Source organism: Burkholderia sp. Bp9142, from assembly GCF_003853415.1.
In the GTDB taxonomy this organism is placed as follows: Bacteria; Pseudomonadota; Gammaproteobacteria; order Burkholderiales; family Burkholderiaceae; genus Burkholderia.
In genome coordinates, this window is sequence record NZ_QTPP01000007.1 from 1 (window position 1) to 53,873 (window position 53,873).

At 60.5% G+C, this 53,873-nt stretch carries 62 protein-coding genes, 1 tRNA gene and 4 pseudogenes (1 of these 67 running past the window's edge); 38 read left to right on the forward strand and 29 right to left on the reverse strand.

All coding sequences use genetic code 11. The features are described from left to right. On the forward strand, positions 1-465 hold a 465-nt coding region (locus tag DIE22_RS09840; RefSeq protein ID WP_049006564.1), incomplete at its 5' end, for an AAA-associated domain-containing protein. Between the two features lie 70 nt (positions 466-535). Here DIE22_RS09840 and DIE22_RS09845 read toward each other — a convergent pair. Both DIE22_RS09845 and DIE22_RS09850 read right to left on the reverse strand, forming a co-directional pair. Continuing rightward, entirely contained in the window at positions 536-1,030 is a 495-nt protein-coding gene (locus DIE22_RS09845) for a hypothetical protein (protein WP_124502022.1), read from the reverse strand. Next, entirely contained in the window at positions 1,027-1,578 is a 552-nt protein-coding gene (locus tag DIE22_RS09850) for a hypothetical protein (protein ID WP_124502023.1), read from the reverse strand. Before DIE22_RS09850 ends, DIE22_RS09845 begins: the two co-directional genes overlap by 4 nt. A gap of 288 nt (positions 1,579-1,866) precedes the next feature. Between DIE22_RS09850 and DIE22_RS09855 the strand changes: the two genes are divergently transcribed. From DIE22_RS09855 to DIE22_RS09865, 3 genes are all read left to right on the forward strand, one after another. Then, positions 1,867-2,058, forward strand: coding sequence for a hypothetical protein (locus tag DIE22_RS09855; RefSeq protein ID WP_124502024.1), 192 nt, complete (start codon positions 1,867-1,869; stop codon positions 2,056-2,058). Positions 2,059-2,208: 150 nt separating this feature from the next. Beyond that, the gene (gene otsA, locus DIE22_RS09860) at positions 2,209-3,630 is read left to right on the forward strand and encodes an alpha,alpha-trehalose-phosphate synthase (UDP-forming) (protein WP_124502025.1); all 1,422 of its coding nucleotides are present in this window, start codon (positions 2,209-2,211) and stop codon (positions 3,628-3,630) included. Next, complete coding sequence (locus DIE22_RS09865) at positions 3,623-4,204, forward strand: AAA family ATPase (protein WP_124502026.1); 582 nt, start codon at positions 3,623-3,625, stop codon at positions 4,202-4,204. The genes otsA and DIE22_RS09865 overlap by 8 nt, the downstream gene beginning before the upstream one ends. Before the next feature lie 25 nt (positions 4,205-4,229). On the opposite strand, the gene DIE22_RS09870 is transcribed toward DIE22_RS09865, so the two are convergent. Both DIE22_RS09870 and DIE22_RS09875 read right to left on the reverse strand, forming a co-directional pair. Continuing rightward, on the reverse strand, positions 4,230-5,597 hold the full coding sequence (locus DIE22_RS09870) for an MFS transporter (protein WP_124604972.1): 1,368 nt from the start codon (positions 5,595-5,597) through the stop codon (positions 4,230-4,232). A gap of 185 nt (positions 5,598-5,782) precedes the next feature. Continuing rightward, a complete protein-coding gene (locus DIE22_RS09875) occupies positions 5,783-6,163 on the reverse strand; it encodes a DUF5594 family protein (protein ID WP_124502028.1) in 381 nt (126 codons plus the stop codon). A gap of 117 nt (positions 6,164-6,280) precedes the next feature. Between DIE22_RS09875 and DIE22_RS09880 the strand changes: the two genes are divergently transcribed. Next, positions 6,281-6,682 (forward strand): hypothetical protein, encoded by a 402-nt coding sequence (locus DIE22_RS09880; protein WP_124502029.1) that lies wholly within the window; start codon positions 6,281-6,283, stop codon positions 6,680-6,682. Positions 6,683-6,860: 178 nt separating this feature from the next. Here the strand turns inward: DIE22_RS09880 and DIE22_RS09885 are convergent, their stop codons facing one another. Next, complete coding sequence (locus DIE22_RS09885; protein WP_124604973.1) at positions 6,861-7,193, reverse strand: hypothetical protein; 333 nt, start codon at positions 7,191-7,193, stop codon at positions 6,861-6,863. A gap of 143 nt (positions 7,194-7,336) precedes the next feature. Between DIE22_RS09885 and eco the strand changes: the two genes are divergently transcribed. Then, positions 7,337-7,837, forward strand: a complete 501-nt coding sequence (gene eco, locus DIE22_RS09890) for a serine protease inhibitor ecotin (protein ID WP_124604974.1) — start codon at positions 7,337-7,339, stop codon at positions 7,835-7,837. Between the two features lie 85 nt (positions 7,838-7,922). Here eco and DIE22_RS09895 read toward each other — a convergent pair. Further along, positions 7,923-8,246 (reverse strand): annotated as a pseudogene (locus DIE22_RS09895) (TetR/AcrR family transcriptional regulator); the annotation flags it as partial. Between DIE22_RS09895 and DIE22_RS09900 the strand changes: the two are divergent. The 11 genes and pseudogenes from DIE22_RS09900 to DIE22_RS09950 all read left to right on the forward strand — a co-directional run. Beyond that, positions 8,179-8,577, forward strand: a pseudogene (locus DIE22_RS09900) (SDR family oxidoreductase); the annotation flags it as partial. The pseudogenes DIE22_RS09895 and DIE22_RS09900 sit on opposite strands and share 68 nt — an antisense overlap. A 524-nt stretch (positions 8,578-9,101) precedes the next feature. Then, positions 9,102-10,220 (forward strand): right-handed parallel beta-helix repeat-containing protein, encoded by a 1,119-nt coding sequence (locus DIE22_RS09905; RefSeq protein ID WP_124604975.1) that lies wholly within the window; start codon positions 9,102-9,104, stop codon positions 10,218-10,220. Between the two features lie 687 nt (positions 10,221-10,907). Beyond that, on the forward strand, positions 10,908-11,681 hold the full coding sequence (gene rfbF / locus DIE22_RS09910; protein ID WP_124502033.1) for a glucose-1-phosphate cytidylyltransferase: 774 nt from the start codon (positions 10,908-10,910) through the stop codon (positions 11,679-11,681). Further along, positions 11,663-12,748, forward strand: a complete 1,086-nt coding sequence (gene rfbG / locus DIE22_RS09915) for a CDP-glucose 4,6-dehydratase (RefSeq protein WP_260426637.1) — start codon at positions 11,663-11,665, stop codon at positions 12,746-12,748. The genes rfbF and rfbG overlap by 19 nt, the downstream gene beginning before the upstream one ends. A 15-nt stretch (positions 12,749-12,763) precedes the next feature. After that, entirely contained in the window at positions 12,764-14,077 is a 1,314-nt protein-coding gene (gene rfbH / locus DIE22_RS09920; protein ID WP_124604976.1) for a lipopolysaccharide biosynthesis protein RfbH, read from the forward strand. A gap of 12 nt (positions 14,078-14,089) precedes the next feature. After that, positions 14,090-15,145 (forward strand): NAD(P)-dependent oxidoreductase, encoded by a 1,056-nt coding sequence (locus DIE22_RS09925; protein ID WP_124604977.1) that lies wholly within the window; start codon positions 14,090-14,092, stop codon positions 15,143-15,145. After that, positions 15,142-15,948 (forward strand): transketolase, encoded by an 807-nt coding sequence (locus tag DIE22_RS09930; protein ID WP_124604978.1) that lies wholly within the window; start codon positions 15,142-15,144, stop codon positions 15,946-15,948. The genes DIE22_RS09925 and DIE22_RS09930 overlap by 4 nt, the downstream gene beginning before the upstream one ends. Continuing rightward, a complete protein-coding gene (locus DIE22_RS09935) occupies positions 15,945-16,862 on the forward strand; it encodes a transketolase family protein (protein ID WP_124502037.1) in 918 nt (305 codons plus the stop codon). Before DIE22_RS09930 ends, DIE22_RS09935 begins: the two co-directional genes overlap by 4 nt. A gap of 16 nt (positions 16,863-16,878) precedes the next feature. Beyond that, a complete protein-coding gene (locus tag DIE22_RS09940; RefSeq protein ID WP_260426638.1) occupies positions 16,879-17,250 on the forward strand; it encodes a GtrA family protein in 372 nt (123 codons plus the stop codon). Continuing rightward, positions 17,247-18,218, forward strand: a complete 972-nt coding sequence (locus DIE22_RS09945; protein WP_124502039.1) for a glycosyltransferase family 2 protein — start codon at positions 17,247-17,249, stop codon at positions 18,216-18,218. The genes DIE22_RS09940 and DIE22_RS09945 overlap by 4 nt, the downstream gene beginning before the upstream one ends. Positions 18,219-18,284: 66 nt before the next feature. Then, positions 18,285-20,555 (forward strand): DUF7024 domain-containing protein, encoded by a 2,271-nt coding sequence (locus DIE22_RS09950; RefSeq protein ID WP_260426639.1) that lies wholly within the window; start codon positions 18,285-18,287, stop codon positions 20,553-20,555. A gap of 69 nt (positions 20,556-20,624) precedes the next feature. Here DIE22_RS09950 and DIE22_RS09955 read toward each other — a convergent pair whose 3' ends face one another. Together DIE22_RS09955 and DIE22_RS39175 are read right to left on the reverse strand one after the other, a co-directional pair. After that, on the reverse strand, positions 20,625-22,676 hold the full coding sequence (locus DIE22_RS09955; protein ID WP_124604980.1) for a hypothetical protein: 2,052 nt from the start codon (positions 22,674-22,676) through the stop codon (positions 20,625-20,627). Positions 22,677-23,109: 433 nt separating this feature from the next. Then, a complete protein-coding gene (locus tag DIE22_RS39175) occupies positions 23,110-23,622 on the reverse strand; it encodes a DUF3817 domain-containing protein (RefSeq protein ID WP_311767733.1) in 513 nt (170 codons plus the stop codon). Positions 23,623-23,822: 200 nt separating this feature from the next. On the opposite strand from DIE22_RS39175, the gene DIE22_RS09965 reads away from it, so the two are divergent. From DIE22_RS09965 to DIE22_RS09975, 3 genes are all read left to right on the forward strand, one after another. Continuing rightward, positions 23,823-24,515 carry a DJ-1/PfpI family protein gene (locus tag DIE22_RS09965; RefSeq protein WP_124604981.1) on the forward strand — a complete coding sequence of 231 codons (693 nt, stop codon included), beginning with the start codon at positions 23,823-23,825 and terminating at the stop codon, positions 24,513-24,515. A gap of 123 nt (positions 24,516-24,638) precedes the next feature. Continuing rightward, positions 24,639-25,280, forward strand: a complete 642-nt coding sequence (locus DIE22_RS09970; protein WP_124604982.1) for an HD domain-containing protein — start codon at positions 24,639-24,641, stop codon at positions 25,278-25,280. A 131-nt stretch (positions 25,281-25,411) separates the two neighbouring features. Then, entirely contained in the window at positions 25,412-26,434 is a 1,023-nt protein-coding gene (locus DIE22_RS09975) for a GlxA family transcriptional regulator (RefSeq protein WP_124604983.1), read from the forward strand. A 294-nt stretch (positions 26,435-26,728) separates the two neighbouring features. On the opposite strand, the pseudogene DIE22_RS38685 reads toward DIE22_RS09975, so the two are convergent. Continuing rightward, a pseudogene (locus DIE22_RS38685) lies at positions 26,729-27,049 on the reverse strand (DJ-1/PfpI family protein); the annotation flags it as partial. 112 nt (positions 27,050-27,161) lie between these two features. On the opposite strand from DIE22_RS38685, the gene DIE22_RS09985 reads away from it, so the two are divergent. The 3 genes from DIE22_RS09985 to DIE22_RS09995 all read left to right on the forward strand — a co-directional run bounded on the left by DIE22_RS09985 (position 27,162) and on the right by DIE22_RS09995 (position 29,669). Then, positions 27,162-27,839, forward strand: coding sequence for a DUF1326 domain-containing protein (locus DIE22_RS09985; RefSeq protein WP_124604984.1), 678 nt, complete (start codon positions 27,162-27,164; stop codon positions 27,837-27,839). Positions 27,840-27,910: 71 nt separating this feature from the next. Then, entirely contained in the window at positions 27,911-28,660 is a 750-nt protein-coding gene (locus DIE22_RS09990; RefSeq protein ID WP_260426640.1) for a DUF2182 domain-containing protein, read from the forward strand. A gap of 28 nt (positions 28,661-28,688) precedes the next feature. Continuing rightward, positions 28,689-29,669: a GlxA family transcriptional regulator gene (locus DIE22_RS09995; RefSeq protein ID WP_124604986.1), complete on the forward strand. Its 981-nt coding sequence runs from the start codon at positions 28,689-28,691 to the stop codon at positions 29,667-29,669. Positions 29,670-29,713: 44 nt separating this feature from the next. On the opposite strand, the pseudogene DIE22_RS10000 reads toward DIE22_RS09995, so the two are convergent. Both DIE22_RS10000 and DIE22_RS10005 read right to left on the reverse strand, forming a co-directional pair. Further along, positions 29,714-30,001, reverse strand: a pseudogene (locus DIE22_RS10000) (Arm DNA-binding domain-containing protein); the annotation flags it as partial. 268 nt (positions 30,002-30,269) lie between these two features. Further along, the gene (locus DIE22_RS10005) at positions 30,270-30,464 is read right to left on the reverse strand and encodes a hypothetical protein (RefSeq protein WP_124604987.1); all 195 of its coding nucleotides are present in this window, start codon (positions 30,462-30,464) and stop codon (positions 30,270-30,272) included. A 358-nt stretch (positions 30,465-30,822) separates the two neighbouring features. Here DIE22_RS10005 and DIE22_RS10010 point away from each other — a divergent pair, with 358 nt between their 5' ends. Both DIE22_RS10010 and DIE22_RS10015 read left to right on the forward strand, forming a co-directional pair. Continuing rightward, positions 30,823-32,211, forward strand: a complete 1,389-nt coding sequence (locus DIE22_RS10010; RefSeq protein ID WP_124604988.1) for a DUF3696 domain-containing protein — start codon at positions 30,823-30,825, stop codon at positions 32,209-32,211. Continuing rightward, the gene (locus DIE22_RS10015; protein ID WP_124604989.1) at positions 32,208-32,693 is read left to right on the forward strand and encodes a hypothetical protein; all 486 of its coding nucleotides are present in this window, start codon (positions 32,208-32,210) and stop codon (positions 32,691-32,693) included. Before DIE22_RS10010 ends, DIE22_RS10015 begins: the two co-directional genes overlap by 4 nt. Before the next feature lie 161 nt (positions 32,694-32,854). On the opposite strand, the gene DIE22_RS10020 is transcribed toward DIE22_RS10015, so the two are convergent. Then, positions 32,855-33,430 (reverse strand): recombinase family protein, encoded by a 576-nt coding sequence (locus DIE22_RS10020; RefSeq protein ID WP_124605081.1) that lies wholly within the window; start codon positions 33,428-33,430, stop codon positions 32,855-32,857. Positions 33,431-33,729: 299 nt separating this feature from the next. Between DIE22_RS10020 and DIE22_RS10025 the strand changes: the two genes are divergently transcribed. From DIE22_RS10025 to DIE22_RS10070, 10 genes are all read left to right on the forward strand, one after another. Continuing rightward, a complete protein-coding gene (locus DIE22_RS10025; RefSeq protein ID WP_124604990.1) occupies positions 33,730-35,454 on the forward strand; it encodes an ATP-dependent endonuclease in 1,725 nt (574 codons plus the stop codon). A gap of 300 nt (positions 35,455-35,754) precedes the next feature. Further along, positions 35,755-36,267, forward strand: a complete 513-nt coding sequence (locus DIE22_RS10030) for a hypothetical protein (protein WP_059856050.1) — start codon at positions 35,755-35,757, stop codon at positions 36,265-36,267. 138 nt (positions 36,268-36,405) lie between these two features. Continuing rightward, positions 36,406-36,669: an AlpA family transcriptional regulator gene (locus tag DIE22_RS10035; protein WP_124604991.1), complete on the forward strand. Its 264-nt coding sequence runs from the start codon at positions 36,406-36,408 to the stop codon at positions 36,667-36,669. Next, positions 36,669-36,953 (forward strand): hypothetical protein, encoded by a 285-nt coding sequence (locus tag DIE22_RS10040; protein WP_185640587.1) that lies wholly within the window; start codon positions 36,669-36,671, stop codon positions 36,951-36,953. Before DIE22_RS10035 ends, DIE22_RS10040 begins: the two co-directional genes overlap by 1 nt. Positions 36,954-37,313: 360 nt before the next feature. Continuing rightward, complete coding sequence (locus DIE22_RS10045) at positions 37,314-37,490, forward strand: hypothetical protein (protein WP_012329039.1); 177 nt, start codon at positions 37,314-37,316, stop codon at positions 37,488-37,490. Continuing rightward, positions 37,483-37,785 carry a hypothetical protein gene (locus tag DIE22_RS10050; protein WP_124604993.1) on the forward strand — a complete coding sequence of 101 codons (303 nt, stop codon included), beginning with the start codon at positions 37,483-37,485 and terminating at the stop codon, positions 37,783-37,785. Before DIE22_RS10045 ends, DIE22_RS10050 begins: the two co-directional genes overlap by 8 nt. Further along, positions 37,778-37,990, forward strand: a complete 213-nt coding sequence (locus DIE22_RS10055; protein ID WP_006765346.1) for a hypothetical protein — start codon at positions 37,778-37,780, stop codon at positions 37,988-37,990. Before DIE22_RS10050 ends, DIE22_RS10055 begins: the two co-directional genes overlap by 8 nt. Then, positions 37,983-38,330: a hypothetical protein gene (locus tag DIE22_RS10060; RefSeq protein ID WP_004522498.1), complete on the forward strand. Its 348-nt coding sequence runs from the start codon at positions 37,983-37,985 to the stop codon at positions 38,328-38,330. The genes DIE22_RS10055 and DIE22_RS10060 overlap by 8 nt, the downstream gene beginning before the upstream one ends. A 9-nt stretch (positions 38,331-38,339) precedes the next feature. Continuing rightward, positions 38,340-38,666, forward strand: coding sequence for a hypothetical protein (locus DIE22_RS10065; RefSeq protein ID WP_009908646.1), 327 nt, complete (start codon positions 38,340-38,342; stop codon positions 38,664-38,666). Between the two features lie 127 nt (positions 38,667-38,793). Continuing rightward, positions 38,794-41,658: a DUF927 domain-containing protein gene (locus tag DIE22_RS10070; RefSeq protein ID WP_185640588.1), complete on the forward strand. Its 2,865-nt coding sequence runs from the start codon at positions 38,794-38,796 to the stop codon at positions 41,656-41,658. A 619-nt stretch (positions 41,659-42,277) separates the two neighbouring features. Here the strand turns inward: DIE22_RS10070 and DIE22_RS10080 are convergent. From DIE22_RS10080 to DIE22_RS10090, 3 genes are all read right to left on the reverse strand, one after another. Continuing rightward, positions 42,278-43,123, reverse strand: coding sequence for a DUF6602 domain-containing protein (locus DIE22_RS10080; protein ID WP_124604995.1), 846 nt, complete (start codon positions 43,121-43,123; stop codon positions 42,278-42,280). 86 nt (positions 43,124-43,209) lie between these two features. Beyond that, complete coding sequence (locus DIE22_RS10085; RefSeq protein WP_124604996.1) at positions 43,210-44,424, reverse strand: tyrosine-type recombinase/integrase; 1,215 nt, start codon at positions 44,422-44,424, stop codon at positions 43,210-43,212. Between the two features lie 163 nt (positions 44,425-44,587). Further along, positions 44,588-44,662 (reverse strand) — tRNA-Arg (locus DIE22_RS10090). Positions 44,663-44,877: 215 nt separating this feature from the next. Here DIE22_RS10090 and DIE22_RS10095 point away from each other — a divergent pair. Further along, a complete protein-coding gene (locus DIE22_RS10095) occupies positions 44,878-45,975 on the forward strand; it encodes a site-specific integrase (protein WP_124604997.1) in 1,098 nt (365 codons plus the stop codon). 15 nt (positions 45,976-45,990) lie between these two features. On the opposite strand, the gene DIE22_RS38690 is transcribed toward DIE22_RS10095, so the two are convergent. The 14 genes from DIE22_RS38690 to DIE22_RS10165 all read right to left on the reverse strand — a co-directional run bounded on the left by DIE22_RS38690 (position 45,991) and on the right by DIE22_RS10165 (position 53,362). Next, positions 45,991-46,908, reverse strand: a complete 918-nt coding sequence (locus DIE22_RS38690) for a conjugal transfer protein TraN (RefSeq protein ID WP_260426641.1) — start codon at positions 46,906-46,908, stop codon at positions 45,991-45,993. Between the two features lie 108 nt (positions 46,909-47,016). Beyond that, complete coding sequence (locus DIE22_RS10105; RefSeq protein ID WP_124604998.1) at positions 47,017-47,247, reverse strand: hypothetical protein; 231 nt, start codon at positions 47,245-47,247, stop codon at positions 47,017-47,019. Next, positions 47,244-47,591 (reverse strand): DUF4031 domain-containing protein, encoded by a 348-nt coding sequence (locus DIE22_RS10110; protein ID WP_124604999.1) that lies wholly within the window; start codon positions 47,589-47,591, stop codon positions 47,244-47,246. The genes DIE22_RS10105 and DIE22_RS10110 overlap by 4 nt, the downstream gene beginning before the upstream one ends. Continuing rightward, positions 47,588-47,866: a hypothetical protein gene (locus DIE22_RS10115; protein WP_124605000.1), complete on the reverse strand. Its 279-nt coding sequence runs from the start codon at positions 47,864-47,866 to the stop codon at positions 47,588-47,590. Before DIE22_RS10115 ends, DIE22_RS10110 begins: the two co-directional genes overlap by 4 nt. Next, positions 47,863-48,318 carry a hypothetical protein gene (locus DIE22_RS10120; protein WP_260426642.1) on the reverse strand — a complete coding sequence of 152 codons (456 nt, stop codon included), beginning with the start codon at positions 48,316-48,318 and terminating at the stop codon, positions 47,863-47,865. The genes DIE22_RS10115 and DIE22_RS10120 overlap by 4 nt, the downstream gene beginning before the upstream one ends. Further along, a complete protein-coding gene (locus DIE22_RS10125; RefSeq protein WP_124605001.1) occupies positions 48,315-49,808 on the reverse strand; it encodes a pyridoxal phosphate biosynthetic protein PdxJ in 1,494 nt (497 codons plus the stop codon). The genes DIE22_RS10120 and DIE22_RS10125 overlap by 4 nt, the downstream gene beginning before the upstream one ends. Continuing rightward, positions 49,801-50,022: a hypothetical protein gene (locus DIE22_RS10130; protein ID WP_124605002.1), complete on the reverse strand. Its 222-nt coding sequence runs from the start codon at positions 50,020-50,022 to the stop codon at positions 49,801-49,803. Before DIE22_RS10130 ends, DIE22_RS10125 begins: the two co-directional genes overlap by 8 nt. After that, complete coding sequence (locus tag DIE22_RS10135) at positions 50,007-50,291, reverse strand: hypothetical protein (protein WP_124605003.1); 285 nt, start codon at positions 50,289-50,291, stop codon at positions 50,007-50,009. Before DIE22_RS10135 ends, DIE22_RS10130 begins: the two co-directional genes overlap by 16 nt. Beyond that, positions 50,288-50,731 carry an ACP synthase gene (locus tag DIE22_RS10140; protein ID WP_124605004.1) on the reverse strand — a complete coding sequence of 148 codons (444 nt, stop codon included), beginning with the start codon at positions 50,729-50,731 and terminating at the stop codon, positions 50,288-50,290. Before DIE22_RS10140 ends, DIE22_RS10135 begins: the two co-directional genes overlap by 4 nt. Continuing rightward, positions 50,728-51,087, reverse strand: coding sequence for a beta-hexosaminidase (locus tag DIE22_RS10145; protein WP_124605005.1), 360 nt, complete (start codon positions 51,085-51,087; stop codon positions 50,728-50,730). Before DIE22_RS10145 ends, DIE22_RS10140 begins: the two co-directional genes overlap by 4 nt. A 233-nt stretch (positions 51,088-51,320) precedes the next feature. Beyond that, positions 51,321-51,968, reverse strand: a complete 648-nt coding sequence (locus tag DIE22_RS10150) for a hypothetical protein (RefSeq protein ID WP_124605006.1) — start codon at positions 51,966-51,968, stop codon at positions 51,321-51,323. A gap of 13 nt (positions 51,969-51,981) precedes the next feature. Further along, a complete protein-coding gene (locus tag DIE22_RS10155; protein ID WP_124605007.1) occupies positions 51,982-52,191 on the reverse strand; it encodes a hypothetical protein in 210 nt (69 codons plus the stop codon). A gap of 81 nt (positions 52,192-52,272) precedes the next feature. Beyond that, entirely contained in the window at positions 52,273-52,632 is a 360-nt protein-coding gene (locus DIE22_RS10160; protein ID WP_124605008.1) for a hypothetical protein, read from the reverse strand. Positions 52,633-52,759: 127 nt separating this feature from the next. After that, entirely contained in the window at positions 52,760-53,362 is a 603-nt protein-coding gene (locus tag DIE22_RS10165) for a helix-turn-helix domain-containing protein (protein ID WP_124605009.1), read from the reverse strand. A gap of 29 nt (positions 53,363-53,391) precedes the next feature. Here DIE22_RS10165 and DIE22_RS10170 point away from each other — a divergent pair, with 29 nt between their 5' ends. Both DIE22_RS10170 and DIE22_RS10175 read left to right on the forward strand, forming a co-directional pair. Continuing rightward, complete coding sequence (locus DIE22_RS10170; RefSeq protein WP_124605010.1) at positions 53,392-53,610, forward strand: helix-turn-helix transcriptional regulator; 219 nt, start codon at positions 53,392-53,394, stop codon at positions 53,608-53,610. Between the two features lie 62 nt (positions 53,611-53,672). Continuing rightward, positions 53,673-53,873 carry the beginning of a phage regulatory CII family protein gene (locus DIE22_RS10175; protein WP_124605011.1) on the forward strand. The gene runs 309 nt beyond the window's last position, so only the first 201 of its 510 coding nucleotides appear in the window; its start codon is at positions 53,673-53,675; the stop codon falls past the right edge of the window.

Genomic DNA, 53,873 nt, shown 5'->3' on the forward strand with positions numbered 1-53,873 from the left:
ACCAACCTGATGGCCGGCCTGATCGAGACGCTCGCGATGGCGCCGTACCACGGCCGCGCGGACATGCCGGAAATCGCGCGCACGCTGCATCTGGAAGTGGACGACCTGTTCCCGATCGCCGAAGTGTTGCAGTACCTCGGTTTCGCGGACGTGCGGGAAGGCGACGTGTTCCTGACGCCGCCGGGGCGCGTGTTCGCGGAGTTCGGCACGCAGGAGCGCAAGCTGATGTTCGCGGATCACCTGCTGAAGCACGTGCCGCTCGCCGCGCGGATCAAGAAGGTGCTGAACGAGCGCCCGGGCCATCGCGCGCCGCGCGTGCGCTTCGAGCAGGAGCTGGAGGATTTCCTGTCGGACGGCGCGGCCGAGGAAACGCTCGACGCGGTGATCGACTGGGGTCGTTACGGCGAGATCTTCTCGTACAACGACCAGACCGAAATCTTCAGTCTCGAGGACGTCGAGTCCTGAGCCGCCGAGCCGGGCCGTGCGGCCCGGCATCCGCATGCGCCGCGCTTGCCAGGCGCCGTGCATCGTATCGTTACTGCAGGTTGCCCCACCGATCGACGGCCGGTTCCGCCGATGCCCACTTCCAGTGCGTGCCTTGCTGGCACGCATTCGCGAAATACCAGTCGGCCTTGTCGCCGTCCTTCACCGAGAACGCGAATTCCTTGCACAGCGCAAGCGCCGTCGAGTACGCGCGCGTGACGCGCACCTCGCCTTCGCCGTTTTCCAGTGGCAGCGTGTTCTTCACCTGCCACGGTTTCACTTCGCCGACGGCCAGGCTGCCGGCCGCCTTCGCGATCGCGTCCTGCTGGTTCTGATGGAGCTGCTTCATCGTGCGGTTGACGGCTTCGTCCGTCGCCGCCTGCACGGCAATGCCGACACCGACGCCGACGGCCGGATTCGCGGTGACGAGGCCCGTCGCCGCGCCGGCGAGCGCGCCGCTCGCCGCGCCGACCGAGCCGCAGCCTGACAGCGCGGCGCTGGCCGCGCACAGCGCGCCGATCGCCGCGATACGGATCGCGACGCTCATTGCAGCGCGCCCCAGCGTTCGGTCGCCGGTTCCGCCGCCGCCCATTTCCACACGGGACCGTCGCGGCAGATCGTGGCGACGTAGAACGCCGATTGCGCGGCCTTGTCGGCCTTCGCGGGCGTGTCGACCGCGAACACGATTTCCTTGCAGTCGAGCGGACCGATGCTGATCATCCGGCTGACCGTCACGCGGCCCTGTTCGTCGTCCTCGATCGGGAACGAATGGTGCGTCGACCACGGCGCGACGCCGCCGACGTCGAGCGGGCCCGCCGCCTTCGCGATCTGTTCCTGCGTGTAGCGGTGTGCGACGCGCTGCGTGTACTGGACGCCCGCCCGCGCGCCGGCCACGGCGCCGAGGCCGATGCCCGTCGCGACGGCGGCATTGTTGGTGACCTTGGAGGCGATCGCGGCGCCCGCGATACCGGCGCCGGCGGTCGCGCCTTCGCTGTACAGCGAGTTGCAGCCGGACAGCAGTGCGGCCGTGGCGAGCGCGGCCAGCACGGTGCGCGCCGTCATGGCCCGGCGCGGCGGTTCGAAACGAATGTTCATCCCTGAGTGCAAGTCCTGTCTGGGTGAGCGGCGACGCATGCGCGCCCCCTTGCCGCGTCATTGTTTCGCAATTGTCATAGGAAAATTGCAAAGCTTTGACAAATCGCCGCGCGGCGGCTCGCGCGCATACGCGCGGCGCTATTGTCGGACAGATGGCTGGACCGGGGTCGAAACGTTACAAATTGAAGGTAATTGTTACCGTGGCGTGCGAGGAAGCGACCTAGACTGTTTAGTTATGGAATGTTTCTACGACGGCTCCGAGCCGCGCCACATATGAGACACCCAGCCATGCGCCGTTCGAAACGGTTTTCTCCCCGGCCGCCCGATGCGGGCGCCGAGCGTCCGCAGACCGACACGCCGGCCGCACCGCCTGCCGGCGCGCCCGACGCGACGCCGTCCGACGGCGATCACAACCAGGGCGGCGCACGCCCGGAAGGGCTCGACTATCAACGCGACCTCGGCCAGGAGCAGGACGCTTGATCCCGTCGCCGTTGCATTCCGCTGCCGCATTTCATTGCGCTCTTTGTCGCATCGCTCACATCTGAATCGCCGCGCGACTGCCTCCGGGCCGTCGCGTCCGCCTTGGCGCGCGCCGCGCGTCATCCAATCGAATCGAGGAGGGGAAGCCGCATGAGCAGATTGATCGTGGTATCGAACCGTGTCGCCGCCGGCGAGGACACGCGCCCGAGCGCAGGCGGTCTCGCGGTCGGCGTGATGGACGCGCTGAAGGAGACCGGCGGCGTCTGGTTCGGCTGGAACGGCGAGATCGTCGGTACGCCCGACGCCGCCCCCGCGATCCAGCGGGACGGCAACGTCACGTATGCGACGGTCGGGCTGACCCGGCGCGACTACGATCAGTACTATCGCGGCTTCTCGAACGCGACGCTGTGGCCGGTGTTTCACTATCGCGGCGATCTCGCGCGCTTCGACCGGCAGGAGTACGCGGGCTATCTGCGCGTGAACGCAATGCTCGCGAAGCAGATCGCCGCGCTGCTGCGGCCCGACGACCTGATCTGGGTGCACGACTACCACCTGCTGCCGTTTGCGCATTGCCTGCGCGAGCTCGGCGTGAAGAACCCGATCGGCTTCTTCCTGCACATTCCGTTTCCGTCGCCCGACATGCTGCGCGTCGTGCCGCCGCATGAGGAACTCGTGAAGTTCATGTGCGCATACGACATCGCGGGTTTCCAGACCGGCGCCGACAAGCAGGCGTTCACCGACTACATCGAGCGGCGCGGGATCGGCGCGGCGAGCGACGACGGGATGCTGCACGCGCACGGCCGCGTCGTGAAGGTCGCCGCCTATCCGATCGGCGTGTATCCGGACGCGATCGCCGAGGCGGCCGTCCAGTACGGCGCGCGCAAGCCGGTCAAGATGCTGCGCGACGCGCTCGACGGCCGCAAGCTCGTGATGAGCGTCGACCGGCTCGACTATTCGAAGGGGCTCGTCGAACGCTTCCAGTCGTTCGAGCGGATGCTCGCCAACGCGCCGGGCTGGCAGGGGCGCGTATCGCTCGTGCAGATCGCGCCGCCGACGCGCTCCGACGTGCAGACCTACCAGCGCATTCGCGAAACGCTCGAAGGCGAGGCCGGCCGCATCAACGGCCGCTTCTCGCAGCTCGACTGGACGCCGATCCAGTACCTGAACCGCAAGTACGAGCGCAATCTGCTGATGGCGTTCTTCCGGATGTCGCAGGTCGGCTACGTGACGCCGTTGCGCGACGGGATGAATCTCGTCGCGAAGGAATACGTCGCGTCGCAGGATCCGGCCGATCCGGGCGTGCTCGTGCTGTCGGAATTCGCGGGCGCGGCGGCCGAGCTGACCGGCGCGGTGCTCGTCAATCCGTACGACCTGTCGCAGATGGCCGACGCGCTCGAGCGCGCGCTGTCGATGCCGCTCGCGGAGCGGCAGGCACGGCATGAAGAGAACCTCGCGCGGCTGCGCGAAAACAACCTGTCGGTCTGGCGCGACACGTTCGTCGCCGACCTGCGCAGCGTCGCGGCGGCCGCGTCGGTCACGCAGCGCGCGGGCCGGCGGGCCGCGCATGTCTGAGCGCGTGGAGGCGGGCGGCGCGGCGGACGACGCGTCCGCCCGCTTCTTCGTCGTCACCGGCGGCCCCGGCTCGGGCAAGAGCACGTTGCTCGATGCACTCGAGCGCAGCGGCTTCGCGCGCTCGCACGAGGCCGGCCGCGGCGTGATCCGCGACCAGATGGCGATCGACGGCCCGGCGCTGCCGTGGCGCGACCGGGCCGCGTTCGCCGAGCTGATGCTGAACTGGGAGATGCGTTCGTACCATCTCGCGCGCTGCGCGCGCGGGCCCGTGTTCTTCGATCGCGGCGTGCCGGACGTGATCGGCTACCTGCGGCTCACGGGCCTCGCGGTGCCCGCGCATGCGGAGGCCGCGGCGCGGCGCTTCCGCTATCACCGGCGCGTGTTCATCGCGCCGCCGTGGCCCGAGATCTACGCACAGGACACCGAACGGCGGCAGGATTTCGCGGAGGCCGTGCGCACTTACGACGCGATGGTCGATTGCTATACGGCGTACGGCTATCGGCTGATCGAACTGCCGCGCGTGAGCGTGAAGGCGCGCGTGCGCTTCGTGATGGACGCGCTCGACGCCGCATGACGTGCGGACGCGGCGCGCGGCGGCGTCAGGTCGCCGCGTCGGGCCGCGGCGACACGATGCGCAGCATGCTGACCACCGCGGCGACCGCGGCGAACCCCGTGGCGACATAGAGTGCGATCGTCGGACCGCGGTCGGGCGCGAGCCCGAAAATCAGTGCGACGAGCGCGGCGCCGAGCGTCTGGCCCGTCAGGCGCGCCGTGCTCAGCATCCCGCCCGCGCCGCCGCTGCGCTCGCGCGGCGCCGACGACAGCATCGCGCGGTTGTTCGGCGACTGGAACAGCCCGAAGCCCGCGCCGCACAGCGCCATCCGCCACACGATGTCGACGGTGCCCGGGTGCGCGCCGATCGTCGCGAGCGACAGCAGCCCGGCCGCGAACAGCGCGAGCCCGATTCCGCCGAGGATGCCGGCCGAGTAGCGGTCCGACAGCACGCCCGCGAGCGGCGCGGCGATCACGATCACGAGCGGCCAGGGCGTCATGTAGAGGCCGGTCTCGACCTGCGAGAAGCCGAGTGAATTCTGCAGCCAGAACGGTAGCGCGACGAACGCGAGCATCTGCGACGTGAACGACGCGACCGACGTGCAGATCGACAGTGCGAACATCGGGATGCGCATCAGGTCGACCGGCAGCAGCGGCGCCGGCTGCGACAGCTGCCGCTTCACGAAGAAGTAGCCGACGCCGAGCGCGATGGCCAGTTCGACTGCGACGTACGCACGGCTTTCGCCGTGACCGAGCCCGTCGACGGCCATGATCAGCAGGCCGAACACGCAGGCGTTCATCAGCGCGCTCGGGAAGTCGTACGGCGCGTCGTGCAGCGGGTTGGCCGGCAGCGCACGGAGGCTGCCGAACACCGCGGCGATGCCGATCGGCACGTTGACCGCGAACAGCCAGGGCCACGACGCGAACGACAGGATCGCCGACGCGACCGTCGGGCCGATCGCCGACGACAGCGCGACCACCATCGCGTTGATCGACAGTCCGCGCCCGAGCATCGACGACGGGTAGATCATCCGCACGAGCGCCGCGTTGACGCTCATGATGCCGGCCGCGCCGAACCCCTGGATCACGCGCATCACGGCAAGCGTCGGCAGCGAGCCGGCGAGCGCGCAGCCGAGCGACGACGCGGTGAAGAGCGCCAGGCCGGCGATGTAGACGCGGCGATAGCCGACGCGCTCGCCGAGCGACGCGAGCGGCAGCAGCGTGATCGTGACCGCGAGCTGGTAAGCGTTGACGATCCAGATCGATGCGGCGTCGGACGCGTGGAGGTCGCGCGCGATCGTCGGCAGCGCGACGTTCGCGATGGCGCCGTCGAGCACGGCGAGCGTGATGCCCAGTGCGACGCAGACGATCGCCCAGTAGCGTTGCGGAAGCGGCAGGCCGGAGTCGGCGTTCATGACGGGAGCGAAAGCGTGGTTGTGCGCACGCCCGGGTGCCGGTTGCGTGCGCAACCATGCCTGCGGGTGGAGGCGGCGGTGAATGGCCCGGCCGGCCTGGCGGCGCAGGAGCGGGACCGGTCGAGTGTATCACCGGGCCGCATCGCGCGACGCCGGCGCCGCCGGCCGCCGGCCGGCGCGTGCATTCAGCCTTCGAAGTCGAGGCCGCCGAGCCGCACGAGCGGGTCGGCCTGCGTGCGCGACGCGAGATCGATGTCCCGCGCGCCCTGCCATGCGCTCAGCTTCCTCGGCAGCGCGCTCAGGTAGTGCTCGAACCGCGCGGGCCCGTCGGGCTCCATCAGCCGTTCGATCTCGTCGGTGTCCCAGGTCAGCTCGAGGTTCAGCGGATGCACGAAGCCGCTCACGTGCTCGTGCGGCGCGCTGCGGATCTGCACGCACGTCGGTTGCCCGTGCCCGCCGTACGGGACGACGTCGGTCAGCACGTGATCGGCGAAGAAGGCGGCGATCGCCTGCGCAATGCGCGGCGCGAATTCGGTATCGAAACGGCGGGCGGTTTCGGGCTGCATGAAGGCGTCTCCTGTGTGCCGAAAATCGTAGCACGGCAGTGCCGCGTTCCGGTGTGCGTGATACGCGTAATGGCGCGTTACCACTTGCTGCATCTATTACGGCCGCGGGCAGCCACAATGCATCGCATCCAGTACCACTTCGCGTGGGAGTCCATCATGAAAAAGATTGCCGCAGTATGTGTCCTCGCCGGTTCGCTCGCCGTGGCGGGCCCGGCGTCCGCGCATGGCCGCGACGGGGGCGCCGTCATCGGCGCGCTGATCGGCGGCGCGGTGCTCGGCGCGATCGTGACGTCCGCGATGAGTCCGCCCGTCGCGTACCAGGCGCCCGTGTATCAGGCGCCGGCCTACCAGCAGCCGACGTACTACCAGGCACCGGCCTACCAGCAGCCGGCTTATCCGACCTACCAGCAGGCGCAGTACCAGGACGACGGCCCGAACTATTGCTACGACCGCTATCAGCGCGCGTACGTGTGCGGCGCGCCCGTGTCGGGCGGCTATGCGCAGCCGGCCGGCTGGTAAGCGGGCGGGTGACCGGGCCCGGCGCCCATTGAATCGCCGGTGCGCCGGACGACAAAAGCAAAGGCCCTCGCGTGATGCGAGGGCCTTTGTCATGTCGGGGGCGCCGCTATTTGCGCGCCAAACGGTGGTTGAGCGAGGCCGCGTGCGGATACAAACGGTTGCAATTGGATCCGCGGGATCAGTGGCGATGGCCGCCGTTGCCGCGCCCGCCGTCTCCGCCTTCGTTCCAGTCGCCGCGGCGTCCGCCGCCGCGTCCCCAACCGCCATGATCGCCGCGATCGCGATCCCAGCGGCGGTAGTCGCGGTGTCCGCGATCCCAGTCGCGCCCGCCGCCGCCGCCCCAGATATTGACCGTGCCGTAGACGGGGGCCGCCCCGTAGGCCGGCCCGTACGCGTAGCCGGGCTCGGAATAGTAGGGCTGGCCGTAACCGTACCCGTACCCGGCGTCCGGGCCGACGACGCAGCCGGCCAGCAGCGTGGCGACGCTGGCGGCAGCAATGAGCTTCAGCATGATGTTCTCCGTTGATTCCGCTATAAGTACCGCGTGCGGGGATTCCCGGCTGTTTGCAATTGTGTCGACAAATTACAGCGTCGTAAGGTCTCGCGGCGAAAGTGTTAGCATCCCGGGCCTATTTGTCTATCAGGAGCACATCGATGAAATTCGCGATCCGGGCCGTCCTGGCCGCCTTTTGCGTGACGACCGCCGCCGCCTGCGCGGCCGGGCCCGCATCGGCGCCCGCCGTGCCGGCCGAATCGATCAAGATGTTCCCGCAGCCGGCGGCCGGCCAGCAGCGCGCGGTGATCGCGCTGCCCGCGCTCGAGAACGAAGGCGATGCGCGTGTCGAGCTGATGATCGGCAAGACGCTGCAGACCGACTGCAACCAGCAATGGTTCGGCGGCGAGCTGAGCGCCGAGGACGTGAAGGGCTGGGGCGATACGTACTATCGGCTGACCGACGTGAAGGGGCCGGCATCGACGCTGATGGCCTGCCCGGGGCAGGCGCCGCAGCGGCGGTTCGTGCAGGTGCGTGGTGACGGCCAGCTGCTGCGCTACAACAGCCGCCTGCCGCTTGTCGTGTACGTGCCGGACGGTTTCGACGTGCGCTACCGCGTGTGGCATGCGTCGAAGGACGTACAGCACGCCGTGACGCAGTAAAGCACCGACCGGCGCGGTCATGCGGGGGCGCCTGCCGTCGCACGGCCGCGCGTGCGTTTCGCGGGTTTCATTCCGGAGCCCGCCGTTATCCGCCGCTCGCGCCCGCGAGCGCCGGCCACGCGGCCAGCGCGGCTTGCGCGACCGCTTCCAGATCGCGACGGCTCGCGCCGTCGCATGCTTGAATCGACATCCCCTGTTGCACCGTCACGTAGTCGCGCGCGATCGCGTCGAGGTTCGCGTGCGTGGAGAGCGCGCCCGTTGCAACGCCCTCGCCGAGCCGTGCGCGTAACGCGGCGACCGTCTGCTCGCGCATGGCGATCAGCGTTTGCCGGACCGTGTCCGATCTGCGCGCGGTGATCGTCGCGTCGCAGGTGGCCGCGCGGCATCTCGGGGAGGGCGGGCGCATCGTGTCGGCCGGCAGCTGTCTCGCGACGCGCGTGCCCGATGCGGGGATGAGCCTCTACGCGGCGAGCAAGGCCGTGCTGATCGGCTGGACGCAGGGGCTCGCGCGCGATCTGGGCGCGCGCGGCATTACGGTCAATCTCGTGCATCCGGGGTCGACCGACACCGACATGAATCCGGCCGACGGCGAGCATGCCGGTGCGCAGCGTTCGCGGATGGCCATTCCGCGGTATGGCAAGGCAGAGGACGTCGCGGCGCTCGTCGCGTTCGTCGTCGGGCCGGAAGGGCGGTCGATTAATGGTATCGGGTTGACAATCGATGGCGGTGCGAATGCATAAGCGTAGAACTGCGATGTAATTCGCTTGTGTGCTGCCGGCAGCCGAGGCACCGATGCCGCGCGCGCCGGAATCCGATCCCGAGGTCTGCGTATTGAGGAAGGTTCGGGCTTCTACGCAATACCGGATGCGTGTCAGCCGCGATGAATGACAGAGGATAACGAACGGTTTGATGCGCGTCATGACAATCGCTGCACGGAATTCATTTACAAAGTGGCCTGGCGTACCTACGATGACGCCAACTTGGGATAGCGGAACATCGTATGCGTACAGTCGATCGGGCGATGCTTGCCGCGCTCTGCCTTTGTCTTGCCGCATGTGGCGGCGGCGACGACAACGCGGCACCGGCATCGCAAACCGTTGCGGGCACATCGACATCGTCCGTCGCACCTGCCGGTGCCGCATCCGGCGCATCGGCTTCATCAGCGAATTCCGGCAGCCCGGCGCCGGCCGCCGGGGCGACCGGTGCCGCGTCCGGCTCGACGCTTCCGCCTTCCACCGGCACCAAACCGGTTCTCGTCGCCGATGTGACGGTCTCTCCGGCCGCCGACGGCAGCGACCAGGCCGACGCGTTGCAGAAAGCATTCGACAGCCTGAAGGCCGGCCAGCGCCTCGTCATCGCGCCCGGGCGCTACGTCGTCGGGCATTCGCTGGCCGTGACGGTGCCGCAGGCGGTGATTTCCGGATACGGCGCGACGCTCGCCGCCACGAATCCGGCCGACCAGACGCTCGTGATGAGCGGCGCGGGTTCGACGCTCGTCGGCGTGACGCTCGCCGGCACTGGCGCGACGCGGCTCACGACACCCGAGTCGACCAAGGTCGAGGTGACGGGCACGGACGTTCAGGTGCTCGGCGTGACGATCCAGGGCGGCGCGAGCGCCGGGATCTTCGTGTTCGGCGGCAGCGGTATCGCGATCGTGGGCAATACCGTGCGCGCGACGCTGGCCGACGGCATCCATACCACCTACGGGTCGACCAACGTGCTGGTGCAGAACAACACGGTGACGGGCACCGGTGACGACCTGATCGCCGTGGTCAGTTATCTCGGCGACGGTCGGCTCAGCAGCAACGTGCTGATCGACCACAATTCAGTGTCGGGCAACCCCTGGGGGCGCGGTATTGCCGTTGTCGGCGGGCAGGCGGTGACGATCTCGAACAATACGGTCGACGGAATCGAGAAGGCGGCGGGCATTCTGGTCGCGCAGGAAGACAGCTGGAAGACTTACGGGACATCGAACGTCGTTGTCACCGGCAATACCGTGACCAACATCCAGAACTCGAACGTGAACAACGGGCTGCAGCCGACGCAGCAGGGGGCAATCGAGCTGGATACGTGGACGGGGACGGTGTCGCTTGTCGCGGTGACGGGCAATCGCATGACGGGCTCGGGGTATGCGGGATTCAGGGCGTACGGGAATGTCTGTTCGTTCAGTGCGACCGGGAATACGTTCTCGGCGATTGCGGGTACGCCAGTGTCGCTGTTGATGAATGGTTGTGCGGCGAATCAGATCGTTGTCGATGCGAACGCGCTGGCGGACAGCAGTGCGTTGGCCCGGCCTGCGGGGGCGTCGGCGACGGGGACGTTTATCGTGACGGGGGCGGATGCGAGCTTGATGCCGCCGGTCAGGACGGGGTTGATGCAATGAGCGGTGACTATTGCGCGGCGGCGCATGCGGGTCGTCGAAGGTATGACGATAAGCCCCGCAGATCAGAGCCGGTGGCGTATTCCGGGCGGCGAATTTTCGGGAAAAGTCTGGTTCCCGTCAGAATTCATGCATCAGGAATGGAACGGGTGCGAGTCGAATGGCGTGGATGGAAATGGCGTCAGACCACGAAATCGGTAGTCGCCCGCGCCTGATTGGGGTTGCGACTACTTTCGTTCCGAGCGGGAATCTGTTGTAATTTCGAGTTCAGATACATGTTGTCGCGTGGGATTTCGATCCATCGACGAGATGCGTCGGTTCGGAAAGGTGCGTTCGTGTCCTCGAGATGTTCTGCCATCCTGCCGCCGCCCTTGATTGCATCTGAAGCAACCGATGTTCCACCAGCGGCGCGACAATCCTGACATCTGAAAGCCGTATCCTTTGCGTTTTCGTACAATCCTTGCACTCCGACGTGTCCGGCAAGGTTGCCAACCAGGGCATCCGGCGAGGATATTTGGGTCGTCAAACGAAGTGAAACAGCTCCTCCAAATTGTCCCGTCGCGACATCGACACGCGAGTCGCGACGACTATCCGGCTCGTCACGTTAGTTGAGCACGCGATCCGCTGTTGTCACCCCTCCGGGCAGGGCAGCTAGCCCGCTCGACGTTCAACGTTCAACACAGGATTCTGATGAAAGCAGTCATTCTTGCGGGTGGGCTGGGAACGCGCATTTCGGAGGATACGGTCAACCGCCCGAAGCCGATGATCGAAATTGGCGGCAAACCGATCCTCTGGCACATCATGAAGATTTATTCCGCTTACGGTGTGAATGACTTCGTGATCTGCTGCGGGTACAAGGGCTACATGATCAAGGAGTATTTCGCGAATTACTTCCTGCATACGTCCGATGTCACGTTTGACATGCGGACCAATGAAATGCAGGTGCATCAGCAATATTCGGAGCCCTGGAAAGTCACGCTGGTTGATACCGGCGAATCGACCATGACGGGGGGGCGTCTTCGTCGCGTGAAGAATTTCGTCAAGGACGAGGCAGCGTTCTGTTTCACGTACGGTGATGGCCTGAGTGACGTCAATATCACCCAACTCATCGAGTATCACCAGAAGAGCAACACGCTCGCCACGCTCGTGGCCGCGTTTCCGCCTGGCCGCTTTGGCGCGCTGGATATTCACGGCAACAAGGTCACGTCGTTCAAGGAAAAGCCCAAGGGTGACGGCGGCATGATCAATGGCGGTTTTTTCGTACTGTCGCCGAAAGTGATCGATCTGATCTCCGGCGATGCATGCGTCTGGGAGGAGGCGCCGCTCGAGCAACTCGCCGAGCAGGGCAACCTCGCCGCCTACGAGCACGAAGGATTCTGGCAGCCGATGGATACGTTGAGGGACAAATTGCTCCTCGAAAAACTTTGGCAGACCAATGAGGCGCCATGGAAGGTGTGGTCATGATCGCCTCGTCGTTCTGGTCCGGAAAACGTGTCTTTCTGACAGGTCATACGGGCTTCAAGGGGAGCTGGTTGACGCTGTGGCTCCGTTCGCTCGGAGCAGAGGTCACGGGTTATGCGCTCGCGCCTGACACGACGCCAAACCTGTTTTCCCTCGCACGAGTGGAGGAGGGCATCGAGTCCGTCATTGGCGATATTCGCGATCGCGGACAGTTGCTCGACGCGCTGCGCCGTGCCGAGGCGGAAGTCGTGATCCACATGGCGGCACAATCGCTCGTTCGTACGTCGTATTCGAGCCCGGTTGAAACGTATGAAGCCAACGTAATGGGCACCGTGCATGTACTGGACGCAATCCGTCAAGTACGCAGTGTCCGATCGGTTGTGATCGTTACGACCGACAAATGCTACGAAAACCGCGAATGGGAATGGGGCTACCGCGAGAACGAGGCGATGGGCGGCTACGACCCGTATAGCAGCAGCAAAGGATGCGCCGAACTCGTAACCGCCGCGTATCGCAATTCGTTCTTCAACGAAGCCGCCTACGATACACATCGCGTGGCAATTGCGAGTGCACGTGCCGGTAATGTGATCGGCGGAGGCGACTGGGCATCGGACCGCCTCATTCCGGACATCGTCAAGGCGATCAGCGCCGGCGAAATCGTCAACATCCGCAACCCTCATGCGATTCGCCCCTGGCAGCACGTGCTGGAGCCGCTTGGCGGCTATCTGCTGCTTGCCGAGAAACTCTACGTCGAAGGGGCATGTTACGCCGGCGCGTGGAATTTCGGGCCTAACGATATCGATGCACAACCGGTGCAAGCGATTGTCGAGCGCCTGACTTCCCGGTGGGGCGACAACGCACGCTGGCAGTTGGATGGCGGCGATCATCCGCACGAGGCTACCTACCTCAAGCTCGACTGCTCAAAAGCACGTGCCCGGCTTGGATGGCATCCCCGTTGGAATCTCGATTTCACCCTGGACAAGATCGTCGATTGGTACAGGGCGGCGCACCAGCACGAAGACGTAAGAGCACTGACGCTCGCCCAGATTGCCGACTACACCCGGTCATAGCTATTTATCGCCGCAATGAACAAAGATCAAATCCGCATGCAGATCATCGAGCTCGTCAAACAATATGGCGAACTCGCGACTCGACGCCCTGCCTTCGAGCCTGGCCAGACAGCCGTGCCGCCGTCGGGCAAGGTAATTGGCGCACGAGAAATGGAATTCATGGTCGAGGCATCCCTCGACGGCTGGTTGACCACGGGACGATTCAACGAAGCCTTCGAAAAAAGGCTCGCGACGTATCTTGGCGTCGATTACCTGATCACCGTGAATTCCGGTTCGTCGGCGAATCTGGTGGCATTCTCGACGTTGACATCGCCGAAACTGGGTGATCGTGCCATTCGTCAGGGTGACGAAGTAATCGGTGTCGCAGCGGGTTTTCCGACTACGGTCAACCCGATTCTTCAATTCGGTGCGGTTCCGGTATTCGTTGACGTCGAACTGGGTACATACAACATCGACGCGACGAAGATCGAGGCGGCCATCTCGCCCAAGACCAAGGCGATCATGCTCGCCCATACGCTTGGCAACCCGTACAACCTCGAAGCGATCACCGCGCTGTGCCGGAAGTACAACCTGTGGCTGATCGAGGACTGCTGCGACGCACTCGGTGCAACTTACAATGGCCAACTGGTCGGCACCTTCGGCGATATCGGCACGCTCAGTTTCTACCCGGCCCATCACATCACGATGGGCGAGGGCGGTGCAGTGTTCACCAACAACCCCGAATTGAAACTCATCGCCGAATCGTTCCGTGACTGGGGGCGCGACTGCTATTGCGCGCCCGGCAAGGACAACACGTGCGGCAAGCGCTTTTGCTGGAAGCTCGGCACGCTCCCGGAAGGCTACGACCACAAGTACACCTATTCCCATCTCGGCTATAACCTGAAGATCACGGACATGCAGGCGGCATGCGCACTCGCGCAAATGGACCGTCTGGATGGATTCGTCCAGGCGCGCCGCGAGAACTTTGGCTATCTGCACGAGCGTTTGCAGACTTGCACGGAACATCTGATCCTGCCGCATGCGACACCGAACGCTGATCCGTCGTGGTTCGGCTTCCCAATCACGCTGAGGCCCGACGCAGAGTTCTCGCGCCTCGACTTGCTGACTTACCTCGACCAGAACAAGATCGGCACCCGCCTGCTGTTTGCCGGCAACCTCACGCGTCAGCCTTATATGATTGGCCAGGAATATCGCGTGAGCGGCGATTTGACGAATACCGACATCGTGATGAATCAGACGTTCTGGGTTGGTGTTTACCCGGGGCTGAGCCACGAAATGCTTGACTTCATCGTCGAGAAAATCGAGACGTTCGTCGGCGTCAATTTCTAGGTGATGACGTCAATGCGCAAGCCGTACCCACGAGAAGATCTCGAACTGGTCGTTCAGCATACGGCGGATGTCTGGTCGGCTTTCCGTGGAGCGCGATTATTCATCACGGGTGGCACGGGTTTCATCGGATCCTGGTTGCTGGAAGCGGTACAGCACGCCAATCGGGTACTCGGTAGCGGGATCGAGGTTGTCGTACTGAGTCGTAACCCCGAGAAAGCGCGCGCGTTTGCACCGCATCTTTATGCAGCCCCCGGCCTGGCATTGTACGAAGGCGACGTCATCGATTTCGAAACGACGACAGGCCCAATGGGGGCGATCGACCTTTGCATCCATGCAGCGACCGACGTCGCGGATATCACAAAGGCTGGCGATGGCTTGCGGGTGTTCGATGCGAATGTGACCGGTACGCGTCGGGTGCTGGATTTCGCCCGCTCGAATGGTGCGACACGCTTTTTGTTGACGTCGAGTGGCGCGATTTATGGGCATCAGCCCTCGACGCTGGAACGGACGCCTGAGAGCTATTGCGGCGCGCCTGACACGCTCGATACAAAAGCAGCGTACGGGCAAGGGAAGAGGTCGGCTGAATGGCTCGCGTCGACGTACGGCGAGCAGCACGACATCAATGTTTCCATTGCGCGAATCTATGCGCTCGTCGGCCCAGGTATCCCGGCAGACGGTCCATTTGCAGTCGGCAACTTTATTCGCGATGCGCTGGCGGGGCAGCGCATTGTCATCAAGGGCGATGGGCGGCCTCTACGCAGCTATCTGTACATCGCCGATGCCTGCATCTGGCTTCTGCGCATGCTGCACGGCGGCGTGACGGGGCGCGCCTATAACGTGGGCTCCGAACGCGCCGTGTCGATTCTCGAACTTGCGCGCATGGTGGAGACGCTATGCGGCGCACGCGAGGCCACCGTGCCCGACATGGCACCTGCGTCTGGTCCGGCGCCACGCTATATTCCTTCGACCGCGCTAGCGCGTCATTCGCTTGGTGTGGAGGAGTACACGCCTTTGGAGTTGGCTCTTACCAAGACGATCAACTGGAACCGAAACACGGTCACTGCATGAAGACATTCGAATCGTCCCGGATTCGCAAGACCATTCTCGATATGGCGTTCGCCGGATCGACCGTCCATATCGGTTGCGCATTTTCCATCGTTGAACTGCTGGCTGTGCTTTACCGCAAACACCTGCGCTACGAGCAAAGCGATCCGCGTTCTCCCGGGCGCGACTATATGGTGCTGAGCAAAGGCCACGGTGTGATGGCTCAGTACGCTTGTCTGAATGAAATCGGCTGGCTCTCCGATGATGAAATCACCCGCTATTTTGGCAATGGCACGCGTCTCAAGGGACTCGCCGATGCGCACGTGCCCGGCATCGAAACGACGGCCGGGTCACTCGGACATGGTCTTTCCGTCGGCGTCGGTCTTGCGTTGGCTGCGAAGCGAAACGACACCGATCAGAAGTGCTATGCGCTCGTTGGAGACGGTGAACTGAATGAAGGCCCGATCTGGGAAGCGGCGCTCTTTGCGGCCCAGTTCAAACTCGACAACCTGATCGTCATCGTCGACGTGAACGGATTCCAGGCCATGGGCACGACAGACGAAGTGATCGGACTCGGCGACATCCAGGCGAAGTTCGAGGCATTTGGCTTCGATGCCATCTCTGTCGACGGTCACGACGAAACCGCAATCGATCGAGCGTATCAGACCCTGAAGACCCGAAAGGACGGGCGCCCGAAAGCGATGGTGGCTCGCACGGTCAAAGGCAAGGGTGTCTCGTTCATGGAGCACGAAAATATCTGGCATTACACGCGGCTCACGGCGCAAACGTATGACATCGCGATTGCCGAGCTTGGAGAGAAGCAATGAGGGATGCGTTTTCTGATGCGATCGTCGGCGCGGCGCGACAAGATCCCAAGATTCTTCTGCTGACAGGTGATCACGGCTATGCGCTCTTCGATGCATTTCGCAAGGCATGTCCCGATCAATACATCAATTGCGGTATTGCAGAGCAGAACATGGTGGGGGTGGCCGCGGGTCTGGCCAAGGCCGGATTCAAACCCATCGTCTACGGACTCGCCGCATTCGTGCCTATTCGCGTTCTCGAGCAGATCAAGATCGATGTCTGCTATGAAGATCTGCCGGTGACGTTCATTGGCGATGGCGCTGGAGTCGTCTACGCCCAACTGGGTACGAGCCATCAAAGTACGGAAGACATCGCTGCGCTTCGCGCGATCCCGCAACTGTCGATATATTCTCCTGCTGACCGGTTCGAACTGACTGCCTGCATGCGGGACATCTCGGACAGACAGGCGCCTGCCTATCTGCGGATGGGCAAGGCGGATCTTGGCGATGTGCATGCTGCACCGCTCAACTCGTGGCGCAATGGCGATGCCGTTCCGTTGACGAACGAAGCGCACCCAAGCCTTTTCATTGCGACAGGTTCGGGCGTGAAGCTGGCTCAGAAGGTCGCTGCTGCTACCGGTGGCGCGGACATCGTTTCCGTGCCCTGCATCAAACCCTTTCCTGTCGATTCGATTCGTAAACTTGCAGCGGGCCGGCAAGCGATCGTGACGTTTGAAGAGCATTCGATTTACGGTGGACTGGGCGGCGCTGTCGCGGAAACACTGATGGGCAGTTTTGTCGGGACGTTCGTGCGTGTAGGTATTCAAGACAGGTTCAGTACGTTATGTGGAAACTATCCCTATCTGATGGAAAGCCATGGCCTTTCCCCGGATGCCGTCAAAGAGCAGATAAAAAAGGCACTCGATGCAAGTGTCTAATTCCGACCGTGAGCCTTTGACAAAGACGCTTGTCCAGCTATTGCGTTTTCTGGTTGTCGGTGGGCTGAACACACTGGTTGGCTACTCGTTATTTGCGGTCCTGACTTACGCGGGTCTCGCTTATCCCGCCGCTATCGGGCTCGCCACCGTTGGCGGTGTGCTCTTCAACTTCCAGAGCGTCGGACGGCTCGTATTCGACGGTGCGCCGCGGTCGTCATTCTGGCGATTCGTCGGCGTCTACTGTGTGATTTACCTGTTGAATCTCGGCGGAGTGCGGTTGCTGCTCGGCCTTGACGCAAACATCTACATTGCGAATGCTCTGACGCTGCTTCCGCTGAGCGTCATTGCGTTTATCCTGAACCGCCGCTTTGTCTTCAACCTGCCATGAAGCATATAACCGTTGTTACGCCTTGTTTCAATGAAGAGGAAAACGTCCGGGCTGTCTACGAAGAGACTCGTCGCGTGTTCTCGACGATTCCGGAGGTGACCTATGACCATCTCTTCATCGACAACGCGTCGACGGATTCGACGGTCAGCATCCTGCGAACGATCGCCGCGGACGATCCGGCGGTCGGCGTAATCGTTAATGCACGGAACTTTGGGCACATCCGATCGCCGATGCATGGTCTTTTGCAAGCAAAGGGCGATGCCGTCATTCTGCTGGTCGCCGACCTGCAGGACCCGCCCGACCTGATGCGCGAGTTCGTGAAGAACTGGCTGGCTGGCGCGCCCGTCGTGGTCGGCGTAAAGCCCGAGTCAAAAGAATCGGCGCTCTTCTTCGCGCTGCGCAGAATGTACTATCGCCTGGTCACGCAGATCGCCAACGTCACGCTGATCCAGAACTTTACGGGGTTCGGGCTTTACGACCGCAAGGTCATCGAGATCCTGCGACAGATCGATGATCCGTACCCTTACTTCCGCGGACTCGTGTGCGAGATCGGGTTCGAGATCAAACAGATTCCATACGTCCAGCCGCGCCGCAGACGGGGCATATCGAAGAACAACTTCTACACGCTCTACGATATCGCAATGCTGGGTATTACCTCGCATTCGAAGGTACCGTTGCGGCTCGCCACGATCGCCGGGTTCTTCCTTTCCGGCCTGAGCCTTTTCGTCTCGTTCATGTATTTCGTCCTGAAGCTTGTGTTCTGGAGCAGTTTCTCGATGGGCAGCGCTCCGATGCTGATCGGTCTGTTTTTCTTTGCATCGGTACAGTTGTTCTTTATTGGCCTGCTTGGCGAGTATGTCGGCGCGATTCTTACCTATGCGCAAAAGAGACCGTTGGTGGTCGAGCGCGAGCGGATCAATTCGGGCGGGACCGCTATCGAGGCACAAGTGGCCTCGCGGCCGAATTGAGCGACAGTCCAGATAACCTGCTGAGTCAGCGGCATGAACGATCGACCTTCCGACAGAATCTCCCACGTGCAATCGTCTGAAAAGCGATTGGTTTCCGAGTGGGCATTTTCAGGCGCGCTGATGCTGGTTTCCCTGGTCGCCGCTTGGCAGCTATCGGGTGCGGCCTATCTCGGCCTTCATCTGCCGCTCATCTATGGAAGCGATGGCATTTTCACTCTCTCGTTGATACAGCTTGCGGTGAGGAGTCACTGGTTCCTCAGCACTGAACTATTGGGCGCGCCGTTCGGCGCTAGTCTGTATGACTATCCGATTCCAGACTCGGGCAGTATGCTCGTGCTCAAGGCTCTTGGCCGGACTTTCGGCAATCCCGCGACCGCGCTCGACATCTACTATTTGATTGGATTTCCGCTCAATGCGATCGCGGCGTACTGGGTGCTGCGGAAGTTTCAGATATCGAAGGTGCTGAGTTTCGCGGGGGGATTCATCTTTACGCTGCTCCCGTTCCACTTCCTTCGACTTCATCATCTCTTCTATACCTGGTACTTTGCCGCACCGATGTTCGTGTGGTTCGCCAAGCGGATCTGGGATGGCGAACTGCCTTTCAGCCTGCAGCGACGTGCCGCGAAGAGAACGCTGTGCGACGCGTTGATCCTTCTCGCGCTTTCATGCTTCGGCGTGTATTACGCGTTCTTTGGCGTGCTTTGCCTGCTGACAGCCGGCCTCGTACGATGGGTTCAGCAGAAAGCGATCAAGGCGATCTTGCCTGCCTTCGTGGCCGTGGCGATCGTATCGTTCGGCATCGTGGCCAATGTCAGTCCGAACCTGATCTACCGGATGCAGCACGGCGTCAATCAGGAAGCAGCGCAGCGCTCGCCCAGCGAGGCGGAGCTATACGGTCTCAAGATCGACCAGCTTCTGCTGCCGCGGCCGGATCATCGCTTCAAGCCGTTCGCGAGGCTCACGGCGAACTACTCGACAACCTTTCCGCTCGTCAACGAAAATGCCTTCGCGTCGCTTGGCATCATCGGCAGCGTTGGCTTGCTAAGCCTCGTGATTTTTGTGGTCGCGCCGACGCGGCGGCGCGTTCCTGAAGGGCGCCTGCAAGTCCTTGCAAGTCTTACGATCGTGCTGGTGTTGTTCTGCACGATCGGTGGATTTTCCGGCATATTCAGTCTGCTCGTCAGTCCGATGATTCGGGCCTGGAATCGCGTCAGTGTATTTATCGCCTTTACGTCGATTGCCGCGGTGCTGCTATTGATCCAGCGATATCTGATCGCTGGTGAACGTGCTTCTCTCCGGGGCGCGGCGCTCTGTTTGGCGTTGTGCACATTTACGCTCTGGGATCAGACAACGACGCCTTCTCTGACTCGCCTTGAAAAAAACAAGGCTGAATTCAATAGTGATGCGAGTTTCGTGCATGCGATCGAACAACGGGTTCCGGCCGGAAGCGCGATCTATCAATTGCCGTATGTCGAGTTTCCCGAAGGACCGATGCTCAACCGTCTCGAGCCCTATGACCTGGCACGACCCTTTCTGCATACCAGCGCACTCAGATGGAGCTTCGGCGGCATGAAGGGGCGCGATGGCGATCTGTTCTTTCGCAACCTCGCGCTCGAGTCCGTCGCGCGGCAGATAGAAGTGATCAAGCGGATCGGCTTCAACGGTATCTATATCGACCGGCGCGGTTATGCCGACAACGGCGCTGCCCTCGAGGCCGAACTTACCCGGACCCTCGGTATGGCGCCGATTGTCAGCCGGACCGGCGATCAGGTTTTTTTTGCTCTTGCAAGGCAGTCGGCCGAAAGGAGCAACGTGGATCTGTCCGGAATGACCGCGCATCAGATCATGGAACGGGCCGGCTATGTGGTCGACAAATTGGGGCCGAGGAACAACAACACACTCAGTGAAGGCTTCGACCTCGCCCAAACAAGTCTTCCGATGTTCCTGGAGAATGTTCGAGGTCTATCGGCGCGAGAAGGCTGGGGGCGTTGGTCGGATGCCAATGTGTTCCCGGATGTGGAACTGAGCTTCGTTCAGTCGCTTCCGGCACGCTTCACGCTGCATATCCGCATGCAGGGATACGGTCCGAACATTGGGCAATCTTCGAGCGTCATGGTTGGTCAGCAGACCCGGACCGTGATTCCGGGTGCAGAGATGCGCGAGTTCGCGTTGCGCTTTGACAATCCGGCTGCTGCGCGCACGATCCGGATCCGACCGGCATTGCCACGTTCTCCGCAGCAAAGCGGTGCGGGTAATGATGGCCGACTGCTTGGAGTCGGCATACAGAAACTCTGGATAACGATCGGGGAGGACAAGGCGCTCGAAAGCGAATCCTGACAATACCCCGCAAGGGCGTGATGCCGGGAACTGGGGGGCAGGTCTATTCGAATTTACCAACTAGCCGAATCAGTTCGGCGATAGTTGGACCATCGTTTTGAGCAAGTTTGATCTCACGACGCGATAAGATGGCAAAGTACGCAGAAGATCCACATCGAGGTCTGGTGCGCTCTTATCCATACCAACGAACACGCACTCAAATTTTTCCTTCCGCATCTGTGCGATCATCGAGTCACGATCTGAAACAGTAAGCGTTTCCGCTATTCCTGGACCAATCAGCGGCGAAACCAGGCGAAGCGATGCATGGTAAAGTCCTTGTCGTTTAGACAAAATAATGCAGGTCTCACCCTTTCTCGTATTTGACGAAATAAATGCGATTTCGTCGCTAACGACCGGCGACGCAGGAACTGACCATTCATCAATCGCCGTCCTCGCCGAATCTGCGAGCATCGGGATACCCCGAACGAAAGCCACGCAGCAAAGCAGGACTATGCCTCCAACTATGGCCGCAGGCGCTGCAAATCCTCGGCCCAGTATCCCGGCTGCCGTTGCTCGAACAAGCCGATCAGCCATCAATGATGCAGCAAGGAGCGCAGGCCACGATACCGTGACGAGATTTAAGACGTGAGACCTCCCCTCATAGTAGACAAACAGGCCTATTCCGAGGAGGCTTGCATACAGCAACAGATCAGCAGAGCGATTTCGTGGTGACTTATGCCATGTCGATGCAGCCACCAGGATGCCCATCAGATACACGCCAAGAATTGCAATCCACGGGCTTGCCATCATTGGTAGCGGCAACATCATGAAGCCTAGCCCATAAAACAGCTTTTGGTATCCGAAAAGCCACACCCACTGCAGAGATCGATCTGCCTTCGTCGACAAGTAAAGCGCCACAGTCGCGATCGCTATCGTAAATACCCCGACATGTAGCAACAACTTCAAGATGATCGCGCGGCGCTCCAGACAGGAGGCGGCTCTATCTCGCGAGAATAGTGCGACCCATTTTTCAATAAGAAATGCACCGAATGCTATTTCTACCATCACGCCTGAATCAGCGTTCCACAGACTAGCGATCGCGCCAACTAACGACATTACAGCGGCGCGGCACAGACTAGGCTTTCGCGTATAGAAGTTGAAGGCCAACACCGAAAGGGCCGGCCAAAAAAACCGTACCGGCCAATATTGAAGGTATTGTTCTCGCACTCCAACCAGAAACAAACACGTCTCATAGGTGACCATCACGAGCGCAACTCCGAACCCGACCTTGAACAATGGGTGACGAAGTGCACGCTGTGCCACACAAAATACCGCGCCAAGCGAGGCTAGCTGCATGACACCGAACAGCACCGAGAAAGAGAAGATCGACAATCCAAAAAATCGAAGGGCAGGTGCGATGAATTCAGGGAAGAGGCCATACTGCGACGGGAAATCGGCAAGAACCGTTCGACCACCAACTACCTGGCTCACGGAATATATGACCGCGTCCATACTTGTCGACCACGTCGCCCCCTCCGTGACCGACGTCTCGTTGACTATTCTCCAGGCGAGCAATTGAAGCACGGCACTCGAAACGAACAGCACCCACGAAATGACGCGCGTCGACCGATCGGTGGCGCATATCAACACCTTGGTTTTTGTAGTACACGCAAGCGCGGCAACAACAACTAGGCCGCAAAACATCAGCACCGGATGGGCGCCTGTCGGAGTCTTTCCTGTCAGTAGCGACTCATCGAAGCCAAATCGTGCGAAGTGCACGCCGAATGCAACGGCGACCCCCAAGGGGATCGCCCGCGACAATACCCCGGGCACTGGCCGCACAGAACTGCGTCGGGCCATAAGCGCATACAGGAATGCAACGGCCGGCAACGACGATGCAAGCAACAGGAAGGTAAAGCGCTCGACCGGTTTAGGCGATAACAGCGATCGATAGAGCGGTAGCAGCATGGAGGCATCGACTACCTTCCCGTCCACATGCGGTGCATACAACGATGCCACGAGCCATGCCAAGACAGTCGCCCCGGCCGCAAAGGCCAGAAACGTGCAGTAGATCCGCGACACGGCCTCATTGGCGCATGCGCGCCATCCAATTGAACGCGTTTCGATACGAGTAGCATCCATGCCTGGCGGAAGAGGGGGCAAATGACCAAGCATCTTACGCGACCCATGCGTCTGACCTTAATGCTGCCTCATCATCCAGCCGGCACGGGCAGCCCCAGTTCCGAGCCTCCAGCTTTTTCGTAAAACGATGCCCATTCGTTGGTCGTCAATATCGATGGAGCCAAGATTTGCATATGCGGCCGGGTCCTGGGGCGACATAAAATACGCAACGATTTCGGACTCAATCGAATCGGAAAATTGAATGTTGATGATTGTCATACTCACCCTTTAGATGCTGTATGAAGACATAACGATTGCCGCCGACGAAAACGTTCCGGAGTCGGCAGCTGCCGACCAATAAACGGTCTGGGGAGTAATACAACCAGAACCAGTTTACGGTCAGCCATGCAGAGCTAAACCAGTGACCCATTATCGCGATCGTCGGGCCGGTGATTCATACCAGCGCCAAGGCTGGCGTCGTTACCCGGCGGTCCCAACGGCGTGTCGCCCACAGGGTTGCAAGATTGCCCGTTGCTACGCAGATGGCGAGGACGAGTAGCCCGGCGACGAAGGCGATGATCGAGGCAACGTGAAGTGCCTTCATCAGCAGATAGATCATCGAACAACTCGCTTGCGCGCGAGCCATGCCACGTTCAGAAAGCCCCCAAACAGGATGATCGCAGCGACCAGGAGTCCGAGCGACTTCCGAGCGTCGCCACTGACCGCTTGCCGCTGATGTGACGACCATCCACAGGTAAAAAACGAACGCGATGCCGTGCACAGGTCCCATCCATTGGACGGCCGTCGGCATGCCGCCCAGATGCTTGAGCGGAACCGAGATAACGACAAGTACGAACGGTGTCGTGGCCTCGATCGCGGCCATGATGCGGAGGTTGCACGGGAATACGGGGGTTTTCCGGCGTATCGCCGGCACGTCACCGACCCGATACCGTAAAACCTTCGCCATGCCGCGCTCCGTAGCGAGTGGGGTGTCCGGCGCGCAGCAAGCATCGCTGGGATTTGGCTGTCCGGAGGATAGGAGGGAGGCAGCAGCCATCGCGATGGCATAAATCGAGGGGTGTCTGGCATTGCTGCCAGACTCGGTCAGCCCTACTCTTTAATGGCGACGCGGCCGGTGGGGCCGTATCAATATCGAGGAATACTGACATGGCTTATTCGAGCGACCCCGACTACCGCCCAACGATTGGGATTCTGCTGTATCCGGGCTACACGCTTCTGGACCTCGCGGGGCCGCAGATCGCGATCGGCAACCAGGGCAACACGCTCCTTTTCTGGAAGGACAAGAATCCCGTCCGCGGAGACAACGGTCCCGAACTGGTCCCGACCACGACGTTCGCGGAGTACGACGGGAACATCGACGTTCTACTCGTCCCGGGCGGCTTTGGTGTCGAGGACGCGATGGGCGATCCGGAGATCATCGAGTTTCTCCAACGCGCAGCCAAGACCGCACGTATCGTGTCGTCGGCCTGCACGGGAACGCTTCTTCTTGCTGCAGCCGGGCTGCTCAACGGTCGTAAGGCGACTACGCACTGGTTTGTGTACGACGCAATCGAGAAGAACTTCCCCGAGATCGAACTCGTGCGTGACGCCCGTGTGGTGATCGACGGCAACGTGTTCACCAGTGGTGGCGTCACTGCTGGCATCGAACTTGGCATCAGGCTGCTCGAGGAAGCGAAGGGAAGCCGGGTGGCCGCGACCACGGAGCTTGCCATGTGCTACGACCCTCAGCCGCCCTTTGGGACCGGGAGTCCGAGCAAGGCTGGCCCCGACCTGCTCAAGGCGGCCATCAAATACGCGGAGAAGATTGGCACGGAAAAGCTGTGGCTGGCCGCGCCCTGATTGTTGCCAAGCGACGGCACAATCAGATTTGAGCCAGGCTCCGCTTGCGAGCTGGAGCCTTGCCCGCAGTGAACTTATCACCAAGGTAAACGCTTGCCTTGGCCCAGAGATTGGTGAGGATATATGAGCACACCTGTCATCATCGGGGGGATTGCTGCCCCCGATTCGGACTTGGCCCGCAAGGCTGCGGCGCTCGCCAAGCAGGCCCATACGCCGCCGATTCTTAATCACGTTCATCGAACGTACTGGTTTGCTGAGTTTCTAGCCAAGAAGCGCGGGATGAAGTTCGATCGCGAACTCGTGTACGTGGCTTCTCTTCTCCATGATCTTGGTCTTTCGCACGATCACGCAGCTGATAAGCGCTTCGAAGTGGACGGGGCGGATGCGGCTAGCCGGTTCTTGCACGCCCATGACTATCCGCCGGCGAAGACCCACCTCGTTTGGGATGCCATTGCGCTTCACTCGGCGGCCGATATCGCCGATCGCAGAGAGCCGGAGGTTGCTCTGGTCCATTTTGGTGCGCACGTCGACGTGATGGGGCTGCGAAAGGACGAAATTTCTCCGCAGCTCATCGACGATACGCTTGCCTTGTATCCGCGTATGGGGTTCAAGAAGGCGTTCACCGAGGCGTTGGCTGAAGTGGCGAGGAAGAAGCCGCATACGGCGATTGGAACGGGGCTCGCCGATATCGGTCGTCGCCTGGTTCCGGACCTGGACGTTCCGAACGTCTGCGACCTGTTGCTCTTCGCGCCTTTCCAGAGTTGAGGTGGGCCTGAGTGCAGTTCTCGGATGCGCCGCCGCGGCATGTCTGTAACCGGGCGCCTCGATCGCTGTTTGAGGGCGTGTCGAGGTCGAGTGTTGTTTGTCACCGCCGGCGCGCCGGCAAAAAGTACGCCATGTCCTCGAAGTCTGATGCATCGTCGGCGCAAATGTCGCGCAAAGTTGTTCTTGTGATTTTCAGCGGAGCAAAGCTCCTCGACATTACCGGACCGATTCAGGTTTTCACCGAGGCGCATCTCAAGAATGGCGCGCCGGCCTATAAGATCGAGATCGCTTCTGAGGCGGGAGGGCTAGTCACCACCGATTCCGGCGTAGTGCTGCAATCGGTACCGCTGGAGAGCGTTTTCGCCGACGCAGTGGATACGCTGTTGATTGCGGGCGGAGACCTAGCCGCTCCGCCTAACGCTTCAGCGGCTTTGCGGTCTTGTCTCGCCCCGCACCTGAACCGTCCTCGTCGGCTCGGCGCTGTCTGCCTCGGGGCGTTCACACTTGCGCAGATCGGCGCGCTGGATGGCCGGGAGGCGACAACGCATTGGGCCGTCTGTGATCGGCTGCAGCGCGAGCATCCGTCGGTCACTGTTAAACCGGATGCAATTTTCGTGGCCTCCGATGGGGTCTGGACGTCTGCCGGAGTATCAGCCGGTATCGATATGGCGCTTGCCATGATCGAGGAGGACCTCGGCCATGAGGTTGCACTAAAGATTGCGCGACTGTTGGTTCTGTATCTGAAACGACCTGGCGGACAATCGCAATTCAGCTTCGAGCTTCGACGGCAAATCCGAGACGCACGAGGTCGCTTCGATGATCTGCACCTCTGGATCAACGGCAATCTTGCGGAAGACTTGTCCGTTCCGGTGCTTGCCGCTGCCGCGCACATGAGCCCGCGCAATTTCGCTCGCGTCTATCTGCGTGAGACCGGTCAGAGCCCAGCGCGCGCGATAGAGCAGATCCGGCTGGAAGCTGCACGCCGACTCCTTCTTGAAGGGACGGACGCCATCAAGCAGATCGCGCACAGCACTGGCTTTGGCGATGATGAGCGGATGCGCCGCGCATTCATCAAGACACTTGGAGTCTCTCCGCAGGACTATCGAAGCCGTTTCGGCAAGTTGGAGCGCGGAGACCCTGTAACTTTCTCCTAGGCTGCGGCCTGTTGCGAGTGGTCCATGGATAGAGAGAGCGGCGAGTGCCCAATCGCGTCGCCAGAGCCTCACGGGACGTTTCCATCCGGCGCATCACGTTACGGGTAAACAATCTACCTGCTACCTCGCAGCTGCGCGAGCCGCGACGTCCGGGAGTCGCGAAGCCCCGTGGTGTAGCCGCAGCAGCAGTTGCGGTAGCGCTAACGTTACCGCATCGAGCGCTCGTCGAGCGGCCGTATCGCATCAGTCCTCCGCGGCGAACGCAGTTCTCTCCCGCCGAAGGAAGTTGAGCGTTCAAAACCGGCTTGCAAGAATGGAGCGCCTCTTCGCTTGATTGGCAACCCGTTCAACGCGAGCTCGGTTCGCAGCCATTCGCTCAGCTCTCTCTGCAAGTACTGCGGACAAGACGGCCGGAGGAGCGAGGTCCGGTCGTCCGGCATCGAACGGGGGGGGCGGCGCGTATTCGAGTGCTAGCTGGATCATCTGCGCTTCGTGCTTTCCACGCAGTTCGGCTATCAGCGCCAGAGCAAAATCGATCCCGGCTGTTATTCCGCCGCCAGTGATGATGTTGCCGTCCCGCACGATTCGAGAGGCATCTGGGATGGCTCCGGCCGGCTACTACATGTCGGTATCGCCGCTACTTATGTCGATATCGCCATTCGACGGCATCGCGTGTGCGGCTCAACATTGCAATGTGAATTCAGTGTCGACAGAGATGAGGTACATGATGACTGAGAAGCTGGTATCTGAAGTACATCCGGTAATTCCGCAATGGCAGATCACAGGCGAATGGTTTGACGTCTGCTCGTGCAATTCACCTTGTCCCTGCACGTTCGCGCAGCCTCCGACGAATAACCATTGCGAAGTGCTTTGGGCTTACAGGATCAATTCTGGACATTATGGCGGAACCCCGATGGCGGGTCTCAACGTGGTGCTGATCGCTGCCTTTGACGGCAATCTCTGGGGCGACGCCAAACTCGACTGTGGCGTTTTCCTCGACGCCAGGTCGGATGAGGCTCAGCGGGAAGCGCTGATCAACATCTTCACTGGCAAGGCCGGCAGTTGGATGTCCGAGTTCGTGCCGGCGCGCGTCCGCCAGGTCAACGGTGTCGAATTCGCTGACATTACCGTCGAGATCGATAGCAAGCTGGAACGTTGGAGCGTGAAGGTCGACGACCGCGTCGACGCGAGCGGGCACCCGATGTACGGCCCGACGTCGGACACAACGAAACTTTTGCAGAGCTTTAATCCACCGGGTAGTGAGGTCGGTCCGACGGAAGCTCCGGTGACATGGGGAAAGGGCACGGGCGGCCGATGGACGGCTTTCGGGTTCGAGCAGGACATCCCGGCAGGCCAGGCGAGCAAGCACATTCCCTTTGACTGGCACGGACCTGACAAGTCATGAGACCGATGCCTTCCGCTTCAACAGCTACGGCACAGGCGCCCAGGAGGGGCCCGAGGGTTGCTGGCTGGACGATGACCGTCGTGGCGCTCAGCATTGCAGCGTGGCTCGGTGCGCTGGTATTCATGGGGGGCATGGACGAGGGGCCGGGGACGCCGTTGAATCGACTGCCGGTGTTTCTCGCCGGTTGGGTCGTCATGCTGACTGCGATGATGCTGCCGTCGGAACTCAACTACATCGGAGCCTTCGCGGTGCTGCTGAGGGGGCGCGGGTTGACGGCGAGGCGCCGCGGCCTGATGGCCTCGTTCATCTCTGGCTACGGCATCGCGTGGATTGCGTATGGCCTTGCTGCCTACGTTGTGGATTGGCTCATTCGAGCGATCAGTCCAGAGATGATTGCCTGGAATCGTACCGGGCCTTACCTCGCTGGCTCGGTACTGGTTTTCGCGGGTCTGTATCAGATCTCAAGGCTGAAGCATTCCTGCCTGACAGGATGCCGATCACCTCTTTCGTTTTTTGCCCGCTATTGGACCGAAGGAAACGTCGGTGCTGTTGCCATGGGCGTGCGACATGGGCTGGTCTGTGTCGGTTGCTGTTGGGCGCTAATGGCGGTGATGTTCGCCGTTGGTGCCATGAGCCTCACGTGGATGGCGTTGCTGACTGTGATCATGTTCGCCGAAAAGGTTCTGCCGCAGGGCAAAAAGCTAACGCTCCCGATCGCGTGCTTTCTTTGGGCCATGGGAATCTGGATCGCCGTGTCCCCCGGCACGGCGCCGCTTCTCAAGGATCCAATGATGTTCGCCGGCCTCTGTCGCGCCCTCTGACCACGTGGCCAGAGTCGAGGTAGTACAAATGGCATCACGTCCCATCATAGAAATCGGCATTGTTCTTTATCCGGGTGTGCAGTTCGCGGCCGTCCACGGCTTGACCGATCTTTTCGATGTCGCAGACCGTTTCGCCAAGCAGCACCATCGCGAGGAAAGGGCCATTCTGAGCGTTAGCCAATGGCGAATCGAGGAGCCGGGCGCCACGCCAGTTAGGAGTCCATCTAATGAGAACGGCGCCAACGTGCCACCTGATGTGCTTATCTTGCCTCCCTCCTTGGGCGGCCCGGTATCGCAAGAGGACGCAGCGCTGTTCGTCGACTGGCTGGTGAATCGCCATCGCGTGGGGACAACACTGGCTTCGGTCTGTGGGGGAGCTTTCGTTCTGGGAGAAACGGGTCTTTTGGCGGGACGATCGGTCACCACGCACTGGGCCCATGCCGACATTTTCCGGCAGCGGTTTCCGAAGGTGCGTCTCGACGTCGACAGACTCATCATCGATGACGGCGATTTCATCAGCGCGGGCGGCATGATGGCGTGGGTCGATCTTGGGTTGAAGTTGGTCGATCGCTTTCTTGGGCCAACCATCATGTCCGAGACCGCGCGCTTTTTGCTGGTCGATCCCCCGGGGCGCGAGCAACGCTACTACAGCGCCTTCTCTCCCAACCTGAATCATGGCGACGCTGCGGTACTCAAGGTACAACATTGGTTGCAGGCCACAGGGGCGAGAGATGTGACTCTCGCGGCGCTCGCTTCGCATGCCGCTTTGGAGGAGCGAACGTTCCTGCGCCGATTCCGGAAGGCGACAGGCTTGACTGCGGTCGACTACTGTCAAAGATTGCGAGTAGGAAAAGCACGCGAGTTGCTGCAATTCAGTACGACCCCCATCGAGACGATTGCCTGGGACGTCGGTTACGGTGACGCAGGCGCGTTTCGACGGGTATTTGTCCGGGTCACTGGGCTCACGCCCGGTGAATATCGCCGACGGTTCAAGGTTGGCCACGCATAGGACGCGGATACGCTGATGCGGCATCCTTCCTGTTTTTGACGGCCGGCCACGGTTGACACCTGACGGTGCGCTTGCATCATCGCTTCGCCCGGATCGATACCGGCCGCTAGCCTTTCGCGTGCCGCGTCGCGCTTCTTGCGTGCTGCCGCCAAGGAAACGTCCGGATAGACCCCGAGTGCCAGCAACTTCTCCTTCCCGTCGGTGCGGTACTTGAGCCGCCAGTACCGCTGACCGGCCGGCGCGACGAGCAGGAACATGCCGCCGCCGTCAAACAGCTTCGTTGGCGTGTCGCCGGGCTTGACGTTCTTGACGGTTTTGTCAGTCAGCGACATGGGGGTATTCCTCCAAGGGGTATGTCGAGTACCCCAAGAAGTACCCCCAAATACGCCCGGCTTTCGCGGTGCGCTATTGGACGTCCACGGAAACAAAAAACCCGTGAAGCCTTACGCTATCACGGGTTTTGCGGAATTCTGCGGATCGCTTCGGATGAAAGATTGGTCCCCGACAGAATTCATATCTCTAGGCTAGATAAGCTATTCCGGAACGTGTGCTCCGTAGATACCAACAAAAATACCAACAGGCGCATCCGGGTAGGCTCGATCATTCGAAGGGAGGCGTGGTGCGTACCTTTGTCGTGCCGCCGGAAGCAAAAATATCTGGAGATTTGGAGATAAACACTCGCTTCGGCTTGTGAGCCTTGTCTGGTAAGGCTGCGGTTATCTCCAAGTCTATCTCCAAATCACATATTTTCTTGGAGATAATGTTGGAGATAGGCGACGTAGCAGCAATGCCCATCGTGTCTCATTGCGGATTGGTCCGTCGTCTGGGACTCTTCGCGCAAGGAACCTCCCCGCCCCGCCGCATACCCGGCGCGCTGCTGGACCCGTAGGTATCACTTGCTGCCATCTTCAACACCACGGGGGGCACAGGGTGCAGGTGGCGTAACGTACTAGCAATCATCAAGAGCTAAGCGATACGACGGGGGCTGCTCGACGTCGGCGGGTAGATCGCAGACAATCAGTCTGCCACGTGGCGTGGGTGTTCGCGGGGAAGGTGTGACGCATATCGTGGGCAGACGTAGCTTGGTGCGCTTCGCAGCCCAATCAGTCTGCAGCCGCGTCAACGAGAACCGTATTAGGAAGGAAAACGCGGGATGCTAAAACGTCTTTATATTGAAAATTTCAAATCGTGGAAGGTGCTTGATATTACCTTTGGCCGCGTCACGGGTCTTTTTGGAACGAATAGTTCCGGGAAAAGTAGTATTATTCAGTTTATTTTGCTTCTAAAGCAAACTAAAAATGCAACGGATCGGGGTTTGGTTTTAGACTTTGGGGGGCCGGATCAGCTTGTAAATCTTGGTAGTTTCCGTGACATAATTAACGCGCATGATATAGATGCGGTTTTGTCATGGAAATTGTTGTGGACGTTGCCATCCCAGTTATCAATAAATAATCCGTCTGGCAAGAGGACTGAGGTTCTTGTTAGCGGCCAGTCTATAGCTCTTGAATCTCTTGTTAGGTATCAGGATAAATCTCTTGTATCTGATCGGTTGGAGTATCGCTTTGGAAAGCAAAGGCATGCTTTTCTCATTGAGCCTAAAAAAATAGGGTCGAGTGAATATCAACTTCGAGCCGAGGTTCCACCGGGGGCGAGCTTTCGCTTTGTGCGCAACCAAGCACGGGCATGGGCACTGCCGGGCCCCTTGAAAACCTATCTGTTTCCGGATCAGGCAAAGACTTATTATCAAAACTCGGATTTTTTGAGTCTTTTTGAATCGGAATATGAGGCCTTGATGGATTCCATCTACTACTTAGGCCCATTGCGTGAATACCCCCGTCGCGAATATCCATGGTCTGGCGCGAGTCCTAGCGATGTCGGCCGGCGAGGAGAGCGCACGATGGAAGCGATCTTGGCTGCAACTCTTCGCAAAGAAACACGGAATTTAGGCGGGCGAACACGCTATAAACCATTTCAAGAAATTATCGCATTTTGGCTCAAAAGGCTTGGCCTGATTCATGACTTTAAGATAGAGGAGATCGGCGCGGACGCGAATTTGTACCGGGCGGTCGTAAAACGGGATGCAAAGAGCCCTGTTGCATTGCTAACAGACGTGGGGTTTGGTGTTTCGCAAGTTCTTCCAGCGCTTGTGTTGCTGTATTACGTTCCTGAGGGTAGTACTGTCATCATGGAGCAGCCGGAAATTCATCTGCATCCGTCCGTGCAGAGCGGTTTGGCTGACGTGATCTTGACGGTTGCGAAAACGCGTCGCCTCCAGGTAATTGTAGAGAGTCACAGTGAGCATTTGCTTCGTCGATTCCAGCGTCGAGTGGCGGATGAAACGTTTTCATCAGAATTGGTTAAGTTGTACTTCTGCAATAGCGTTAACGGAAATTCGACTCTCACCGATTTGGAGCTTGACGTCTTTGGTGAAATTAGGAATTGGCCTGATAATTTCTTTGGCGATGAAATGACTGAAATCGCTGAAACGAGAAAGGCAGTCCTTCGGAGAAAAATTGAAGAGCGGAAGGCGGCTTCGAAATGAGCGTTATAGTTGACACGAACGTTGCTATCGCTGCTAATGGTCGCGACACGCATGCGACGGAGTTGTGCCAAATGCGTTGTATTGATTTATTGATGGAGATTGCGACGGGGAGAGGTGGCGATTTTGTCGTGCTTGATGAGCTGGGGCTTATATTCGAAGAATACAGCGGACACCTCTCGTATAAGGGGCAGCCTGGCGTCGGGGACATGTTTTTTAAGTTTCTTCATGACAACATGTATGATCAAGATGTCATTTGCTTGGTAAATGTGACGCCGAATAATGACGAATCCACGGGATTCGACGAATTGCCGGAAAATGAGGTCGATCCAAGCGATCGAAAGTTCCTTGCGGCCGCTATTGTATCGGGTGCGAAAATCGTCAACGCGTTGGATGGGGATTGGCACGAGAAGCGCGAGTTCCTTGCCGAGATTGATGTCGATGTCGAGCAAATTTGCCCTGAACATGGATGTGTCGCTGGTTAAAGAGCATGGTTATGGGGCGCAATATATCAGTTTGCCCCGTCACGTTATTGGATCAAGCATCTGTAGCCACAAAAAATGTGGCATTAACCTTACCTGTTGGCTGTCAGCTTGATCTTCAGATTGGCTTTTCTTACGCAAAGTGACTTTGGTTTACAGGGAATCTACTTCGCGTCGCGTACCCGCATGATCGTTTGACGACTTGTGCTGTATCGCTTTGCAAGGCTTGCCACACTCGCCCCTTCCCCTAATTGTTGCCGAACCTCGTTCTGCTGCGTCTTGGATAGTGCGGATGGGCGACCCATAGATTTTCCTTCCGCTTTGGCACGAGCGATACCAGCTTGCGTTCGTTCGATCAACAAGTCACGTTCAAATTCGGCCACAGCGTTTAGTACTTGCATCGTCATTCGACCAGCGGCGCTGGTCAGATCGACGCCGCCGAGCGCGAGGCAATGAATTCGAATGCCACGACCCGAAAGAGTTTCAACGGTCGCACGCACGTCCAACGCGTTTCTACCGAGCCGGTCCAGCTTCGTCACGATCAGCACGTCGCCTTCCTCCATCCTGCGGAGTAAATCTGCGAACCCCGGTCTTTGTTGCGCGCTAACGCTGCCTGAGATGCTTTCCGTCACAACCCTCCGCTTGTCTATAGAGAAGCCGGCCGTCTCGATCTCGCGCAGTTGGTTCGCTGTCGTTTGATCGCCGGTGCTGACGCGGGCATATGCAAAGGTTCGGCTCATGTCGAGGTTCAATGTGTTCGAAAGGGATGTCCGAATCATATCCTATGTCCATAACATCTACACCCTTATTTTCGGACATGCCTGTATGCCTATGTCCGTAAGGGTTCGGTTTCGGACACTTCCGAATCACAAGCGGTGAGTGCAATGGAGTAGATTGCCAGTGCGGTAATCGAGGCTCAATACTCAGGAGAGCCGTGTTGTACGCGAGCGTGTTTCGTCGCGTGTTTGGAGCAGGTACGTACGGGGCAGGGCAGCACCAACTATTCAGAAAGACCCATCACACGCGTGAGGAGGTGACCATGAAGCTGCGAGCAATCAACATTCACAACTTCCGATCGGCGCTCGATGTCGATATCGAAGCGCATGACTATATGCTGCTTGTCGGTGCAAACAATGCGGGAAAGAGCACCATTGTCAACGCGTTGCGAGTGTTTTATGACGACCTGAAATGGTCGAGCGACGACTTCCCCAAAGTTGGAGCGGCGGATAAGGAGGCATGGGTCCAGCTCACGTATCAACTTGATGACGACGAGTGGGCGAACCTCGCGGACAAGTACAAGGAGGGGGTTGCTGATCAGCGTTTGCCGGTGCGTCGTTACTTCGTATCAGACGAAAAGGGGCGCGTGCAGGCTAGCCAAAGCAACATCTATGGATTCGTCAAAGGGCAGCCGGACGCGGAGCTTTTTTACGGGGCGAAGAATGTCAGTGCGGCCAAGCTTGGGCAAGTGCTATATGTTCCAGCACTGACGACGGCCACAGAGCAAACAAAGATGAGCGGCCCGTCGCCGCTGCGCAATATGCTCAATTTTCTGCTGAAGAAGGTGGTGGCGAAGAGTGAGGCGTACAGAGAATTGTCGGCTGCATTTGAGAAACTGAACGACGAAGCGCGTCAGAAGGACGGTTTCCTGAGCGAAATCTCGACTCCTATCAACACGGCAATATCGTCGTGGAGCATCAAGATTGACTTGTCGGTAAATTCGATGGGCCCAGAAGACATCTCAAAATCGCTCATCAAATTTGCGTTTGTGGATTCATCCTTGGATAACGCGGGCTTTGACCTGGAGCGCTATGGCCATGGCTTCCAGCGGTCCGTCATCTACGAGTTGATTCGCTTAGCCCCGACATTCAAGGATGAGAGAAAGCCTGACAAGAAAGAGTTCAACCCGTCGTTCAATCTCGTACTGTTCGAAGAGCCGGAAACCTTTCTTCATCCTAGTCAACAAGAAAGCATGGCGTATCATCTGCGCCGACTCGGAGCCGAGCAAGGGCAGCAGGTTATCGTTACGACACACTCTCCAACATTTGCGGGCAAGGCGGCGGAACAGATTGGGCAGGTTGTGCGTGTTTGGCGATTCGAAGGTGCATCGCGCACGTTCCAGCCACGCGGTGGGCAGATCAAGGAGCTGTTCGAGAGGGGAGGCGAACTACTTAGGGCGTTGGAGGCGTTTGTCGCAAATCCAGAGATTCCAGACGATCGAAAACGGAATGCGAGGACGCTGATCGCAGATCCACCCGCAGCCGACATTGCTGTCCAAGAAGAACGCTTTCGATTTCAACTTTGGCTTGACGGTGAGCGATCATCTCTATTTTTTTCGGACAAAGTGCTGCTGGTTGAGGGAGCGACTGAGCGTGGTTTATTCAACTATCTGCTCGCGAACGATTGGTATGACCTGAGCCCGCATCGAATTTGTGTCGTCGACGTTCTCGGGAAGTTCAACTTCCACCGCTACATGGCACTCTTGGAAGTCTACGGAATCCCGCACGGCGTTATGCTTGACGATGATCACGATAGAGCGCACCACAAAGCGATGAATGAGTTAGTGGAGGCGTCGAGAAACGATTGGACCTTGGCCCGCCCAGTCCAGTTTACGGGGTGTTTGGAATCGTTTCTCGGGCTGCCGGTGCCGACAAATGATCGCAAACCGGTCGAAATGCTTAAGGCGGTGACCGGCGGACAGGTAGCACCTGAGAAAATGCAGGCGCTGAGGAGCGCACTTTGCGAAGCGCTAGACATTGCGCAATAGCGCGTTTGATTCAACGTTGAAGGTAAAATTGTCGCGTCGAGCCTAGGGCGGCCACCTGAAAACCGGATACCTTCACCGGCTGGCTCGGCATTCTTCGTGAAGGCCGCACAGAAGGGTGCACTATTGCTACGTATAAAGACACCTAGTCTAGTTCCCAAACACAAGCCACGCGCCGGTTTTCGTTCACGACGCTCGCGGCAATGTGTCAGAAGAAGCATTCTCTCTTTCGCCGCCATAGAAGCAAAACACCGGGCGTCTCAGCCTTTTGCTGCGGAGGACGGTGAAAGTCCATTCGGGCGGATGCAAGACATCATTCCACGCGATGTGCCGGTTGGGGAGGCGATGGCCTTGCTGGCCGGCCTGCTCGTCAAGTGCATTGACGAGGATGATCTGCGCACGGCGCAAGAACTGATGAAGCATGAGTTGTTTAATAGCCGTACGTTGGAAGGAGTGGTGCTATACGCGCGCCGTGAAACGGAATCGGCATTCCTCGAACGAATTAATGCTTTGCATGATCAGCTTGCCGAGCACGCTGAGGAGCGCGACATGTCGCAGGCACATTTGGCGCAGCTCCAAGCTGAACAACGAGAGCGGCAAGATCAGGCGATGCGCGAGAGGCAAAAGGCCATCAAGCCGGCTCAGGCTGCGCGGCTTGCTGGTGCAAAGAATACAAAGATCGTCGAAGAATTTAACAGGCGTCGGCGTAGTGGTGAGGACTTTCAGGGACGCAATGTTTGCTCAGATATTGCGGCTCGCTTCGGCGTCACGGCTGACCATGTGCGCAAGCTGAAACGGGCTTGGCTTGCCACGTGAATTGATAAAACGCGATTGACGCAACGATAGTCTTGTTTTGCACGGTTCTAAACGGGATTGTCGATACGTCGGTCGCGTTTGGTGCTCCAAGCTCCCGGTTGTGCCGATGGTGGCACAGCTACGCTTAGGGAGCACAAAATGTCTGCAAGCAATACATTCGCGTCACAGGCCCCGGTCGGACTACCGCTTGACGGCTTTTCGCGTTGGAGTGATCTGCGGCCCTTCATCCCGTTATCCCGCGAGACGGTCCGACAGCGCGAGTTGGAAGGGCGCTTTCCGCGTGCAAGTCGTTTGACGCAGCGCTGCACCGTCTGGTCGAATCGAGAGATTCACCGCTGGATGGCCAACCCGTTGACTTATCGCACTGCCGATGCTGCGTGCGAAGTGAAGGAGGGCGCGTGATGACGAATAGCGTGAATGTGACGAGCGCGCGCGTGGCAGCTCGAGAAGCCAAACGAGACGCCGACACAGCATTCTACGAAAGCGAGTTGGAGCGCCAGCGCGAGCGATTCGCCGAAGCGCACGTGCGTTGCGTGGACGAAGGTCGACGCGAGGCGGCTTGTTGGATCGCGGCGGCCGCCACGGTATTCGAGCGCGACGCCGAACGTATGCCGTCGCGTGCTAAACGCGCGGTCGAACTCCTCAAGCACGCGGTTTTCATGCTTGATCCGAAGGCCCCTGCATGATGTCTCGTCAAAGTCACTTTGCCGTGATGGAAGGCAGGGCACGTCGGTTGCGTGACGTCGCTGTCACTGGTCCGTCCCTTCAGCGATTTGCGCATCGCGGCGGTGCGCAGTATCCTGTGGGCGTCGCTGAGACAACAGCGACCCGGGGTGACAGCCGGAAATTGCAAAAGGCGGACAACCGCCGCTGTGCGGTTTTTTTACGTCCGTACACCTTGCGCCTTCTATGGTCGGGCCTTGGTGGGGGTGCGTTCGCGCACGCCGGTTCCCTTTTGCGCCGGTCTGTCAACCCCGCCATGTGCCCGGCCACCCCGTTTGACAGCGGGGGCCGGGTTCCGAACCCAGCAAAAGGAGTCGCAGCCAATGCGCCAGTCCACGCACGCCCATACCGGGCAGCAATCCCACCTCATTCAATCCATCGTCCGCGCCGCACTGCGCGACGCAGCAACCGCCAGCACGTACCAGGACGCGCTCGACGCAACCGGCGCGGCACTGGCCGCGATCGCCGCGCTCGTCCGTGCGGAGGTGCGTCATGGCTGAGCTGCGCTGCAAGATCGGCGATCTGGCGATCGTCACGAAATGCGATGCTCGCTCGCGTATCGGCATGCTGGTCGAGGTGGCATCGGCTCGCCCGACGCCCGATCACGATTGGCGCGTGCGGATCTTGGGCGGCCCCGTCACGGGACGTAGCATCTACGCTCGGCGGTCCGGCGATTTCACGCACGCAGCCGTCCACGACTGGAACCTCACGCCGATTCGCGGCGAAGCGGAGCTGGATTGCACGATCGACGTCGGGCAACTCCTCGCGTCGATTCTGGAGGTGCGCCATGTCTAAATACCGCCTGCCGAACGAAGTCACGATGATCGCCATGTGTGCGGCCCATCAATTCGCCCAGCTCGAAGCCCTGTTCGATGCTGTCCGTTCGCATCTTGCGGAGGGCACCTACGAGCGCGCGCTCGTCGACATGGGGCAAAGCGTCGCGAGCCGGTATTCGGCCGAAATGCGTCGCACTGCGCAGCCGGAGGTGTGCCATGACTGACCAGCGCATCCGAACCGCGGTTGTCGACGGATTCGACAACGCACCGCCGCTGGATACCGGCGCACCGATCGAGCTGCAATTCGCCGTCGACCTGGGCGCGATCTGCGCCGACGCATGGCTCGACCTGAAAGGCGACGTGCGGCTGCACGACTACGCGGCCCATCAAGCCGCCGCGTTCGCGCGCGGCATGGAATCCGCCATGCAGGACGCGGGCGACGTCGACGCGCACCGCGTGACGATCAGCCGCCAAGCGTTCGCGGCCGGCCTGATGGGGCGCGTGCAGCAGCATCTGTTCGCGGCACTCGGCCTTGTCACGCGCGAGCCGCGTACGACGCACTGAGGGGCGACCATGGCAAAGACGAACAAGAATGCCGTGCAGCCGCTCGCGCCGCACTTCGTGGCCGAAGTGAATCGTCCCGATCACAACCGCATCGGCACGCGGATCAGCGACGCCATGGAACTGCTGGACAGCCTGCATTGGGCGGCCGACAAGGCCATGTCCGATGACGACTACTGGCTTGTGCTGAGCCTGTTCCGCGCGTCCCTGCCGTCGATCGGCGCGGCGCTGGAGGCGGCCAACGACGCCCTTGGCGAGTCGCGGCTCGGCCGCTACGTCTACAGCAACGACGTCACGGCCGGCGGGGCCGTTCTATCGGTGCCTCGCGCGGCCGGCTGACGCTGCGCCGCTAGGCATCGTCACATCATTCAATTCTTCGCGCGTCGGGTAGCTACTTGCCCGATATGGACTACTAATCGGAAGTCGACCGACGCGCGTCCAGTGGGAACCTATGAGTAACGCACCCATGTCCGAATTCGAGCGGGCGAGAGTCGCGCTCGGCTATGTCCCGCCAGACGACCGCGACACGTGGAGTCAGGTGGGGATGGCGCTCAAGGCCGAGTTTGGCGAGGAGGGCTTCGCCCTCTGGAACGAATGGAGCCAAGGCGCGCAGAACTACAACGGCAAGGACGCGCGTGATGTGTGGAAGTCGTTCAAGGGCGGCAAGATCACCATCAACACGCTGTTTCACCTCGCCAAGCTCGGCGGCTTCGATCCGCGTGCGCATCGAGCCAAGCCCATCGATCCAGCGGAGCGCGAGCGGCAGAAGGCCGAACGCTCGGCCCGCGAAGCGGCCGAGCTGGCGGAACTGACCGAGAAACAGCAAGCCGCGTCGATGCTCGCCGAATCGATCTGGTCGGGGGCCGAACCTGCGCCGGCCGATCATCCGTATCTCGTTCGCAAGCGCATCCCGGTCGACGCGCTGCGCGTCTATCGCGGGGGCTTGTGCATCGGCACGGCCGCATGCGACGGCGCCCTCGTCATCCCGGCCCGTGACGCCGACGGCAAGCTGTGGACGCTGGAATTCATCCTGACGGACGGCCAGAAACGCTATCTGCCGAACGGCCGCAAGGCGGGCTGCTTCTCGTTGATCGGCGGCCCGCTATCTTCCGCGCCGTCCACGCTGCTGATTGGCGAGGGTTACGCCACGTGCGCGACGCTCGCGGCCGCGACCGGCTATCCGGCTGCCGTCGCGTTTGATGCCGGCAACCTGCACGCGGTTGCGATGGCGCTGCGCGGCCAGTATCCGGACACCCGCATCGTCGTCTGCGCCGACGACGACCACACGACGAAGGGCAATCCGGGCGTGACGAAGGCCCGCGCGGCGGCCGAGGCAGTCGCCGGCATCGTCGCGGTGCCCGACTTCGGTCCGAACCGGCCAGCCGCCGGCACCGACTTCAACGACCTGGCTGCGCACGTCGGCCCGGATGCGGTGGCCGCCGCCGTGCGTGCTGCGCTCACGCTGGCCGGCTCGGCTGACGTCGGCAAGGGCAAGGTCGCTCCAGCCGCCGCGAAGCCCGCCAAGCGCCCGAAAACGGCTCGCGCGCAGGACGGCAAGTCGCGGATCGTCGTCGACGACAAGGGCGTGTGGTTTCACGGCTTCAACAATCAAGGCGATCCGCTGCCGCCGCATTGGGTCAGCACGCGTATCGACGTGATCGCGGAGACGCGAAACGAGATGAACAGCGAGTGGGGCTACCTGCTCGAATTCACCGATCGCGACGGCATCCTGAAACGGTGGGCGGTGCCGGCCGGCCTCTTTGCCGGCGACGGCACGGAGCTGCGCCGCATGCTGCTCGATATGGGCGTGAAGCTCGGCGTGACGCAGATCGCCCGCACGCAGATCGCGAACTATGTGCAGATGGCGCAGCCGGACGAGCGCGTGCGCTGCGTGCCGCGCGTCGGCTGGCATCACGGCGCGTTCGTGCTGCCGGATCGCGTCATCGGCACCGGCAAAGAGGCGCTGATCTATCAGGCCGACACGCCGATCCAGAGTCAGTTTAAGGAGCGCGGCACGCTGGACGACTGGCAACGCGAGGTCGCAGCCTACTGCGTCGGCAATAGCCGGCTGCTGTTCTGCGTCGCAACCGCCTTCGCTGGTCCGCTGCTGCACTTCTCCGGGCTTCAGTCGGGCGGGTTTCACCTGCTCGGCACGACGTCCAAGGGCAAGTCGACGGGCGGCGTTATCGCCGCGTCCGTGTTCGGCTCGCCGGACTACGTGCGGAGCTGGAAGGCGACCGACAACGCCCTCGAAGCCGTCGCCACGCAGCATAGCGACGCGCTGCTGATCCTCGACGAAATCGGGCAGGTCGAGCCGCGCTTGGTCGGCGATGTGATCTACATGCTTGCGAACGAGTCGGGCAAGGCCCGCGCGTCGCGTAGCGGCTCGGCGAAGCCCGTGCTCACGTGGCGGCTGCTGTTCCTGTCGAACGGTGAAAAGAGCGTGTCTGCCCTGATGGCCGAGGGCAACAAGCCCATGAAAGGCGGTATCGAGGTGCGCTTGCCGGCGATCCCGGCCGAGGTGGGCGAAATGGGCGTGGTCGAGAAGTTGCACGGCTTTCCGACGCCGGCCGCGCTGATCGAGCATCTAGAGCGGCACGCCGGCATGCACTACGGCACGGCCGGCCCCGCGTTCATCGAATGGGCGTCGTCGCAGGCCGGCGAGCTGGCCGAGCATCTGCGCATGCGCGTCGACGAGCTGGTCGGGCAATGGGTGCCGGACGGCTCGCATTCGCAGGTCGCGCGCGTCGCCAAGCGGTTCTGCCTCGTTGCGGTAGCCGGCGAGCTGGCGACGGCACACGGGCTGACCGGCTGGCCGCAGGGCGAAGCGGTCGAGGCCGCCCGTCGCTGCTTCGAAGGCTGGCTCGAACTGCGCGGTGGCACCGGCAATTCGGACGAAGCGGATGCTGTGCGACAGGTGCTGCACTTCCTCGTCGCACACGGCGACAACCGTTTCGTATGGATGAACCGGGCGCAGGACGACCATCGGCCGAACGCGCCGCACCGTGCGGGCTGGAAACGACTCGTGAAACACGACAAGAGCAGCGTCGCCATTGAGTCGGATCAAGCGTATTACGCCGAGTTCGGCGAGAAGATGAGCGCCGAAGACGCGGAAAGCGTCGAGACGGAATACCTGATCGAATCAACCGTGTTTCGCAAGGAGGTGTGTGCCGGCTACGATCATCGGATCGTCGAGAAGGCTTTGATGAAGCGGGGCGTGCTGATGCCGCGCAGCGACGGGCGTCCGTATCGACAAGAGCATATCCCTGGCATGACAAAGAGACTCATGGTCTATCGCGTCCTGCCGTCCATCTTCTCACTCGAAATCTAAGCTGCACCGCCGCCGTCCGGGAGGGCGGTGGCGGGCATCCCTTTGCGCGGCATTTTTGGTCCGTGCGTCAAAGTTACTTTGAGCGGTACGCTCCAGATGGAACCGGGCCGGCGATGGCCGCGAATCTTGCCGTATCCGTAACAATCCAGCCCGGTTTATCTCCAGTATCTCCAGCGTTCTCCAAATTGTTTGGAGACACACAAAGCCTTACCCCATAAGGCTTTGCGGCCGATTCAGGCGTTTATCTCCAACTCTCCAACTCATTTTGCACTGAGCAGACAGGCGTCGACCGTCTGCTTCCACCGCGAAGCCAGACGGGGCGAGGCTCTCCGGGATTCGAGGTGCGTTGACAACGTGTTTTCGAGGGGGGGGCTCCGCGATGAGCCCCGATCGGGCATTGTTGCGCCGGCCGCAAGTGTCGGGGCGGCCGGAGAGCGGGGGACCCTGCGTCTAGGGCAAAGACGCGGGGGCTCACACCCGCGCGTTTTTCCTACTCCCGGCGCGCCTAAGGGGGGTCATATTCATACCGACATGCATGGAGCCGGCAGTGCAATGCCAACCCTGAGAAATCGGTGGGAGGCGCGCGGCAAGGGGGGGCATATCTGTGCAGGGCTATTAATTATTGTTGAACGCGCCCGGCCGCTGCGTCGTCGGATATTTTGACGTACCGCGAGAATTCCGGATACCACGGAGTTTTGTTTGACGTCAGGAGGAACAGGAGGGAGCTGAAAACTTTGAAGTGATAGTACGGATCCTTTTCGGGGAGCGCGAAGAGATGTTTCAAGTCCTTTGCTGCAAATCGTGGGTAGGGGTTCGTAGTTCCGTTGTGATCTATATAGGTCAATAATCCATCTTCGATGCTAATTATCAAATTGTGTTTGTGGCGATGTGAAACATCTGAGTCGTAAAGGCCGTCAATTTCATTCTCCAGATTATTTGTATTGAAATCCAATTTCTGGCAAATGAGAAAGCTCGAAAATAGTTGTCGAGCATCGTCGGTCGGATTGAACTGCGGTTGGTCCGGTCTTGCGACGCCGGGGTCACTAATGCGCTCTCCCAGCCTCTTTGTTGCTGCAAGTTTATTGAGTGCTTGACGTAGGGCGGTGCGGGAGAGCGTTGATTTAACTTCGCCAACGCAATATACAGACTCAAGAGGGAAAAAGCGCTGTCGATCACCTTCCTGATACAAGGGGGTCAGTCGTGAATCGAAACCGATTATGTCGCATTGTGTGCTCACGTCGTCCATTGTCGAAAGAATAAACCCTGTTGAGAGGTCGAGGCTTTGCGGGATAATGAATTTAAGAAAGTCTCGAACAATCGATTCGCGGTAAATTCCATATTCGCCGGCGTGAAATAATCTTTCATTGGACGAATCGTAGAAAATTTCTGTTGATGTTGCGGAGAAGGCAGCTCTAAAAACGTCAACTTGCTCGCGGAATAAAGCGTCGAATATTTTGTTTGCCATGTGCTTCACCTTGGTCTGAAGTGTGGGGCGTGTTGACTGGTTGGAGACTAGTCCCACGTCTGCTCGTTCTAGTCAATGTTGGCGCGCTATCGGGTGGATGCGATATACACGATTTCCGCTCCTGCTTTGAGACGATCCAGATGATCGCCCCATGCCTGCATCATGCGCCTGCGCTCCGGCAGATATTCGGCATGGACGTACGCGGCCGTCACCTGATTGCGTTCGGCATGTGCCATCTGGCGCTCAACAACATCGCGGCCGAAGCCTAGTTCACGCAGAGCAGTAGCCGCCAGTCCGCGAAATCCGTGCCCCGTCATTCGCGACTTGTAGCCCATGCGGTAGAGCGCATAGAGCATGGTGTTGTTCGAAATGTGGCTTCGGCCTTGCACGCTGTAGAACACGAATCGATGCTGGCCGTTGAGCGCGCGGAGCTGGGCGAGTACGTCGAGCGCCTGCCGCGATAGCGGCACGATGTGCGGGTCGCGCATCTTCATGCGCTCGGGCGGCACGCGCCATTCTGCAGCGGCCTCGTCAAACTCCGACCACTCCGCACGAATCATTTCTGTTGTCCGCACGAAGGTCAGCGCCATCAGGCGCAGCGCGAGCCGGGTGACTAGGTCGCCTTGGTAGGCGTCGATGTCGCGCATGAGCTGCGGAATCTCCGTTGCCTTGACGCGGGCCATGTGCTGCACGCCCGGCCCTTTCTTCAAGACCGTTTGCGCGTCGATGTCGGCTGCCGGATTCCTGGAGCATCGGCCGGTCATGATCCCGTGCTGGAAGACCGCGCGTGAGCGCTGGAGAATCCGCTTCGCCGTCTCCCGCACCCCACGCGCCTCGACCTCGCGAACGATGCTGAGCATCTGCGGCGAGTCGATCTCCGCGATCGGGCGAGCACCGATCTTCGGGAACACGTCGACCTCAAGCGAATTCAACACCTTCTCTGCGTAGCCGTCGCTCCAGCCCGGGCGCTGGGAGTCGAACCACTCGCGGGCTACCGCTTCGAACGAGTTGGCCGCCGCGATCTCGGCGGCCCGTTTCGCGTCCTTCTTCGCCTCGCCCGGATCGATGCCGGCCGCGATCTGCTCGCGGGCCTCGTCGCGCTTCTTCCGTGCCGTCGCGAGCGTGACGGCCGGATAGACGCCGAGGGCGAGCGTCTTCTGCTTGCCAAGGAAACGGTAAGACAAGCGCCAGTATTTTGCGCCGTTCGGTTGGACGAGCAAGAACATCCCGTTGCCGTCCGTGAGTTTGTACGGGGCCGCGTTGGCCTTCGCGTTCCGTACCTGTATGTCAGTGAGAGGCATGGTTGGTATCTGTGTTGTTGGTATCTGCTGATACCAACAAAAATACCAACACTTTCTCCGGCTGTCACTGAGCAACGTTGGGTGACGATGGGCACGAGACGGCCGCCAGACGGGCTTGAGCGGGGAGTTTCTTGTGAATCTTGGGGATGGTTTGGGGCTTGGCTGGTCCCCCCGACAGGAATCGAACCTGTATCTAGCGCTTAGGAGGCGCTTGTTCTATCCATTGAACTACGGGGAGCGGATAGTTTGAGCGGGATGGATCGAACCCTTGTAAATCAGGCTCTTAGCCTTGTCCCGCTTGCCTTTCGAGGATTTAATCCCGCTCGCTAATGATGCGAAATGACGGGTCGTGAAGCATAGTTTAACGCCCTGCCTGCTACAATTCTGCTACAAATCGACCCTGTAGCAGCGTGTGTGGATGATGCGTTGCTACAGTCCACAGACGGGGGGTTCATGGCTTCGATCCTCAAGATCGGCGACCGCTGGCGGGCACAAGTCCGCCGGCGGGGACAGAGTATATCAAAGACATTTCGAACGAAGGGTGCTGCGGAAGCATGGGCGCGTGAGATCGAGGGCGGAATCGACAAAGGTCAGGCTGCCGTCGACGAGCAGACTATCACGGTCGGCGAGCTGGTACGACTGTATAGGAACGCTCGGAATGATTCCAGTCGGCCGGTGGCTGAAAAGTCGAATGAAGACTACATGCTCAAGCGCCTGGAAAGTCACTTTGATGATGAAGTGGCTGCGAAGCTGTCGACCAAGCGGCTCGTCAAGTTTGCACAGGAGCGAAAGAAAGAAGGGGCGGGGCAGTACACCATCGACATGGACATTTCGAAGCTCGGAACCGTGTTCAAGCATATGGCGTCGCTTCTCGATCTCCGACTTCCGCACGCCCCAAGCATCGCGCGGCCAACGCTTGATCACCTGCAACTCATCGGTCCCGGCAAACTTCGCGACCGCCGGCCGACCCGCGACGAAATCGTGAAAATTTTCCAATGGTTTGCCGAGCATCCGGAGCGTGAACAGGCGGTGCCGGATGTTATTCGCGTCGCGATGAAAAGCGCGTTCAGGCGCGGCGAGCTGTTTCGGTTGACGTGGTCGGATCTCGACGTCGAGCGTCGGCTCGCCCTTGTCCGCGATCGGAAGCATCCACGCCAGAAGAAGGGTAATGACGAGTGGGTACCGCTGATCGGCGACTCGCTCGAAGTGCTGTTGCGCCAGCCGCGATATCCCGTGCCGCCAAACTATGAGGCGAAGCGCCGGGCGGACCCATTGATCGAGCCGCACCCGAACGAGTTCATCTTCCGGTTCGATAAGAGCACGGCCAGTAAGTACTTCAAGCTGGCGTGTGACGACAAAGGGATTGTCGATCTGCGGCTGCATGACCTGCGGCACGAAGCGACGAGCGCGCTGTTCGAGGACGGGTGGGATATTCCCGAGGTCGCGGCCGTGACCGGCCACAAGGATTGGCGCAACCTGAAGCGGTATACGAATTTGCGGCCGGATCAGGTTGCGAAAAAGGGGCAGCTGAAGGTTGTGGGCGGGGAATAGCGGAGACTAGACCCCTTATCGGGGGCGCTTTTTGATCCAGCGCCCGGATCGGACTGCGCTCGCGCCCGGAAACGCAACGCGGTGCGCTTTCTTTACCGCGCCTTGCCGCGGTGTTGTCCCAGTCCGGTCGAAGACAATGCCTTTCGAACGGAGTCGGAGATCTGTCGTTTGCTTTGCTTTAGCGCTGCGACCTCTGATTTCCTCAGCGGTACGGAAGCCAACGAGGTACTGGGCTTCGTCGGCCGTGAGCGCAGTTGGCTCGATGCGGAACGTTTCGCGGATGACATGGCCGAATTGCTCCTCTAGACGGCGCACGGTTTTTCGTGCAGGGAATAGTTTACCAGACCGGCTTGCGTTCACCAGAACGACGGCCGCCACCACGTTTCCGCCATTTCGGCGGATGTAATCTGACAGGTCGCAAAGGGTGCCGCCGAGCGTTGTCACGTCGTCGACGAGGACGTAGTTTCCACCGCGCTGAACTGAACCTTGAAACGATGCGCGTGCGATGAGGCGTTCCATTGCGTCAGCGCCGGTGTGATACACCTTCGTGGTCTGCACAATGTGTTCGTCAACGGCGCCCATCACAACACTGAGTACTACTGCGAGCACTTGGGGGATGGCGTTGTCTCCACGTGCCTCTCGGGCGTGCGGAGCAACAAAGATCACTTCCGGCCATCGTCGCGTATTCGCAATCTCGCGGACTTTCCAATACAGCGGCTCGCTGAGATCGCTAACCAGTTCGATGGCGGCTTGGGTATCGCCGGCCTTGGCGGCGGCGTAGCTCGCATGAGCCTTCAGTTCGGTATCGTCCCGCCAGAGAAAAATCGGTTCGTCGACGTTCGGCGGAAAGCCGTGGGTCCGAGTGAGTATTCTGCCGGGTGCGAATTTGCCGAGCAGAACGGTGGGTTTTGGCAATTTCGTATTGGTTTCCAATTGTGTGCCGCCCCGGTCGATGCGATCGGCGGAGTATATCGTGACCGCAGCAGGCCGGTGGCGGCTCGGGCTGAGTCGGGTGGCACTGAGACATCAAAGTGGCTTTAGCTACGCTGCTCGACGTCGCGCCTGGGCCGACATTTCGTCGAGGTAGTCGGCAACGGCGTCGTACGCGGCGAAGCGTGCACCACCCTCCTTGTACGTTGGTATCGGGAACGTTTCGGCGCTGATCTGGTTACGAATCGTGCCTTCCGACATCATCATCAATTGCGCTAACTGAGCGAGCGTCATGCGCGGGCCATACTTTTCGAGAATGTATGCACGGGTGAGTAGGCTCATCGCGTGACCTCCGTTCGGCGCTCTACTAAATGTTGCTGGAGCCATGCAATAGCGTCGGCCGGCGAACCAAGCAACCCTGTTACGCGTCGCCGCGCATTCATCGCGCCGCACTCTCGGTATGTGATCGTGACGGCGCCGGCTGCGATCGCTGCCTGGCGCATCGACATCGCGATATCGAAATGTTCGTCCGATGTGCCGGCGTGCTGAATCCACTTCGCGTTGACGCCGATTGTGCGGACCATTGCGAGCAGCTCGGCGGTTGTATCGGCAATCAGGTGCGACATCTTCATGCGGCCGAACTGGCCGGCAGGATGGAGGTACATGTCGTCGACGTAGACGGTCATTTCGGATCCTCCACAAGTAGGATCAATCGCTGGTTGTTGGAGTAGAGATCCGGCCGGCCGTCGACGATTCCGTACCACCGTAGGAAAGCGCCGTCGTCGTAGATCGCTCTCCACATCTTTCCGGGGTAGACGCCGGTCGGCCGCGATGCGGAGTACTCGGCCAGCTTCTCGAAGGTCGAGCGCGTCATGACGGCATGCTCGTCATCGACGAGAATTTCCCTCCGGGGTGGCTGCCTCCAGTGGCGACCTAACGGATCGGTGATCGGCGGGATCATTGGGGGCTCCCTTCTCGATTCGGCAGTGCGCGATCGAGTTGCATTAGCCCGGTCTCGAGAGTGACGCCAGCAGTGGCGGCCCACGTTCGGGCTTCCTGTGCGGCTCTGTGGCGGGCGAGCGAACCGACCTCGTCGGCCATCAGGTCGAGCAATTCGACGTCGGCCGCCTGCGAGATCTCGACGACGAGCTCGCGGATCGCAATGCGCACCGCCTCGAGGCGCTCGGCTCTGCCTCGGCGGGCAACCGCCGAGGCTTCGTTCGTCTGGATAGGTTTGCGACGCGCGAGCGTCGCTTCGTCCTTCTGGATCGCTTTTGCGGGCGCACGCCCGCGCTTTTCGGTCCCGATCGCCTTGCCGTTGACGCTCGCTAGCGCGATCGCAGTGCGCTGTTTTCCGTGTTCCCGCTTACGCGACAGCGGACGTGGGGTAGAAAGAGCCGGGCGCGAGGTCATTTCGCGCCTCCGGTCGGGAACGGCCATGCGGACGCGGGGTCGAGGCCGGGCTTCACCTGGTGCGTCGGGAATGCAGAAGCGAGCAGCGCGGTATTCGACTTGATCCGCCGCTTGTGCTCGATGGCCGTCAACACATCCGACAGATCGGGGCGTTCCCCTTTGGCGGTGGCTGCCGAGAATTCGGCGGTCATATCGGGGTCCGGCATAGCGATGATCTCGTGCGCCCACGCGAGGATCCGCTTAAATGTCGCTTGCTCCGCCTTGGTCCGCCCGTGCACCGGCGACTTGATCGTATCGACGAGCCGCGCCGCGCCGGAGCGAATGGCTTGTACGCGTGTCCATACGGCACGCGTCTGCGGAGATACCTTCAGAGGGTCGCTCGCGAAGCTCGTGCCCGTGTTGTACTCGATCGAGTAGATCCACGCACCGGGAGCTGGCTGTGCGACGCGAATGTATGCGAGCGGCCCTTTGACGCGTCCGGTGCGCTCAGGGCCGGACAGCGTGTCGGCCGGATCGCAGCAGCCATTTTCGTCAGGTTCTGCAATGGGCCAATGCTTTGAGGCTGGTTTCGCATCGAGCAAATCAGTGAGCGGGACGAGTGCCTTGTGAACAGCGTCGATCGTCGCCGGTGCCAGCTTGCCGAAACCTTCGTCGTGCAATACCGCCTGCAGGGCCTGCAAAAGTTGCTTTGCGCACGGCTCGGTGATCTTCGCCGCCTTGGGCGACGTCGGCTTTTCCGAGGACTTGCCGCCGACCAGATGCTTCTTTGTCACCTTGCTCTTGCCGGCTTCCTTCGCCTTTGAAAGGCCGGAAACGATGCGTTCGAGCGCCTTTTCGCCGCCATGCGCGCGGATCTCTTCGATCGCGAGCGTGCCGGCGACGGCGCCGCTACGTACCAGGTCGTGCAGCGCCTGCGGCGCTTGCTCGAGCAGTGCGATGTCGCGGATGGTCTGGTCCGTGATGTTCAGCTCGTCGCAAATCTTCTTCTGGTCGTACCGGTGGATGTCGCGCAGTTCGGCGATCGCGGCGGCCAGATCGAGCGGTGACGCGGCCTTTTGACGGTTGCTGTGGTGGCCGTCGACAACCATCTTCGCGCGATCGACTTCGCGACTATCCCGCACGACGAGCGGGAGCTTGTCGAGGTGGAGTATTTCGACCAGTTTGGGGTTTCCGCAGGCTTTCCTTGCTGCGCCTGCCGCGAGGTAGCGGTGCTGGCCCTTATAGACGAAGAAATGGTCTTTGTCACCAACCTTGCGCACGTAGCAATGGAGCGGCGACCCTTTGTCGTATCCGTGCTGAATCATCAGCTCGGTGAGTTCCTTCACCCAGGCGTGGTCGACCGGGCGGACGTTGTCGGCGGGATCGTAATGTATCTGGTCGTACGGCACCATCCAGAGATCGGCCGACTTGGCGCCGGCTTGGGCTGCAGCTGCCTTCGTGTTGCCGGTCTCGAACACCGGCAGCAGCGCGAGCGGTTTGGTTTTAGACATGGAACCTCCGGAATGCGGAGCGGATGATGGGCAGCGCGAAGCAGGCAGAGCAGAAAGCCGCAACGTACGCGACGGAAGTGCTGCCGGCGGACATGCCGGCAACGAACCAGAGGAGGGCAGTGACCAGGCCGAAGACGCGGCCGACCACGCGGCCGGTCGACGCGAGCAGGGCACAGGCCATGCAACTGGTGATGGCGATCAGGAGGGCGAACATTGCGTCTCCTCCATTGCTTCGAAGTGGCGACCATCGCGTCCGCACTTATTGAGCCAGCGTGCGATCAGGGGCTGCGTTGAGCGTTGCAGGTACGCGAGGGCGCCGTTCGATCGGATCGGCTCGCCGTTGGTTAGGTCGATGCCCTCGGAGGTGCTCATGTGCATGCAGTGAAGATCTGATCCGGGTTGCCGGATCATTGGTCGTCCGTCGCTGCGAAGCGGCGGAGGCACGTTCTCGCCGTAGTACTTGCAATGAATGCAGAGCTTCATGCGGCCTCCGGCTTCTTGAGGGTCTCGCGCAACGCAGGTGAAGCGTCGAGCTCAATGCGGAGCTGCGTCTTCGGCTTGCGGAGGATGACCGGCGCATATTTCGTGTCGCCGCATACGCGCTCGCATTCCCAGCCAAGTGCGAGAAATGCGTGGACGAAGCGATCGGAGTACTCGGCCGAGATCCCCGTGCCGAGGCGTAGGACATATTGGGCTCGCGAGCTGTAGTTTTCGCGATGGGCCCGGAGTACGAGCGAGTAGTCCGCCGGACTGACGGCGAGCTGGTACTTCTTGTGCAGGGCTCGCAGATCGGGTTCGATCGCGCGGATTTGCTTCTCTGCGCGCTTCAACTCGGCAAGGCGGCGGCGATAGCAGGTTTCCGCGTGTTCGACGAACCCCGCATACGTCGTGGGCGGAGTCCAAGCGGTGGATGGCTTCTTCATGCTGCCACCTTTGCCGCGCGTTTGCTGTGCGGCTTCGCCTTGCGTGCGGCATTTTCAATAGCGGTCGTTGCCGCGTGTTCGGCTGCTTTCCGGTGCCGACGGGCGGCATTGATCGCGCTTTCGCAATCGCCGTCGCTCGGATACGTGATCTGCGTTCGGACGACCTGGTCGCCGTCCATGATCAGGTACTCGGTGTAGATGCTGTCCTGGATCGGGCGGCGCATCACCACGGTCTGACCGATGAGGATCGGCGTCGAGGGCCGACGGGTTTCACGGTTGTAGCGGACGATCGTCCGCAGGCCGAGGGTATCGCCGCGCGGGGCGTCAGGTTCGAAGCGCTTGATCTGGCGGGGCATCGTGCTATTCCTCTTCGCTTTCGCCGGCCGCGCGACTCTTCATGTCGACGTGTCTGGCGTGTGGTTGCTGATCGCGCGTCCGGAGTGCCGCGCAGTTCGCGAGGCAGATCCGGAGGGCTGGATTGGTCAGGGATGCGGAGGCGGGGCCGGGAAGGTGGCGGAGACGATGCTCGCGTGCAATGTCGGCATCGGTAACAGGTATCCGCTTTGCCATTACCCAGTCCCGTCACCGATCAAGGCTTTTCATCGGGGGGCGACGAAGGCTGCGCTATGCTGTCCCTTTCAACAAACGGGGATTCAGATGGCGGACCTTTTTCCGACCGTTGATCACGGCGACACTCATTTCGATACCTATGTGGATCGTCAGCGCCGACAGCGGAAGATTTCGTCGGAAGCGGCGGAGGTGTTGGAAGATCTGAACGATCTTCTTTCGGCAAGTCGTGCGCTTGCGAAGGCACATTTTGGAAGTGATGCGTCACCTGACCATGCTGTTGCGCTTTTTCAGGTGTTAGCGACGGAAATCCGTCATCGGGCAAGCACTCCCCGCAAGGACACGGAGTGATATCGCGTCCGAAGGGATAACGGCCGAAATAGCCAGTGCAGGATGCGCACTGGCGAAACCGCTTTTCGCCCGGCAACGGATCAGCGTAGCCGGGGGCAGCGTAGAAATATGATTCGGGGCTGTCGGCGCTTGGCTGGCGCAGCCATCCGAGCTGTTCCATGGCCTTTGCGAGGCGTGCCTGCGCCTCGATCGACCATTCGCGCGAATCCAGTTCCGCAACCTCGCGAAGCAGGTCAATCGCGGTGACCCGAATGCGGTCATGCAGATACGTTTCCAAACGACCTTTGAACGCACCGTTGGTAAGGGTGATCGTGTTCATAGCGCGATCTCCCTTACACCATCGAGCGCTGCTGCGCGATCGGTGCAGCCGGCACGTCGTTGCTCGGCACGAGATTCACGAGAATCACGACCAGAGCGGCAACGATCGTGAGACGCCAGGCGGCGGATGACTCGACCGGCTTGGCGGGCGGAAAGTAGCTTTGCTGCATGCGCTGCAGTTCCGCCCGTCGGGCGTCTGTGTGCGCGTCATAGATGGATTTCATGGCGGTCTCCGGTGGGCGCGTCGGAAGACGCGCTGAACCGGAGAATAGCCATTAATGGAAATCAATGCAAGCCAGAAACGGCTATTTCAGATTTGAGATGTCCTTTCTTGTTCCCTTTGTGGTTGGTGGGGCTTGACTGCTCGCGGCTGAGTGGCGGGATGCGAGTGCGGTGGTCAGTTGTGCCGCAAGCGATAGGGCTGCGTCTAGCCAGTCGAATGGGTTGATGTATGTCGCTACGATAAACGCGATGCCTGCTAGGGCTGCGACGCTTGAGTAGCCGCGCTCGAATCGGCGTGGCGGGCGGCGCTGTCGCTCGCGTTCTTTGTGCTGTTCGATTGTCGTCGCGAGCTGCCGGAGTTCGTCGGCGATTGCGGCCGCCATCTCCGGCTCGATTCCGGCGGCGGAAATGCCCAAGTGCCCCCTGGCATCCAGGTACACCATTGCTGCAGCTATAGCGGGCGATGGTGGCCCGAGGAGGGCTTGCTTGATGTGCCGCCGGACGGTGTCGGCGCGGTCTAGTGTGGATTGGCTGTGAATGTCGCCTGAGTGATTTTCATTGCCCCGGAAATCACTGAGACGAGCTATGCCGGTTTCGTTTCTGTGGGTTGGTCTGTTCTTTGGGTTCATTGTCAATGCTCAGCGTGTCATCATTTAACTCACGCTGTATGGCATTGAGCAATCGCTCTTTTAGGCCAGGCGGGGGCTCCTTGCTTGAGCTCACCGTAAGGGGGGTGTCCTCGGATTTGGATTTGTACCGTTGGATGGTGAACTCGATAAATGCCTTGATTTGCTCTTTATCGGCTTCCGGAAGGCTGTTGTAGCCTGATTCATCTTGTACTGGCGTGCTGCTCGATGGCGCATCCTTGTCCGTGAGGAGGGAGGCCGGTGTGACACGGAAGGCTTCGGCGAGTGATTCGACCTGCGCGAGCTGTGCGTATACCTCTCCGCGCAAGATTCGACCGACCGTGCTCTGAGCGATCTTGGCGCGCGTCGCGACCTTCATCTGAGTATCTAGATGTGGTGTGACCTCCATAAGGCTGTGGAGGCGTCTAGCAAGTATTTGCCTGATGTCTGCTCGTTTCATGGTCCACAGCGTGCCACCCGTGGTTAGCCATTTGCGGCAATCTTCCGAGCCGGCTTGGTTGTATGAATAACCATTAATGGCTATCATGTCGGGACTCTTAGTTCTGAGGTGCCGCTATGGACCATCACCGCCGTTCGATGTTGGACGCCACGCTCGAACGTCTTGGGCGGGAAAAGGGGAATCTGCGCGAGATCGCCAAGGCAACCGGCGTTCCTTACTCGACGTTGGCGAAGATTAGCTCAGGTGCGGTTACCGATCCCCGCGTGTCGACTGTCCAGGCGCTGCACGACTACTTCGACGGTCGCCCCAAGCGCGCAACCGAGTCTGCATCTTAGGTCGGCTGTTGACCGGTAAACAGAATGAAAGTCCTCCATCACCAAGAACAAATGGGGCTCCTATGACCTGCAGATATAGCGGGACAGATTGGCTTGATGTCCTCTACACGTCGGTGCGCAATACGCCGGGTGGGGTGGCGGATGCAGCTCTCTTCCTGACCGCTCGCCGCGGACGTTCGATCTCAGTTGAGTCGCTTCGGTTGCGTCTTCGCGCGGTCGACGAGAATCGCCTCTCGATGGAAATGTTTGAGCTGCTGATCGAG

Bases quoted from the DNA above. Each gene is read 5' to 3' on its own strand.
- DIE22_RS09845 (WP_124502022.1), bottom strand. From the start codon at position 1,030: ATGAGCGTCGCGATCCGTATCGCGGCGATCGGCGCGCTGTGCGCGGCC.
- DIE22_RS09850 (WP_124502023.1), bottom strand. From the start codon at position 1,578: ATGAACATTCGTTTCGAACCGCCGCGCCGGGCCATGACGGCGCGCACC.
- DIE22_RS09855 (WP_124502024.1), top strand. From the start codon at position 1,867: ATGCGCCGTTCGAAACGGTTTTCTCCCCGGCCGCCCGATGCGGGCGCC.
- otsA (WP_124502025.1), top strand. From the start codon at position 2,209: ATGAGCAGATTGATCGTGGTATCGAACCGTGTCGCCGCCGGCGAGGAC.
- DIE22_RS09865 (WP_124502026.1), top strand. From the start codon at position 3,623: ATGTCTGAGCGCGTGGAGGCGGGCGGCGCGGCGGACGACGCGTCCGCC.
- DIE22_RS09870 (WP_124604972.1), bottom strand. From the start codon at position 5,597: ATGAACGCCGACTCCGGCCTGCCGCTTCCGCAACGCTACTGGGCGATC.
- DIE22_RS09875 (WP_124502028.1), bottom strand. From the start codon at position 6,163: ATGCAGCCCGAAACCGCCCGCCGTTTCGATACCGAATTCGCGCCGCGC.
- DIE22_RS09880 (WP_124502029.1), top strand. From the start codon at position 6,281: ATGCATCGCATCCAGTACCACTTCGCGTGGGAGTCCATCATGAAAAAG.
- DIE22_RS09885 (WP_124604973.1), bottom strand. From the start codon at position 7,193: ATGCTGAAGCTCATTGCTGCCGCCAGCGTCGCCACGCTGCTGGCCGGC.
- eco (WP_124604974.1), top strand. From the start codon at position 7,337: ATGAAATTCGCGATCCGGGCCGTCCTGGCCGCCTTTTGCGTGACGACC.
- rfbF (WP_124502033.1), top strand. From the start codon at position 10,908: ATGAAAGCAGTCATTCTTGCGGGTGGGCTGGGAACGCGCATTTCGGAG.
- rfbG (WP_260426637.1), top strand. From the start codon at position 11,663: ATGGAAGGTGTGGTCATGATCGCCTCGTCGTTCTGGTCCGGAAAACGT.
- rfbH (WP_124604976.1), top strand. From the start codon at position 12,764: ATGAACAAAGATCAAATCCGCATGCAGATCATCGAGCTCGTCAAACAA.
- DIE22_RS09925 (WP_124604977.1), top strand. From the start codon at position 14,090: ATGCGCAAGCCGTACCCACGAGAAGATCTCGAACTGGTCGTTCAGCAT.
- DIE22_RS09930 (WP_124604978.1), top strand. From the start codon at position 15,142: ATGAAGACATTCGAATCGTCCCGGATTCGCAAGACCATTCTCGATATG.
- DIE22_RS09935 (WP_124502037.1), top strand. From the start codon at position 15,945: ATGAGGGATGCGTTTTCTGATGCGATCGTCGGCGCGGCGCGACAAGAT.
- DIE22_RS09945 (WP_124502039.1), top strand. From the start codon at position 17,247: ATGAAGCATATAACCGTTGTTACGCCTTGTTTCAATGAAGAGGAAAAC.
- DIE22_RS09955 (WP_124604980.1), bottom strand. From the start codon at position 22,676: ATGGATGCTACTCGTATCGAAACGCGTTCAATTGGATGGCGCGCATGC.
- DIE22_RS39175 (WP_311767733.1), bottom strand. From the start codon at position 23,622: ATGGCGAAGGTTTTACGGTATCGGGTCGGTGACGTGCCGGCGATACGC.
- DIE22_RS09965 (WP_124604981.1), top strand. From the start codon at position 23,823: ATGGCTTATTCGAGCGACCCCGACTACCGCCCAACGATTGGGATTCTG.
- DIE22_RS09970 (WP_124604982.1), top strand. From the start codon at position 24,639: ATGAGCACACCTGTCATCATCGGGGGGATTGCTGCCCCCGATTCGGAC.
- DIE22_RS09975 (WP_124604983.1), top strand. From the start codon at position 25,412: ATGTCCTCGAAGTCTGATGCATCGTCGGCGCAAATGTCGCGCAAAGTT.
- DIE22_RS09985 (WP_124604984.1), top strand. From the start codon at position 27,162: ATGACTGAGAAGCTGGTATCTGAAGTACATCCGGTAATTCCGCAATGG.
- DIE22_RS09990 (WP_260426640.1), top strand. From the start codon at position 27,911: ATGACCGTCGTGGCGCTCAGCATTGCAGCGTGGCTCGGTGCGCTGGTA.
- DIE22_RS09995 (WP_124604986.1), top strand. From the start codon at position 28,689: ATGGCATCACGTCCCATCATAGAAATCGGCATTGTTCTTTATCCGGGT.
- DIE22_RS10005 (WP_124604987.1), bottom strand. From the start codon at position 30,464: ATGGGCATTGCTGCTACGTCGCCTATCTCCAACATTATCTCCAAGAAA.
- DIE22_RS10010 (WP_124604988.1), top strand. From the start codon at position 30,823: ATGCTAAAACGTCTTTATATTGAAAATTTCAAATCGTGGAAGGTGCTT.
- DIE22_RS10015 (WP_124604989.1), top strand. From the start codon at position 32,208: ATGAGCGTTATAGTTGACACGAACGTTGCTATCGCTGCTAATGGTCGC.
- DIE22_RS10020 (WP_124605081.1), bottom strand. From the start codon at position 33,430: ATGAGCCGAACCTTTGCATATGCCCGCGTCAGCACCGGCGATCAAACG.
- DIE22_RS10025 (WP_124604990.1), top strand. From the start codon at position 33,730: ATGAAGCTGCGAGCAATCAACATTCACAACTTCCGATCGGCGCTCGAT.
- DIE22_RS10030 (WP_059856050.1), top strand. From the start codon at position 35,755: ATGCAAGACATCATTCCACGCGATGTGCCGGTTGGGGAGGCGATGGCC.
- DIE22_RS10035 (WP_124604991.1), top strand. From the start codon at position 36,406: ATGTCTGCAAGCAATACATTCGCGTCACAGGCCCCGGTCGGACTACCG.
- DIE22_RS10040 (WP_185640587.1), top strand. From the start codon at position 36,669: ATGACGAATAGCGTGAATGTGACGAGCGCGCGCGTGGCAGCTCGAGAA.
- DIE22_RS10045 (WP_012329039.1), top strand. From the start codon at position 37,314: ATGCGCCAGTCCACGCACGCCCATACCGGGCAGCAATCCCACCTCATT.
- DIE22_RS10050 (WP_124604993.1), top strand. From the start codon at position 37,483: ATGGCTGAGCTGCGCTGCAAGATCGGCGATCTGGCGATCGTCACGAAA.
- DIE22_RS10055 (WP_006765346.1), top strand. From the start codon at position 37,778: ATGTCTAAATACCGCCTGCCGAACGAAGTCACGATGATCGCCATGTGT.
- DIE22_RS10060 (WP_004522498.1), top strand. From the start codon at position 37,983: ATGACTGACCAGCGCATCCGAACCGCGGTTGTCGACGGATTCGACAAC.
- DIE22_RS10065 (WP_009908646.1), top strand. From the start codon at position 38,340: ATGGCAAAGACGAACAAGAATGCCGTGCAGCCGCTCGCGCCGCACTTC.
- DIE22_RS10070 (WP_185640588.1), top strand. From the start codon at position 38,794: ATGTCCGAATTCGAGCGGGCGAGAGTCGCGCTCGGCTATGTCCCGCCA.
- DIE22_RS10080 (WP_124604995.1), bottom strand. From the start codon at position 43,123: ATGGCAAACAAAATATTCGACGCTTTATTCCGCGAGCAAGTTGACGTT.
- DIE22_RS10085 (WP_124604996.1), bottom strand. From the start codon at position 44,424: ATGCCTCTCACTGACATACAGGTACGGAACGCGAAGGCCAACGCGGCC.
- DIE22_RS10095 (WP_124604997.1), top strand. From the start codon at position 44,878: ATGGCTTCGATCCTCAAGATCGGCGACCGCTGGCGGGCACAAGTCCGC.
- DIE22_RS10105 (WP_124604998.1), bottom strand. From the start codon at position 47,247: ATGAGCCTACTCACCCGTGCATACATTCTCGAAAAGTATGGCCCGCGC.
- DIE22_RS10110 (WP_124604999.1), bottom strand. From the start codon at position 47,591: ATGACCGTCTACGTCGACGACATGTACCTCCATCCTGCCGGCCAGTTC.
- DIE22_RS10115 (WP_124605000.1), bottom strand. From the start codon at position 47,866: ATGATCCCGCCGATCACCGATCCGTTAGGTCGCCACTGGAGGCAGCCA.
- DIE22_RS10120 (WP_260426642.1), bottom strand. From the start codon at position 48,318: ATGACCTCGCGCCCGGCTCTTTCTACCCCACGTCCGCTGTCGCGTAAG.
- DIE22_RS10125 (WP_124605001.1), bottom strand. From the start codon at position 49,808: ATGTCTAAAACCAAACCGCTCGCGCTGCTGCCGGTGTTCGAGACCGGC.
- DIE22_RS10130 (WP_124605002.1), bottom strand. From the start codon at position 50,022: ATGTTCGCCCTCCTGATCGCCATCACCAGTTGCATGGCCTGTGCCCTG.
- DIE22_RS10135 (WP_124605003.1), bottom strand. From the start codon at position 50,291: ATGAAGCTCTGCATTCATTGCAAGTACTACGGCGAGAACGTGCCTCCG.
- DIE22_RS10140 (WP_124605004.1), bottom strand. From the start codon at position 50,731: ATGAAGAAGCCATCCACCGCTTGGACTCCGCCCACGACGTATGCGGGG.
- DIE22_RS10145 (WP_124605005.1), bottom strand. From the start codon at position 51,087: ATGCCCCGCCAGATCAAGCGCTTCGAACCTGACGCCCCGCGCGGCGAT.
- DIE22_RS10150 (WP_124605006.1), bottom strand. From the start codon at position 51,968: ATGAACACGATCACCCTTACCAACGGTGCGTTCAAAGGTCGTTTGGAA.
- DIE22_RS10155 (WP_124605007.1), bottom strand. From the start codon at position 52,191: ATGAAATCCATCTATGACGCGCACACAGACGCCCGACGGGCGGAACTG.
- DIE22_RS10160 (WP_124605008.1), bottom strand. From the start codon at position 52,632: ATGGTGTACCTGGATGCCAGGGGGCACTTGGGCATTTCCGCCGCCGGA.
- DIE22_RS10165 (WP_124605009.1), bottom strand. From the start codon at position 53,362: ATGATAGCCATTAATGGTTATTCATACAACCAAGCCGGCTCGGAAGAT.
- DIE22_RS10170 (WP_124605010.1), top strand. From the start codon at position 53,392: ATGGACCATCACCGCCGTTCGATGTTGGACGCCACGCTCGAACGTCTT.